The sequence below is a fragment of the Alteromonas sp. MMG017 genome, from assembly GCF_018100795.1.
In the GTDB taxonomy this organism is placed as follows: Bacteria; Pseudomonadota; Gammaproteobacteria; order Enterobacterales; family Alteromonadaceae; genus Alteromonas.
On the sequence record NZ_JAGJDY010000005.1, the window covers coordinates 288356 to 345028 of the forward strand.

A 56673-nucleotide genomic window follows, 5' to 3' on the forward strand; every position below is an offset into this window, starting at 1 on the left:
TCTTTGTTTAACACCTTGGCATCACTTGAAGATGAATTGCGCTTTGTATTGATTACATCGGCAGTGAACCTGACAAAAGTAGAAAGCGCACCAGACAATGCTGCGGCTACCGATGTTGAAGGCCTATGGTTAAGCGTAAACAAAGCAAGCGGCGACAAATGTGTTCGCTGTTGGCACCATCGTGAAGATGTTGGCACCCACGAAGGGCACGAAGAACTATGTGGTCGTTGTGTAACTAACATTGATGGCGAAGGGGAAACGCGTCAGTATGCTTAATACTACGGCGGATACCAAGCCTAAGTTATTCAGTGAAACCGGTTTACGGTTTCTTTGGATAACCCTAATTGCATTCGTGTTAGATCAGGTTACCAAGTACGCGGTATTAGGCGGTATGTCACTTTATCAATCGATAGAGGTATTACCGTTTTTCAATTTAACGTACGTACATAATTATGGCGCGGCATTTAGCTTTCTTGATAGTGCCGGTGGCTGGCAGCGATGGTTTTTTACTGCCATCGCTACTGTTGTCAGTGTGGTTATTTTATGGTGGTTGAAACAATCGCCTAAAAACCAAACCCTGTTGCCTGTTGCCTTTTCTTTTATATTAGGTGGCGCGCTAGGTAACGTTTACGATCGTTTAGTGCATGGGTATGTTATCGATTTCCTCGATTTTCATGTAAACAACATGCACTGGCCTGCCTTCAATATTGCCGATAGCGCTATATTTATTGGTGCAGCCCTTTTAATTATTGATATGTTCAAGAACGGTGAAAAGCATAAAAGCGCCGATTCAGCCAACACGTCAAAGCAGTAACCGGAGCCACAATGACCGACAACCTTATTATTGGTTCTGACAGCGAAGTTATTCTTCACTTTGATTTAAAACTTGAAGATGGCTCAGCCGCTGACAGCACCCGAGTAAACAATAAGCCTGCGAAAATGGTAATGGGTGACGGTAGTCTTACCCCTAACTTTGAAGCTTGCTTGTTAGGGCTTCAAAAAGGTGAAAAGAAATCATTTACGTTAGCCGCGAACGATGCCTTTGGTGAGCCTAACCCAAACAATATCCATTACATGGATAGAAGTCGCTTTGGTGCTGATTTAGAAATTCAAGAAGGTGCTATTCTTGCGTTTTCTCAGCCAGATGGCTCAGAAATACCCGGTATTATCAGAAGTGTAGCGGGCGACTCTATCACGGTTGATTTTAACCACCCATTAGCTGGGCAAACGGTTATTTTCGATGTTGAAATAGTTGATGTGAAAGGCGCACCTACACCAGAAGGTGACCAGTAATTATGCAAATTCATCTCGCTAACCCTCGTGGCTTTTGTGCCGGAGTAGACAGAGCCATCACTATTGTAGAAAGAGCGCTCGAAATATTTGAGCCGCCTATCTATGTTCGCCATGAAGTCGTTCACAATAAATTTGTGGTAGATGGGCTACGTGAGCGTGGCGCTATTTTTGTAGATGAATTGCATGAAGTACCCGATAACTGCATTGTTATTTTTTCTGCCCATGGGGTTTCTCAAGCAGTAAGAAAAGAAGCTGAAAATCGTGGTTTAAAGGTATTTGATGCTACTTGTCCGTTAGTGACTAAAGTACATATGGAAGTGACGCGAGCAAGTAAAACAGGCACTGAGTGTATTTTGATTGGCCATGCAGGGCACCCAGAAGTAGAAGGTACGATGGGGCAATACAGTAACGATGAGGGTGGAATTTACCTTGTTGAGTCTGAGGCTGATGTGGCGACCCTTGAAGTGAAGGACGCCAAAAACCTCTATTACTGTAGCCAAACGACGTTGTCAGTTGATGACACCGCAGATGTAATTGATGCATTACGTGAACGTTTCCCTGATATTCAAGGGCCTCGTAAAGACGATATTTGCTATGCCACACAGAATCGTCAAGACGCCGTGCGGGATTTGTCTCAAGACTGCCAAGTATTATTGGTAGTGGGTGCGCAAAATAGCTCAAATTCAAATCGTTTACGTGAACTAGCTGAAAAGATTGGTGCAAAAGCGCACTTAATTGCCGATGCGAATTGCATTCAGGAAAGCTGGCTTGAAGGCGTTGAGCACATAGGTGTGACTGCAGGCGCTTCAGCACCTGAGGTGCTAGTGCAAGGCGTGGTTGATAAGCTTAAAGCATGGGGGGCGGTTTCTGCCTCTGAACGTGCAGGCCGAGAAGAAAATGTGGAATTCGCGGTTCCCAAAGAGCTTAGAGTTAAACAAGTAAGCTAACGCCGTTTAGGTATATAAATTGGGTTGGATTTTAAAGCACTGCATTGATATGCAGTGCTTTTTTTTACGCTATCGTTTAATGGTAATACAATCTTATACGTTTTATGATTGCTTATACCTTGAGCAAGAAATTTTTAGCATAGAATGCTAAACATAAGGTTGTGTCTAAATTTTAGCGTGAATGCCACCGTGCAATGCAGGGAATATGAATCAAACGATAAACACTAGTGGGTTAGGTAACCAACAAGGCGTTGGCCTTATAGAGGTGCTTGTCACTATGTTCATTCTTGCCATTGGTTTACTCGGTGTGGCCGCACTTCAATTCACCGGTTCGTTTGCCAACAAAGATGCCATTAGCCGAACGCAAAGCGAATTTGTTGCCGCGCAGGTTGCTGAACGTTTACGTGCTGCTGCACGCGTGGCAACAGTAGGGGATGGCATTGTGGTCAACAACCAATATTTTAGTGCAAGCAATTACAATTTCAACGGGCTTAGTTGTTCAGGTTCTACTCACCCATACAAATGTTTTTGTTTGAGTCGCCCTACTGGGGTGCCTAATTGCGAAACGGCCACCTGTAACGAACAGGATATGGCGAAGTACGATGGCTGGGCACTTTCATGCGCAGCAGTGCAAACTAACCCTCAGACCACCTTATCGTTAACCTGTGCAGATAATAACGTCGCGGATGTTTACAGTTGCAGTGCGGGCTCACGATTGCAAGTTATTCTAGCGTGGCCGGTAGCATCAGCAGGTAATCAATCATATACCTTAAATACGCGTTGTAATCCGAATGAATCAGACAGTAATGCCTGCGTGATAAAGGATTTAACCTTGTGAAGCGTGCGCAGGGGTTTTCTCTTGTAGAGTTAATGATTTCCTTAGCGTTAGGGTTGGTAATATCTGGTGCTATCATTCAGGTATTGGTGAGCAGTAGTGTAACGAATAAGCTTAATCAAGCGGTGGCACAGGTTCAGGAGTCTGGACGTTTTATAACAAGTCGGCTCAGTAATGAATTTTACGAAATTGGTCGCTACGACACTATTGTTGCTTCTATCGATGATTCAGTTGATACAGTGGCTGAGGCTGGATTTATTGAAAATAGGCCGATTGGATTGGCCGGAGACTTTTCCTCAAATACCACGCTCGGGAGCACGCAAGCATCGAGTGGCGCAAGTGATGAGTTAGTGGTGAGTTTACTTGCGCTTGCAGATTGTACGGGCAGTAAACATGGTTATGCCGCCGATGATGAGTTTCATGTGGTAAACCGATACTACGTTAGCGGCAATGAATTTAGATGCACAGGCTACGACGGTCGAGTATTACGGGGCCTTAAAACACAATCGGTTTCACCGAATACTGTGACCTTGCTAGACAATGTCAGTAACTTCCAACTTCAATATGGCGTCAGCGATGTTGCTGAGAATTCCAATGGGCAAGCGATAACCTATGTGACGGCAGATAGGTTGGCAGTGCTACGAGCACAGAATCAACAGGTGGTTGCGCTGCGTTGGGCTATCTTACTTAAAAGCTATCAAAACCAAGTGCAGCAAACCTCAGCCCCTACATTTGCCTTACTAAACGAGAATCAAGTCACGCTAGACTCGAGCCATTATTATCAGGTTTTTACTAAAACCGTGTCACTTCGAAATATGAAAAACTTTGTTAGGAGCATTCAATGAAACAGCGTGGATTGGTAATGGTGTTTGCATTGTTAGTGCTGCTCTCACTCACTATTTTAGGCGTAAGCGCGGTAACCAGCAGTTTGTCCCAGTCTAAAATGGCCATGTCGATGCAGCAGAGTGGGTTAGCATTCGACGCGGCAGAAGCGGCTATTGCGGGGGTGTTTTTTGAGTCAGAGGATGAGTCACTATTGCAAGATGACACTAAAGTAGATCCTCTTTCTGCGGCACGACAGCTTGATCCCTACGATCCAGAAACAGAAGCAATGAGCTGCTTCGATCAAAATGAATGGACTGATAGGTACATGACCGAAAGTGGTCTTTCATGGGGCAGTGAACACACAACAAATGGTACTTATCAAACCATGGCCAGTACCAAGAGCTGGTCTCGTACTGCGTTTGTAAGAGAGCAAGCGTGTCGTGGCTCAAGCAACGTGATTGGCGGTAGTAACGTAAATTGCCACGTGTTTATTATTAGAGGCTGCGGCAAAGTAGGTAGTAAATCTACGGTGGTTGCGAACTCCCTAGCGGCATCAGTGTTTGGCCCTGCATCACAATAAAAAGAGTAATAATTATGAAACGCGTAAGTAGTTTTTTCGTCTCGGTAGTGATGTTTTCTTGCATTGGCTTTTCCGCTGTCGGTGATGATTTGGATATCTACTTAGGCACGGCCTCAGAGTCGGCAACTTATAATCCAAATGTACTTTTTATCATGGACACCTCCGGCAGTATGACGGGCAAAGATGGTACCGGCCAATCCCGTATTCTAAGAGTACAAAATGCCCTTAAAGAGGCGTTAACCTCAGCCACTAATATAGATGCAGGCCTTATGCGTTTCTCAGACTATGGTGGCCCTATACTTTTCCCAGTAAGCGGAATTGATGACGCCATTCAACCGGAACTCATCACATCAATAGGCGCAAGTAGCCACGACGCATCAGAAATCAACGGGACGGTAAATACTACGGCTAATGACCTAGTATTGAGTTCAGGCACAAATGTTGTCACATCAGGAATGCGTTTTACTGAGATGAATATTCCTCAGGGGGCCACGATAGTGAGTGCGCACCTTCGTTTTACGTCAGAAAAATTTAATATAGCAGGCACCACACTCACCATAAGCGGCGAGGCGTCAGCCACTAGCACGGAATTTTCCACGGCATATAATAACCTTTCTTCAAGAACGAAAACCGCGTCAGAAGTTGAATGGATAAGTAATAATGACTTTCCATCTGCTGATGAGATCATTGCCACGCCCGATATCTCATCGGTTATTCAAGAAATTGTAGATTTGCCACAGTGGTGTGGGGGGGACGACCTCAATATTCTCATAGAAGGCACAAGTTCAGATGCTGCTAGCAGCCGTGAAGCCCGAGCATTTGACGCTGGGCAAACCGGATCACCTCAATTGGTGGTGTCTTATGATGATGCAACCGCTACAGGTTGTATCAGTGGTGAAAGTGTTTACCAGGTTAGCCGTTCTAACGACAACATAGAAGAAAACAACAACGGGTATGAGAATACAGGATCAGAGCTTACTTTCTCAGGCAGCTACAACAGTTATATCGGGGTTCGATTTCAAAATGTAAACATCCCTCAAGGCGCTGAAATTTCCGAAGCTTATATAGAACTTACCGCTTATAGCAGCTACAACACTAATAACTCGAGCATGTTAATCCGCGGTGTTGCAGATAATGATGCTGACGACTTCTCCTCAGGCAATCGTTATTTGCTTAGAAATATTGGCAAAACGTCGGGTGTAACCTGGAACATGGGCTCGTTCTCATCGGGTAACGATTACGCTTCACCGGATATATCTGGTGTAGTTAAAGAGATTGTAGATAGATCGGGCTGGCAATCCGGTAATGCGATGGCGTTCGTGTTCAGTGACTTTACCGGTTATCGAGGTGCGTATACCTACAGTGGCTCCCAGTCTTCCGCGGCAAAATTAGTGGTTAAGTTCAATGGTTCAGCCTCGCCTGGGCAGACATCGACAGTAAGAGAACACCTAGTTAGTAAAGTGGATGAGCTTACCGCCAGTGGTTATACACCCATCGTAGATACCCTTTACGAAGCTGTAAACTATTACGGCGGCAGAGATGTTGATTACGGTCTAACCCGTGGTAATTATAATGTTTCAAACACGGTGAGGAAGAATACGCGAGTCAGTCATAGAAGTTCTTATTTGGGCGCAGATGCGGTTCAACCCAATGGGTGTTCCGATGACAACCTATCTGATAGCGACTGTATTAATGAATATATCCCTAGCGGGGCAACCTATATATCACCGGTTAGCGATCTGCAGTGCCAGACCAACAACCACATTGTTTTACTTTCAGATGGTGAAGCAAACAATAACCACAGTGTATCCCTCATCGAATCATTACTAGGTGAAAGCTGTACCGGTAGTGGCGGCGAAAAGTGTGGTTTAAATCTGGTTAAAAATGTCAGTGACTCCGATACGTCGGTTATTGGACGCCGCGTGATCACCCATACGATAGGATTTGCGGCGAATAGTACTGCCAACAACTTCTTAAACCAGCTGGCAGTGCAAAGTGGTGGTGGGTTCTATCAAGCCGATGACAGCACTGAACTGCTTGAGGCATTCAACACTATTCTACGCTCTGTAAAAGATGTTAATTCAACCTTTGTATCACCCGGTGTAGCGGTGAATCAACTTAATCGCTTGACTCATAACGACGAACTCTACTTTGCGTTGTTTAAGCCCAGTGAAGGTGCCATATGGCCAGGCAACCTTAAACGTTACCGATTAGATGGTGAGAATATTTTAGATCAAAACGCATTGGTTGCTGTCGATGGTGATACGGGGTTCTTTAAGGATACCTCTCATAGCTACTGGTCGACCCTTGCAGATGGTAGTGATGTTCGAGAGGGCGGTACCGCGAGTAAAATGACCTCTAACCGTAATTTATATGTTTTCGATGGTGCTGGAAATATTGTTCAATCTAGTAACGAACTGCATGAAGACAACAGTGATATTACGACAGCATTATTAGGTGTAGATGATGAGCTTGATGCAGAAGAGCTTCGCGAAGTGTTGCTTAAATGGGCACGGGGCGTAGATGTCAAAGATAATGATGGCGATGGTGATACTACTGACTATAGGCTTCAAATGGGCGACCCCATTCATTCACAGCCTGTAGTAGTCAATTACGGTAGTACAGATTCAGCCATACTGGTTGCCACAAACCAAGGTATGCTGCATTCGTTTGATGCAGAAACCGGCGAAGAAAACTTCGGCATTATGCCTAAAGCGTTGCTGCCTAACTTGCACCACTTTTATGAAGATATCTCTACGTTTAATCACGTTTATGGCTTAGACGGCGAGATGGTGTTACGCACAGTGGGCACATCAACTTACTTGTATTTAGGGATGCGCCGAGGTGGCCGGAACTATTATGTGTTTGATATAACTCAGAAGACCTCGCCAACCGTTAAGTTTGTGATTGAAGGCGGCACCACGGGTCTTGAGAAATTAGGCCAAACATGGTCGCGCCCCACTATTACAAAAGTGCGCTACGGCACCCAAGAGAAAAATGTCATGATCATCGGCGGCGGTTACGATGACTCGCAAGATGATAAATCAGTAAGAAGTGCTGATGCTGTTGGAAATGCGGTATATATGTTCGATGCCGACACTGGAAGCTTACTTTGGCACGCCAGTAATGCTGATGCAGATTTGAATCTAGTTGATATGAACTACAGTATACCAGGTCGTATATCTGTTATTGACAGAGACAACGATGGCTTTGCTGATCATATGTATGTAGGTGACATGGGTGGGCAGCTGTTCCGTATGGACATTTATAATGGCGAGTCGGGCAGCAACTTTGTAAAAGGGGCTAGGTTGGCAGATTTTGCTGGAGACACCGCTGAAACTAACCGCCGTTTTTACTATGGTCCTGATGTATCGGAAGTCGCGCTGGGTGACGAGTTATATTATGCCGTGGCAATGGGCAGTGGATGGCGAGCATCACCGCTTGATGTCACAGTTGAAGACAATTTTTATATGCTAAAAGACGAGGGGGTATTTAATCGCGATGCGAGTGGTCAATTTACCTTCATGAGTACGGTATCTGAGTCAGATTTATATAATGCTACCGAACATTTGCTCACCAGTAGTGATGAAGGCGAGCAAGGTGTAGCAGCATCAAGCTTTGCGAATAAAGCGGGGTGGTATATAGAGCTGACTACCGATGGCGAAAAAGTATTAGCGTCACCTTTAATAGTAGATTATAAAATATTCTTTACTACTTATGTGCCTGCGGTAAGTAGCACCAGTTTGTGTGCGCCGCCGTCTGGTAATAGCCGCGCTTATCTCGTTAATTTATTCAATGCTAATGCCGTATCAGACCTCAATAATAATGGCGAACTCGATAGTTCTGACAGATCAGTAGAGTTACAGCAAACAGGAATAGCACCAGAGACTAAAATTCTTATTGAAGATATAACCAGCCCTGTGGTGTGCCTTGGTACCGAGTGTGCATCTACTGTTATCAGTGTCGACGATGATGGCAACGAAGAGGATTGCGGTTCAGCGTTTGAGTGCTTAGCGCAAAATATTTACGGCAAGTTTGAGCGAATACAACGAGGCAGTTGGCATTCCGAAACTGAGCGAGAGGATACATCTCAGTGATTAGTAGTAACGAAAAAAACAAAGGCTTTTCCCTTATTGAATTAATGATAGTGGTGGCCATTGTTGGCATTCTTGCCAGTATTGCTTACCCGTCATATCAGTCTTTTATGACAGATGGATATAGAGGCTCCGCGCAAGCAGACATGCTGGCATTTGCTGCTGCAATGGAACGTCATCATAGTGGCTCTTTTAGTTACCAAGGTGCGGGCGCAGGTGGCGGAAATACGGGGGCACCAACCATATTTGCTACTTACTCTCCCTCAACCGAAGCGGCGGTGAATAAACGCTACAACCTCACCATAGTGTCTGCCGATGCGACCAGTTACCAGTTAAAAGCAACGCCAGTAAGTGGTACAGCGCAGGCTGCTGATGGCGCGCTGTTTTATTTTAGTGATGGCCGCAAAGGCTGGGACGTAAACAATAATGGTTCGCTGGCGACAGGCGAGTATTGCTGGTCTTGTTAGCAAGCTAAGGCGTTGCGGGTGAAAGGGGCATTGACGGCACTAGCGGCCCCATGCTCATCACATCTTGCCAATGAGATTGATACGGCGGTGCCACTACAACCGTCAATGTTAAGTTAATAGCTTGGCTTTCAGTTTTTACTTTTTCGATAAGTTCTTGCGCGTCATCAGGCGCCTCTTCTGCATTTATTTCTTCAGTTGTCGTTTCATTCCCTTCACTAAGCGTTTTATCGGTATGGGTTTTATCGGTAAGTACAGCTTCATCTGTATAGTTAAACTTGGGCAAAGGTTCTACAACTTCGACTAAGGTCACGGCTTTTAACCCGCTTGTGGTAGACGAGGGGGTAATGGTGGTATATGCATCCTGATTCGTATTCACATTTATTAGTAAATTAGTTTGGTCGGTCTCAAGCTGATGTTGTGCTTGCTGCACCTTGTTTAGTTGCTGCCATTGTCCATATATTTGCTGATAAAGCTTAAGGCCTGCGGTAAAGGTGAGTGCAAAGAGTCCTGATGCAATTATTACCTCTATGAGCGAAAAACCTTGGGTCTTTTTAATTAAAGTCATGCCAACTCCCGGGGATAGGTTGCATCTTTTGCAAACCGCTAGATTGTTGAAGGGCGCGTAATACGCTTAGATTGAAATCGATGTGCCCATGGAAAACCCTAGTGACGTCTTCATTACTTACCATGGCGCCTACAAGCTTGGCCGAAGAGGCGATAGTGGCGACAGGGGAGGCAGTGGTGATAGGGATGGCTGAAGAGGTAGCAAAGGTGGCAGAGGCCGAAGAACCCGCGGGCGCACTGGTTTCGCTTAATATCACCACTAACCCGTAAATTTGGGCATGGACATCAAGGGTGAAATCTCCCTTTTCTACTACAAGTAAAACAGGGTGACTCGCTGACCCTATGGTTTCACTGCCCGAAATATGGCAGGAACCACGCACCCAAAGCACAAGGTGGTGGGTAAGGCCGTCGCAGTTATCTGTTATGCGAGGTTCTGGAAAATACATTGGCGTAAAATCACTGTGGTGACGTTCAAATAGATGAGGAAGTATATTGTTAGTCGCACCTGTGGCTACGCCGGTGGCAGGAAGACGAACTATAGCGGGGTGGCGTAAAAAATCTTGTCTAATGAACAGTGACGTTACACGGTGAGTAATGGCCACTGAAAACAAGGTTAAATGTTGTGAATCACTTCCTACATAGTGGGTTGCTGACACAGATGCGCGGGTGAATAAACTCGCGGTTTGCTGCCAATCTTCGCTAGTACGCAGCTGTTCGGTTAACTGGGTTACGTCGTTGTGCAATACATTCATCACTTCGTTATAAGCAATGCTGCGCTTACTGGCTTGAAACTCGCTTGTAAGGAGTGAGCTGGTTGCCCAAAGTGCCAGTGTTATTAAGCTCAGCAGTATACCCACTATGCTCAATAATACGGCGCCTTTTATGCGAATCGACCCTTTACCACCCATAGTAGCTAGTGAGGGTGTAGCGGGTGAACATAATGAAAAATAATCAGTGCTACATCGCATTGGCAACTCGTATATGCAGATGTTGCGCTGCGGTAAGCTGTGCAGACGCTTTGCTTTGCACAGCCAGCTTAATCTTGTAAACAGGGGCATGGTTTACCTCACCGTGCAAAGAAATAGTGAATTGGGTGACGTGTAATTCTGATGTGTCGGTTAGATCATGCCATCCACCTTGTTCGCAACTTTTACTGGCTACACGGTACTCAAGGGCTTTGTTGCGCAATCGAAAGCCTAACAATTCGGCGGGGTTTTCTTGGCTAATATCGCCATCAGTATTTTTATCATAAGAAAATAAGACACAGGAATTTTCAACTTCTAGCGGATGATGGCTGATGTTAATAGCGGGCGGTAGTAATGCGCTGTTGGCAAAAACTTCTTCAAAAGGGCGAGCTATGTATCCTGCCCGCTGTAGTTGTAAAGAAAGCGAGTGACTAATAAGTCGTAACTCACTTTGCAGTGCTAATTGTTGTTGAAAATAACCGAGTTCTTTTGAAATAGTAGCCGCCCCCATGGCAGAAAAAAGCACTAATGTTGTACTAATTGCCATGGTTATAGTGAGCTCTACTAGGCTAATGCCAGATAACCTTAACATAGAGGAATCCCCTCTAATGCGGTGGACGTGCAATACCGTACCCGGCCAAGATTATTAATGATAACTTTACCGGTATATCGAGCGTTAGTTATGCTTACTGTCATTGCGCTGCCGAAGCTCATTCCATGCGTTCCATCGAATGTCAGTAACGATTTTTTATTGGCTGGACTCGTAATGACGGCATGATAGTTTTGCATAACAAGCCGTTTCCGCTGGCTAAAAACGTGGCAACTACTAGCTGCACTACAATCGCAGTCACTTGCTGACGTTATACTGATGCAATGATTCGCTGAAGCGTCGACAACCAAAGTAACTGGCTTTCGCTCAGCGATAGAAAGCGTACGGGCGTACTTTGCGATGTCTGCGGTATGCTTTAATGCACTTTTTATGGCGCTTGCTTGCCGCCATTCAACAAAAGAGGGCACGGCTAAAGCACTGATAATGGCCACAATGCAAAGCACTACAAGTATCTCTAACAATGAAAATCCATCTACTTTGTGTAAAACCATGCCTTAGTCCGGTTATTTGTCGTTTGTTTGCTGTTAGGTTTACAGCATAACGAATCAACAAATAGAGGGCTGCTGTACCATGGAAGGGAAAATCAATTTAATCAAAATGTGGGGTATTACATTAATCGAGCTTTTGGTCGCTGTTGCGATTGTGGGTATTGTTTCTATGTTTGCCATTCCTAGCTACTCATCAACCATCGCGCTTGCGAATAAGCATGAAACCATTAGCTATTTACTTTCTTTGCAAATAAAGCAAGAAAGGTACTGGTTGAGTGAAGGTAAATACTCGGGACTTAGTGGGTTGCCAGCACCCAATATAGACGGCGTTACACTGACTTACAGCGAATCTAAGGATGGAAATTATAGCATTGTTGCGTCTTTAGGCTTTTTGGATAAATCTAATCCTTGTCGGTTGCTGACCATTACCCCTCACGAGAATTTACCTCATGGGTGTTGGGGAAGGTAGCCTGTCTTTGATATGAGGTATCATTATTTTTCCGCTATAGAACACCGCAGCAAGGCATTAGGGGCAAGTAAGGGCAGTGCCAGATAAATCTTCATTAACGCCATCATCGTCACTGTCGATGGCTACAGATATTCTACCGAAGAGTGATAATAAGAGGGCAGAAGCATACGAGGCATCTTTGCTGCTAGGGCAAATGGTAATGGTTGCACTGGTGCTAATACTGCCTTGTTCAGAAAAAGAAATAGCTCCCGAAATGCCACTGATTGTATTACCTGAATTTAGCGGATCGCTGCTGGCAATAAGGGCTTCACTACTGTCTCTGCTTCCATTTGTATTCTCATCAATAAAGACCATCTTGGCGTTGGCCCAGTCGCTTACACACGTATCGTAATTCGTAGTAGGGCAAAGTATTACGTCAAACTGTTCATTAACGGCACTAAACCTAGCTTGCTGTGCTATCGCGCTTAACGTATTGATGTCGCCGGTTACTCTATTTTTGACTAAAATACTATTAATAGATGGGGCAACAACCCCTACTAAGATTGCCAAAATGGCTACCGTAATTAGCATCTCTAAAAGAGTCAGGCCGAACTGAAGACGCATAGCGCTAGAAGACTTTGTTTTCACTGATATTTATTTACTAAGTTAGTTTAATACTGATAATAACGTTAGCCTCTAAATTTACAACAATAGATACAAACGCGCGGGAACATCCAAGGTAAACCAATTTGCCTTGAAATGGGTATAAAAAAAGGCGTGTAGGCATGCCCTAAGATACAAAAAGCAACGAATTTTAGTGATTAATGAAGTTTGAATTCTTTTACCACTAACATCTAAGGCAAGTTTATCGTAAACTCAGGTATCAGGACGCCCACTCACTAATTGGACATTATAATGCAAAAACAAGCAGTTATTGAAGAAATGAAAGTGCTGCCTGAAATTGATGTGGCATTTGAAGTTACTCGTCGAGTGGCTTTCATTAAAAAGCAGCTTCTTACGTCAGGTTTAAATTCACTGGTGCTAGGCATTAGTGGTGGTATCGATTCTTGTACGTTGGGCAAATTAGCCCAGTTAGCAGTAAATGAGTTAAACCAAGAAAAGCACGAAAATTTTCAGTTTGTCGCCGTCCGTTTACCTTATCAAACACAGGCCGACGAAGCTGATGCTCAATTGTCGATAGACTTTATTGACCCTTCCCATTCCGTAACGGTGAATGTGCAGCCCGGGGCAGATGCTATTCATGCTGCTACCACTGAATCATTATCAAGCGCTGGTTTATTACCTGAAAATGAAGCAAAGCGTGACTTTGTTAAAGGTAATGTAAAAGCACGAACCCGTATGGTGATTCAGTATGAAATTGCCGGAATGGTCGATGGACTCGTGTTAGGCACAGACCATTCAGCTGAAAATATTACCGGTTTTTATACAAAGTATGGCGATGGAGCGTGCGATTTAGCGCCTTTGTTTGGGTTGAGTAAACGCCAAGTTCGACAACTGGCCTCGCATTTAGGTGCACCTCAAACCGTTATCACTAAAGCGCCCACCGCCGATCTCGAAACTCTCGCGCCGCAAAAAGCTGATGAACAGGCCCTTGGCATGACGTACGATCAAATTGATGACTTCTTAGAAGGTAAATCAGTTTCTGCCGAGGTAGATGAAAAGTTGCTGTACATTTATCAGCGTACTCAGCACAAGCGCGTACCTATTCCAACCATTTATGATGAGTAGTTACCATGAAAAAGATTGAAGCGATAGTCAAACCGTTCAAGATGGACGATGTAAGGGAAGCATTAGCCGAAGTTGGTATTGCTGGAATGACAGTGTCTGAAGTTAAAGGCTTCGGGCGACAAAAAGGACATACGGAGCTTTATCGCGGTGCCGAATATCAAGTGGATTTTCTGCCTAAAATTAAGATTGAGCTAGTGCTTGATGATGAACGAGTAGAGCAGGCGATTGAAGCCATCGAAAACTCAGCAAAGACAGGCAAAATTGGTGACGGCAAAATATTCGTATTCAACGTTGAATCAGCGGTTCGAATTCGTACTGGTGAGCAAAACGAAGATGCACTATAAATAGTCGCAACTGACTAAAGATAAAGCCTAGCGTTGCATCCTTGCTTAACGTTAGCGTATGTAGCGTTAGCGCTAATATCAAAAAAGGGAGCCTTAGGCTCCCTTTTTAGTCAGTATTACACTTACCGTAGTAAGGCAACTTAGTGATCGTGTCCACAGCCGCCTGGCGTATGGGCATGGCCATGCTCTAACTCTTCAGCAGTAGCGTCGCGTACATCTACCACTTCTACATCAAACGTAAGCGGAATACCTGCAAGTGGGTGGTTACCGTCTACCACCACTTCATCATCAGATGTTTCGATTATAATGACCGATTGCTCACCTTCAGGTGTGGTTGCACGAAAAGACATGCCAACTTCAACGTCCATGCCTTCAAACATTGAGCTAGGTACGCGCTGAACGAGTTCATCAATACGTTCACCGTAGGCTTTCTCTGGCTCAACAGACAAGTTGAACTTTTCGCCTTTTTCTTTCCCTATCAATGCGTCCTCTAGTCCCTCAATAAGAAAGCGGCGCCCTTGAAGCACTACAAGCGGCTCCTTACCGGCTGAAGAATCAAGCTCGGTACCGTCTTCGGTTGAAACGGTGTAGTGAAGGGTGACAACGCTGTCAGAGGTTATAGTCATAATTTGTCCTGTAGTTTTGCCCTGCTGGGCGATGGTTATAAATTTGTTTAATGCTTATTTACGTTTTTTCACCAGTGAGCTTTTTGCCTGCTCAATGCTGTACGGTAAGGGGCTAGGGTAGCAGGTAATTTCAACTTGATCAGCTAGGCGATGAATATCTTGCTCAGTGGTATCGTTTGAAAGCACGGCCATAAACCAGGTTTCTTCACTAAGTTCAGCTTTTCGAATGACCATGCCAGCGCGACGCCAGTTCTCGCCTAATTGCTTTTCTAGCGTATCGCCAGCGTTGATGTGAAACGCTTTTGGCACTGAGAAACTATAAGCTGCACGCTTGTTCTTACCTAAAAATCGAGTGCGAGCAACTACTTCCTGGCCCATATAGCAGCCTTTGTCAAAATCGATACCGTTGAGTGCCTGTACGTTCATCATTTGGGGAACGTACTCACTGATGCCGGTTTCCTGAATAGAAGGTATCGCACTTTCTATCATAATAGCATCGTATACATTTTGTTCAAAAATGGCGCCGTTAGTATCTTTAATTTTTTGCTCAAACTCAGCGACTAAGGAGGAATTCAGTACCACAAAATAAGCAGCGCGTTGAGTATCACTTTTAAATACCCACCCTGCGTCACTATGTACACTGGTTAATGGCTCACTAGGAAGGGTGTCAAAATAGCTGGCAAGCAACATTTGCCCTAGGTTTTCACCTAAGAAGAATTGCGTGTACTGATTTGATTCATCGGTTATATCTACCTTTGAAAACACACCGTACTTATTCAGTTGAGCAAGGGAGTGAGCACCAGAGTCTTTGTTGGTTAGCATGAAAATAGCATTTTCATGACGACCATTTTCATGGCGACCATTATCATGGCGACCCACAAACGAAATAGACCACGTTTTTCCTTTGTTGTCGCAATGGGCACAATGCCTTACCGTATTCTCATCTAAGGCGTTGACGTTAACCGTCACTTGTCCATGCAGGTAGCTATCAGCTTGCTCGCCTTCCAGCTTTATTAGCATGTTGTCTTTTAACTTAATTGCATAGTGCGAAGGTAAATCAGAAAGAGTCGTTAACGCTGTCATCAAAGATTCCGAATGAAGAATTTATAATGTAGTAGGTGAGGGGTTTGCGCGCTTTATCAAGGGTAAGCCGTGAGATTATCGCATTTTGAGGGGAATTCGTGTATCACCAGACACTATCGAAGCAGGTTTCTGTCTAAAAGGGCAGTGATCCTTCGCCCTTCACCGTGGTAATATGATGATAGTGTTAAAACAATAATTAAGAATGTGAATATATGTTTGAGCCAAAAAGACGCGCTAGATTAAAGTGGGCATGCCGCAGAGGGATGTTAGAACTTGATGTGTTACTCATGCCTTTTGTTGATGAAGCCTTCGACTCGCTAGATTACGAACAACAAGAAATATTCGAACGCTTACTTACCAGCGACGACCCGGACTTGTTTGCATGGTTTATGGGCCATCAACAATGCCAAGATCCAGAACTTGCTGGTATGGTGTCTACTATCGTTAATCGTGTCAAAGTACAGGGTTAAACTCACTTACTCGCCATGGAGACATGCAGTAGGAATGCTAATTCTTATTGCTGCTTTAGGTTTCAGTATTGTAAATTTACCCGAAGCCGTATGGACTTGGATAAGTCCAAGTTGGCTTTGGTTGTGCGCGCTGATGTGCATAGCGTTTTGCCGGAATGCATGGCGTAAATTAAGCAAACCGACAGCGGCGCCATCTAACGATGTTTACACGCTTACAGACGATGGTTCATTGCGGGCGTTGATGGTATCGGGTGAAGAGGTTTATTCGCCAGCGGTGAATCTTCATAAATCGTCATTATTGTTTCCATGGGGTCTAACCCTAAATGTGGAACGAACTGCGCGAAAATGGTACCAGCCGTATTACGAGCATGTACGCTGGGTATTAAAAGGTGAATGCTCTGAGGCAGATTATCGGCGGCTTTGCCGAGCAATAATCTTCGCTCAAGGAGCAGGCCAAACAAGGAATAACATTGATGTTTCGTGAGTATGCAAAAGCTTTGTTTAAACGTGTCGATACCCGACAGTTAATGCAATTCAAACCACCCACATTACCGCCTCGCATTTACACTAAGCAGATTAATATTGATAACAAACACTACGGTGCGTTCTGTCAAGAAGTGGCGTGGCCAGATGCAGCAACCATGCATCCTTTGTATCTGCAAATGCTGTCTTTGCCCCTTCAAATGCAGTGTTTGCTTGATAAGAAAAGCCCGTTTCCTTTGCTAGGATTAATACATGCTGCCAATCGGGTAGAAGTGCTAGAGGAATGCGATTTAAGCGAGACGTTTGAATGCCGCGTGCGATTCAGCGATGTTAGACCGCACTCGCGTGGCTGGGAAGTTGATGTTTCCTTAGACGCTTTTCAACAAGGGCGCTGTGTTTACAAAGCAATCAGTAGCTACTTGGTGAAGGTGAAAGCGGTACACGTGGCACCTAGAGCTCCGCTGCAAGATACCACTGAAAGCTGTGTCGATAGCCCTAAAAACTTGCTTGCAGAGCTCGATGTTACGTCGGACACCGGCCGACGCTACGCGAAAATTTCCGGCGACTATAACCCCATTCATTTATTTGGACTAAGTGCCAAAGCGTTTGGTTTTAAACGCCCAATTGCCCATGGAATGTGGACACTTGCCCGCGCGTTATCATTTGTACCCGTATCGGATGGTCAGCATATTTCAGATGTGGTTTGTCGTTTTAGACGACCCGTTATGTTGCCTTGCAGCATTAATATCTATCAAATGTGCCGTGATGAAGACCGCTCCATTCTGGAGATTACCAGCAGTGATGATCAGCAAGTACATTTAGATGCAGAGGTATCGACACTTTAATTTGCAGTTGAAGTTGTTATTTCGATACGATATCAAAGCGGTGATGATTAACCGGTAAGTCGACCTGTTTAGTTCGGTGTATTCAAAAAATAACAAATCGAATTCAACGTTTAGCGCAAGGTAAAACGTGAAGCGCAAGGTAAATAGAAAAGCCCACTTCTCAATATAGCGAAGTAAACATGCTGTATTAGGAAGCGGGCTTTTTGTATTTCTATTGTAATGCCAAGTCACCTTGGGGCTTTAAGGGGCGGTGTTAACTCACCCCCCAAAGTTAAGAAATAAGTGTCCCTGGCACCGAAGGTAGCGCATCTTTCTCGGGACACAAAAAGGTAGGCGTCGGATTTTCAATTTGCCCAGGATGATCTAGGTTGAAGTGCAGCCCCCGACTTTCTTTTCGTTGCATAGCGCAGCGCACAATCAATTCAGCTACGGTAACCAAGTTCCTTAATTCAAGAAGGTTATTACTTACCCTAAAGTGTGCGTAGTATTCGGCAATTTCTTGTTCCAGCAAGTTTATCCGCCGCATAGCGCGTTCTAACCGTTTATCGGTGCGAACAATGCCAACATAGTCCCACATAAATAGGCGTAGTTCGTGCCAGTTATGCTGAATAATAACTTCTTCATCAGAGTCTGATACCTGACTTTCATCCCAAGGCAAAATGGCTTCTTCACAGGAAGCTGAAGGTAACGTAGAGATAATATGCTCGGCGGCAGCACTGGCAAATACAACGCATTCAAGTAGCGAGTTAGAAGCCATGCGGTTTGCGCCGTGTAAGCCGGTATAGGCAACTTCTCCTATCGCGTACACGTTGGCTAAATCTGTTTTTCCATTAAAGTCGGTTACCACACCGCCACAGCTGTAATGGGCTGCGGGCACCACTGGAATAGGCTCTCGGGTGATATCTATGCCTAATGAGCGGCATTTACGATAGATATTTGGAAAGTGTTTAACAATAAAGTCAGCAGGCTTATGACTGATATCTAAATACATGCAGTCAGCCCCAAGGCGCTTCATTTCATAATCGATGGCACGGGCAACCACATCCCTAGGTGCTAAATCGCCACGCTCGTCAAACTTGTGCATGAAACGGGTGCCATCGGCGTGACATAAGTTCGCGCCTTCACCACGAAGTGCTTCGGTAATAAGAAAGTTTCGGGCTTGCGGGTGGAATAAACACGTAGGGTGGAATTGATTAAATTCCATATTGGCAACACGACAACCCGCTCGCCACGCCATTGCAATACCGTCACCGCTTGATACATCTGGGTTAGAGGTATATTGGTATACCTTGCTTCCACCGCCCGTCGCTAGTGAAATAAAGGGCGCGCGAATAACTTCAACATGCTCTTGTTGGCGGTTCCATACATACGCACCAATAACCCGCTTTTTATCATCCTTCGATGGAATAAGGTCGATAGCGTTGTAACGTTCAAAAACGTGAATGTTAGGGTGAGCAGAGACAGCATCATTTAATGTTATTTGCAGCGCTTCACCGGTGGCATCGGCGGCGTGAAGAATGCGTCTGTGACTATGCCCACCTTCGCGGGTAAGGTGGAAACGTTCTTCACCAGACTCCGTTGTTTCGGTATCAAAGGGCACACCGTAACCAATAAGCCAGCTTAGCGCTTCTTTTGCTCGTTCGGTAGTAAAGCGTACGGCAGGCTCATCACATAAGTCGCCGCCCGCTTTTAACGTATCTTGCACATGAGCATCGATAGAGTCTTGCTCATCGAACACCGCAGCAATGCCGCCTTGGGCATACCGGGTAGACCCTTCATTACGATCGCTCTTGCTGAGCACAATAACCTGACAGTGGTCGGCAAGCCTAAGTGCAAGGCTAAGCCCCGCGGCGCCGCTACCTATAATCAGTACATCACATCGATGTTCAATGGAATTTGATGTGGAAGTTAGTGAAGATGACACTGATTTCATGTATTTTTGTATATATTAAACGAGCAAAGGTTCGGCAAGTCTAAAGGATGAGTGGCAAAACACAATGATCCAGATGGCTTTGTCTCAGCATTTTTAACTATTTTTAATGCTTACACCGAACTTTTTGCAACAGTGTGCGTCTATATCAATGCTTGTGAGAGCTATTGGGTAGTTGAAGTAGGAGTAATGGCTCGAATGAGCGAGCAGATAACCGACCAACAATTGGTCGAAAAAGTACAGCGTGGCGATAAAAATGCATTTAACTTACTGGTAACTCGCTATCAGCATAAAGTCATGCATTTGGTATCGCGCTATGTAAAAAACAGCGGTGATGTGGCTGATGTTACCCAAGAAGCGTTTATAAAAGCTTATCGGGCATTACCAAACTTTCGTGGTGACAGTGCGTTTTACACTTGGTTGTACCGTATCGCGGTAAACAGTGCTAAAAACTATCTTGTTGCGCAAGGAAGAAAGCCACCCGCTAGTGATGTCGACGCAGACGAAGCAGACTTTTACGAAGGCAGTGATGCGCTTAAAGAGCAATCCACGCCAGAACGTAGTTTGTTAACGGATGAAATTGAAGAAACCTTATTTAAAGTGGTGGAAAAGTTACCTGATGACCTTCGCATGGCGATAACCCTTCGTGAAATAGAAGGGCTAAGTTATGAGGAAATTGCAAATGTGATGGCGTGCCCAGTAGGTACCGTTCGTTCACGAATTTTCCGAGCGCGAGAGGCTATCGATAAAGTGATTCAGCCATTGTTAGAAAATTAAATATAATGAAAATGAACTTTCATTATATTGAGCAGACTAACAGCTGTGTTAGGGTATTAATTGATCACAGTTGATCAGGAAATGAATTTATGACGCAACAGCAAGAAAATTTGTCCGCTTTCATGGATGGCGAAATAGATGGCGATGCAATCATTGATGCGATTAAGCAAGATGAAGAATTGCAGGCCAAATGGCAACGTTACCATGTTATTAGGGGCGCAATGCGCAAAGAAGCCAGTGTTGCACCGCAGTTAGATATTACTGGCAGTGTCGCGGCCGCGCTTGAAAATGAGCCTGCTATTGTCGCGCCAAAAGCTTCACGTTGGCGTTCAATTCCAGTACTCGGCAGCGTAGTTCTTGGCGGTGTAGCTCCTTTTGCAAAACAGTCTGGCCAGTTTGCCGTTGCTGCATCGGTTGCGGTAGCCGTGATTTTAGGTGTTCAACACTTCAATCAACCTGCGCCTACAGAGCCTTTCATGACAGCACCTACGGCAGGACCGCAGGGTGGTTTAGCGCCAGTTAGCTTAGAGCAAACGCGTGCATTGCCTCGCAATGACATGAACGAAGTATTAGAGAAAAAGCGTAAAATCAATGCACTTATTGCCGATCACGAGCAGCAAGTTAAATTGAAACAAGCGCAAGAATCTGAAACTGACGATGCCGAGGCGAGTGCAGATAACCGCCCGTAAGCAGTTCATACGACGCTTAATAAGAATATCGTTTAATGAAAATAGATTATCGTAATAACGTACCAGCACTTTTAGTGCTGGTACGCGTGTTTTTAGCCCAAGAAAAAGTAAGTATTCGTCTTCGCGCCTTCATCAAAGCCATGACCTATGCCCTTATAGTGTCTTTAGGTTTATCGTTTAGCGCCGCAGCGCAAGAAAGCGAATCTGTGCAAAATACATCTCCAGAACGCGCTGAAACGTCGCCGTCGACGTTGCCCTCAACTGCAGATGCTTCACTAACTTCGGCCCAGGCAGCACCTCAATCAGTACCTCATGCCACTGATGTAGTTGTCGTGAACCCCCATCCTCAAACAACGTCAGATTGGCTTATGCAATTAAGTGAAGTGGTGAAAACCCAAAACTTTGAAGTTGCTTTTGTTCAAAGTCGAGCGGGCCGCGAAACCATTCCCTTTTTATGGCGTCATGGTGTGCTAGAGGATGGCACCAGTATGGAGCAACTCAATTTACAAAATGGGCCAGGCCGCGAGCAAATTCGTGTTAATGGTATTGTAAGTGTGTTTGAGCCTGATGTATCGCCTTATAGTCTTCGTTCTGAGTTTATCAATGGGCCTATCCCCAGCGAACTGCTTCATCATCCTGATAGATTAAAAAGCGGTTATGAATTTGTCTCTGTGGGCAGAGCACGCGTTGCAGGTAGACCCGCTCAACAAATACGTATCGTTAGCCGCGACAATAGTCGCTTCAGCTACCAGCTATGGTTAGATGAAGATTCAGGCATGGTACTGAAACTTAATATGCTTGATTTGCAGGGCGGATTGTTAGAGCAGATTCAAGTAACCTCACTTAAAATAACCGATGCCCCTGACGACTATTTCGCACGTATTAATCAAGCGTCTTTACCTAAGCCAATGGCATTAACGCAAAAGCAATCGCGCCAACCAAATTGGGAAGTTAAGTACTTGCCTAATGGTATGGAAGAAGTACGTGGTGATACTCGTCGCCTGGCCTTAACCGGGCAAGTGGTAGAATATAAAATGTACAGTGATGGCTTGGTCGATGTGTCTGTTTATGTGCAGCCAGCAAAAGATGCCCTTGGTGGTGATTTAGTGCTTAGGAATGATTTGAGTACATTTTTAACGCTTACCGATGGAAATACGCAGGTGACCGTGGTGGGTGAAATACCACTGCAAACCGCAAATGCTATTGCTACCTCGCTTTCTCCTACGGCAGATAAATAATGATTACTGAAACCGCGCGTGTTGTCGCAATAGAAGGCGATCTTATTACTGTCGAGGCTGCCATTAAATCGACTTGTAGTAGTTGCCAAGCCCAAAGTGACTGTGGCACGGGTGCTATATCCAGAGCATTAGCACCTAAAACTCAGCAGCTAACGTTACGTTCACCTATGCCGGTAACGATAGGGCAAGACGTAACCGTGGGTGTACCTGAAGAAGGGGTGTTAAGTGCCTCCGCGTGGCTGTATTTGTTGCCTCTAACGGTTTTTATCGCGGTCTTTGCCCTTGCAAATGCCACGCTATCTTCTATTGGGCTTAGCCATGAATTGTGGGGGGGGCTACCCGCCGCCGCATTTACCTTTGCAACTTATAAAGCCATCGCATTTAAACTTAAACGGCTTGATAAAGGTAAGTTTCAACCCGTACTATTGAATACTATTTAGCGTAATACTCGCGCGAATTCGGCAATATTATTACCAAAATGGCTACTTTGGCTTACACTATTCCAATCTTTGGCAATATAACCCACAAGCTTATTCGCTTTTGTGTACAGAAATGGGTAAAATCCGCACGCGCTAGCTACAACACAAACAATAGCTACCATTCTTTTTTATATTAATGAATTTTTCTGCAGGTAATTTCCAGCATTATGCAACAATCGCACATTCGTAACTTCAGTATTATTGCTCACATCGATCACGGTAAATCGACTCTGTCTGACCGTCTTATTCAACATTGTGGCGGGCTAGCCGATCGTGAAATGGCCGAACAGGTTCTTGATTCAATGGACTTGGAGCGGGAGCGTGGAATTACTATTAAAGCACAAAGCGTAACGCTTAATTACACTGCTAAAGATGGTGAAATTTACCAGCTGAATTTCATCGACACTCCAGGACACGTAGACTTTACGTACGAAGTGTCTCGTTCACTTGCAGCATGTGAAGGTGCATTGTTAGTGGTTGATGCCGGACAGGGCGTGGAAGCACAAACCCTAGCTAACTGCTATACCGCCATGGACATGGACATGGAAGTGGTACCTATTTTAAATAAAATAGATTTACCACAGGCTGAACCAGAGCGTGTAGCCGAAGAAATTGAAGACATTGTTGGTATCGATGCCATTGACGCCGTGCGCTGCTCGGCAAAAACAGGTATTGGTATTGAAGATGTACTAGAAGTTATTGTAAATAAAATTCCTCCTCCGGGCGGCAACCGTGAAGAGCCGCTAAAAGCGCTTATCATTGATTCATGGTTCGACAACTACCAAGGGGTAGTGTCATTAGTTCGTATCGTAGAAGGTGAGCTTTCTAAGAAAGATAAAATTCAAATCATGTCGAATGGCCAAACTCACCAAGTTGATAAAATTGGTGTGTTTACCCCCAAAGCCCTAGATACAGGCGTGCTTCGCGCCGGTGAAGTAGGCTTTATTATTGCGGGTATTAAAGACATTCAAGGCGCTCCGGTAGGCGATACTATTACCTTAGCGAGACAACCCGCCGTAGGCGCTTTACCTGGCTTTAAGAAAGTTAAACCGCAGGTTTACGCAGGTATTTTCCCAATTAGCTCAGACGATTACGAAGATTTTCGTGATGCGTTAGCTAAACTAAGCTTGAACGATGCTTCATTGTTTTATGAGCCAGAAAGCTCGCAAGCGCTAGGCTTTGGATTTCGTATTGGCTTCCTTGGCATGCTTCACATGGAAATCATTCAAGAGCGTTTAGAACGCGAATACGATCTTGGTCTTATTACTACGGCACCTACGGTAATCTACGAAGTAGAAACCACCAAGGGCGAAATTTTAAGTTGTGATAACCCGTCTAAGTTACCCGCAGTTAACGATATTGCCGAAATTCGCGAACCATTAGTTGAAGCGAATATTCTTGTGCCGCAGGAATACCTAGGTAACGTCATTACCTTGTGTGTTGAAAAGCGGGGTATGCAAACCGCTATGACGTATCACGGTAAGCAAGTGGCAGTCACCTATGAGTTGCCTATGGCTGAAGTGGTTCTGGATTTCTTCGACCGTTTGAAATCAACCAGTCGTGGGTTTGCCTCTCTTGATTATAACTTTAAGCGCTTCCAAGTCTCTGACATGGTACGTGTCGATATTATGATTAATGGCGAGCGCGTAGATGCGCTAGCCATGATCACTCACCGTGATAATTCACAAGGCCGTGGGCGTGAATTGGTAGAGAAACTCCGTGAGCTTATTCCTCGCCAGATGTTTGATATCGCTATTCAAGCTGCTATTGGCAACCACATTATTGCGCGTAGTACGGTGAAACAATTACGTAAAAACGTTATCGCCAAGTGTTACGGCGGTGACGTAAGTCGTAAGAAAAAGCTGCTTCAAAAGCAAAAAGATGGAAAGAAAAGAATGAAACAGGTAGGTAATGTTGAATTACCGCAGGATGCATTCCTGGCAATTTTGAAGGTAGGTAAGTAATGGCCAATTACTTTTCGCTTATTTTAGTACTTCTAACGCTAACCACAGGGCTTGTTTGGCTGGTGGATAGCATGGTGTTTGCGCCAAAGCGAAAGGCGCGGTTACAGGAATCGGCAAAAGCGGAAGGGGCCAACTTTGCAGGCGAGCCACAGCTTCCTTACTTGGTTGATACCTCGCAGCAAATATTTCCAGTTATCGCTTTTGTGTTGGTATTGCGTTCGTTTATTTACGAACCATTTCAAATTCCATCAGGCTCGATGATGCCAACCTTGTTGGTGGGCGACTTTATTCTGGTTGAGAAGTTTTCTTATGGAATAAAAGACCCTGTATTTCGCAGTAAACTGGTGGAAACCGGCGTACCAGAGCGTGGCGATGTGGTGGTATTTAAATACCCGGAAGACACCTCTGTAGATTACATCAAACGTGTTATCGGGTTACCTGGCGACACCGTGGTATATCAAGATAAACAAGTTTATATCAAGTCTAAGTGCGAAGGTGCTGCGAAAAACTGCGGTAAGCTTACGGCTATGCCATTAGATTTTGTGGGTCGTGACGAATTTGTGCAGGATATGGCTAAGCTTATGCGTTACACAGAAACGCTAGGTGACAATGAGCACGATATATTACGCCACCCAGTTAGAGAAATTTCTTCAAGTAACTTCTATACTCAGCCAGGTACACGCAGCAATGAATGGATTGTACCTGATGGTCATTATTTCGTATTAGGCGATAATCGTGACAACAGCCGAGACAGCCGTTTTTGGGGCTTTGTACCGGATGAAAACTTAGTAGGTAAAGCCGTTGCCATTTGGATTTCATTTGAATTCGAACGCAGCCGCGACAGTGTTTTGCCAACATGGATCCCAACGGGCGTTAGATTTGAACGCGTAGGTGGCATTAATTAATGCAGGGTATTGATAAATATATTCGCTTGAGTAAAGCGTTAGGGTACACATTTAATAATGAAGCCTTGCTAGAGCAAGCGCTAACCCACAGAAGTGCAGCAAAGCAGCACAATGAAAGATTAGAGTTTTTAGGTGATGCTATTTTAGGTATGGTCATAGGTGAAACCTTGTTTAAGCGTTTCCCCGATGTGCCTGAAGGTAAGCTTACCCGTATGCGGTCAACCTTAGTAAAAGGCGATACGTTGGCCGAACTGGCCCGTGAAGCGAGCATGGGTGAACTACTTCACCTTGGTCCTGGTGAACTTAAAAGTGGCGGTCATCGTCGCAGTTCAATATTGGCAGACGCAGTAGAAGCGGTGTTAGGCGCAATCTACTTGGACTCAGGGATGGATGAGGTCTGTAACGTTATTTACCATTTATGGGAAAGCCGTATTGAAGCGTTAAACCCCAACGCGCACCCTAAAGATAGCAAAACCCGTCTTCAAGAGTATCTGCAAGGTCGTAAGCTACCATTACCATCTTATGAAGTTATCTCTATCTCGGGGAAAGATCACGCTCAAATTTTTGAAGTGAGCTGCACGGTGACAACGTTAGATAAGCCCGTTTCGGCCTCTGGAAATAGCCGAAGAAAAGCCGAGCAGGAAGCAGCAAGACTTACCTTGGAGACACTCGATGACACAGCCAAATGATACAACCCGATGTGGCTTAGTCGCTATTGTAGGGCGCCCCAACGTAGGTAAATCAACACTACTTAATAGATTGCTCGGGCAAAAAGTAAGTATTACGTCGCGTAAACCACAAACGACCCGTCACCGTATTTTAGGTATCGACACGGAAGGCGATTACCAAGCCATTTACGTTGATACCCCAGGACTTCATAGCGAAGAAAAAAGCGCCATGAACCGGTACATGAACCGAGCCGCTTCAAGTTCTCTTGCAGAAGTGGGTTTGGTGTTGTTCGTGATAGAGGGTACACGCTGGAACGACGACGATGAAATGGTGTTGTCTAAAGTGAAAGCCTCAGGCCTACCTTGCTACCTTATCGTCAACAAGATGGATAAAGTAGAAGATAAAGAAGCCTTTATGGTTCACCTTCAAGGTCTATCTGAAAAATATAAGTTTGAGCATATTATCCCCATTAGCGCTAAACAGGGCAAAATGGTGGATGACATCCGAGAGCTTGTGGCAAAGAGCCTGCCTGAAAGCGAGTTTTTCTTCCCAGAAGATTACATTACCGATCGCTCAAGTCGCTTTATGGCCGCTGAAATCATTCGCGAAAAGCTGATGCGCTTCACGGGGGATGAACTTCCTTACGCCACGACGGTAGAAATTGAACAGTTTAAGCTAGCTGAAAATGGTGTATATCGTATCAGTGGTCTTATCCTTGTAGAGCGTGAAACGCAAAAGCGCATGATTATTGGCAAGGGTGGAAAGCATCTGAAAACCATTGGTGAACATGCCCGTAAAGATATGGAAAACTTGTTTGATAACAAAGTTTTCTTAGAAATGTGGGTTAAAGTGAAACAAGGTTGGGCTGACGATGAACGTGCTCTACGTTCGTTAGGTTATTCAGACGATAGTTAGCACTCAGCAATTATCTGTTTTGGGCTTAACGCAATAGTCGTTAGCCCAAAATATAATGTAAGAACGTGTAGCCCAAATCAAAATCCCAAACGTATCAGCTAGAAAATCAGCTAGCATCCATTAGTCACAAAGCAATAAAAAGGGGTAGGTATGGCAATTTCCGATATGCGCAGACAATATGCAAAGGGGAGTCTGCAAGATAAAGACTTAACTGCAAACCCTTTTTCATTGTTTGACCGTTGGCTAAAAGATGCCATCACCGCTGAAATTCCCGATCCTACCGCCATGACTGTGGCGACCGTTGATGCTACAGGTCAGCCTTCTCAGCGTATTGTGCTTTTAAAAGATGTAAGCGAAGCTGGGTTTGTCTTTTTCACTAATTTAGGCAGCCGCAAAGCACAAGAGCTTAGTCAAAACCCTAAGGTTTCATGTCATTTTCCTTGGTTTTTCATGGAACGACAAGTAAGAGTGTGTGGTGTAATAGAAAAGCTTTCCTTTAAGGAAAACGCGACCTATTTCCTTTCTCGCCCTAAAGATAGCCAGTTAGCGGCTTATGCTTCTGAGCAAAGCAAACCTATTAGCAGCCGCGAGCTTTTGCATACTCAGTTTGCGCAAATGAAGCAAAAGTTTGCGAATAAAACCCTACCGGCACCCGACTTCTGGGGGGGCTTTCGTATTGTTCCTCACCAAATTGAATTCTGGCAAGGCGGCGAAGACAGGTTACATGACCGGTTTGAATACAACCGTGATGAAAGTGGCAACTGGAATACCCAGCGTTTAATGCCTTAAGGGGGATTAATCCTGGCATTCTTTAATGATTGATAGCCACTGCCATTTAGACTTGCCAGCATTTCAAGATGACTGGCAGGTAGTGGTAAACCGCGCAATCAGTGCTGGTGTAACACGTATTCTTATTCCTGGCACGCAAGTGTCGCAGTGGTCTACGCAACAAGCGATACAATCCTATTCAAACCAAAGTACGCACACTATCTCGATAGATGTTGCGTTTGGTTTGCATCCTTACTTCTTATCTACCAACGAAACTGATAATGCCACTGCCTTAACCGCCCTGCAGCGACTGTTATCTCAATCGAGTGTTCACATGGTAGCATTAGGTGAAATCGGCTTAGACGGCCATATAGCGACACCTATGCCGCTTCAACAAGAGATGTTTGAAGCACAGTTGCGATTAGCGAGTGAATACGCCCTTCCTGTTGTTTTGCATCATCGAAAAAGTCACCATCTTATATTTGAAAGTCTAAAAAAAGCAGAATTTGCAGAGGGCGGCGTTATTCATGCATTTTCTGGCAGTGTAGAGGTAGCCAAAGCGTATATCGATAAAGGCTTTTATATTGGCGTGGGGGGCACCATTACCTATGACAGAGCGAAGAAAACGAAAGAAACCGTTGCTTACTTGCTTGAGCACCACGCAGACCGATTGCTACTAGAAACTGATTCGCCTGATATGCCAATGCAGGGGCGGCAGGGGAAACGAAACAGTCCTGAATACCTTTGTGATGTGTTAGCAGCGCTGGGTAAACTTGGGGAGTATGATGTACAAGCCTTAGACGCACTTACCACCCAAAATTATTTCACGCTTTTTCGTAACTCACTTTTTCGTAAAACGGTGAAGAATAATTAAAAATAGGTGCGGCTTGCTGAATTGAGTTAATTGAAATTAGCGAATGCTTCACTCAAGACTGAAAAACTCGAATTATCCACGGGCGAAACTTATAAAACCCTCGTGTTATATAAACACCCACAATCAGCGCCAACACAACAACAGCGCTAATAATAAGCCACAGTTGCTGGCGAAGCGTCAGCGGGCTGGAAAGTACCACTTCAGTGTCGATGTTAACGTTCAAATAACCAATTACTTTGCCATCATCATCGAGAATTTTTTCAACATGCGTATTGGGCGCGACTTCACGTTCTCGGGCCAGTGCGACTACACTATCAACTCTTGGTAAAGGCGCTATATAAATGCCTTGAGCATTAAATACGCTTAAAGAGATAACGGCGGGTTCTTCTAATGCAATGGCGATTAAACGCTCTAGCTGAATCGTGTCTTGTGCTACTAAGGCAGGCTGTAAGATTTTTGAATATTGACTACTTATACTAGTACCTGGTTGGGCCGTTTGTACGTCAACCCAATGGGTTTGGTACTGTTGATACATTAGAAACAGGCCCACTGCTAATGCCACAGCGGTAGCCATAATAATAGTATGGATTAGCCGCTTAAAGGCCGTGTAAGCAGAGTGTGAAACGCTGTGTTTGTGAGCCATGCGTTCGGTTTCTAAGTGGTTCAGCATTTCGCCTTAATTTCCTTTATCTTTATGCGCTAACAGTAGGGTAATTTTGACTAATTTGAAAGTGTGTATTTCCACATGTGCAATGTTTGGGTAGCATATGGGCAAGACTAACAAAGGTTTAAATTAATAGTGATCACGTTTTTAAATGAAACACCGCCTCATGCAATGCATGATACCTCTTTCTTATCTACGCAGCTTACCACAAAGTCATCAAGTGAAGATGATGCTGGACTTTCAATTTTAACCGTTATTGGTCAAGCATTAACACCATACATTGTTAGTCAGGTTGTTGAAGGCTTGGGCGAGATATTTGAGGCTAGGTCAATTCACTTACATCCGTTACACAACAAATTGGGTGATGGTGTGGTGGTAGTGAAAGGGCGTTTGAGTGAAAACGCCGGCGTTCAAAAAACGGCTTCAGTGCCAGCATTGCTGCCGTCACTAATCACTACGTTGTCGGCCCGTTATCATGTGGACTTAGGCATTCAAGACACTCAGCCATCGCTTAACGAACCAGGTCTTCTTGTGATGGATATGGACAGTACGTTAATTGATATTGAGTGCATCGATGAAATTGCCAAACTGGCAGGTGTTGGTGAGCAAGTGGCTGCTGTAACCGAACAGGCCATGCGGGGCGAAATAGCATTTAATGATAGCTTAAACCATCGAGTGGCTTGCCTAGATGGTGTGCCAGAGCACCAGCTTCAACAAATACGTGATAGCTTGCCTATAATGCCAGGCGTACAGCTACTGATTGCCATATTAAAACAACATAACTGGAAGCTAGCCATAGCTTCAGGTGGTTTTACTTATTTTGCCAACCATCTAAAAGCCCGCTTAAATCTTGATGAAGCGGTTTCAAATACGTTGGTGATAGAGCAAGGTATATTGACTGGCGAAGTGTCTGGCGAAATTGTGAATGCCGAGGTAAAAGCGCGAACCGTGAAAGCGTTGGCTGAACGCTGGGAAATACCGAGCAATCAAACCGTTGCCATGGGCGACGGCGCAAACGATTTAGTGATGATGGCCGAATCAGCGTTAGGCGTGGCGTGCCACGGTAAGCCAGTTGTCAACGAAAAAGCGGATGTTGCTATCCGATTGGGCAGCTTACATTGCCTACTGTACTTTTTATCCTAGTAGGTTAGTGTTGACTACGGCGTAATTGACGAAGGCGTTGACTAAGACGCTGCTGGGCGTCAACTAAAACACGCAGAATACATAGCGAGTACAAGCTCTGAAGGTGATATAAGAGCCTTCAGAGCTTGTCTTTATTTGGCAAACGCTTGGTCTTGTAATAAGGCTTGAATACCGGACTGAGAGCGCTCTTCTACTTTCGCTTTAGTGTCTCGGTTAGCGGAAATCGTGTCGTCATCGAATTCATATCTAATCAATACTTCATCAGTGACATCAATTAAGTGTGAACAGGCAGCTAAGCTCCAAAGCTTATTTTCAAGTTCCTTTGCCCGGTGAATAGCATACACGCTAACGTAATTTATCTCTGTTTGTAACATAGATAAATCTGGTTTGCCTGTAGTGGTAAGCATCACGTGAATAGCAATAAATTGCCCTCTGTTTAACGCTTCAGTAATAAAGGTCTTGCGCTGCTCGTTGTTTTCAAACCGGTGGGAATACCGCGGAATAATGGCCATGCGAGGGTCTTTTTGCTTGGCATCAAAAGAGATCAAAAGCTCTTGGCGCAAGGGCATATTTTCCAGCTTCACCTGCTTGATACCGCTTTGCATGAAAGGTGTATCTAACTTTCTGTCTCTAAATAGGAATTCTAAGTTCACCTGACGCTTTTCTGTTAGATAGGTAACTAGCGTTGAAACTCGTTCATCTTGTTTTCCAATAATACCCGCTTGCGGTGTATACCTAACCCCTTCCTTGCTCATCAAGAAGGATAGAGATGTGGCATTACGAGCATTAATACAGCGAAGAGCCTGACCCATACCCGGCAACTCTTCTTCACCAGAGTCTTCTTCTAAGCTGTGTTTGTTCTTTTTAATCAATTCTTCAAAGAACGCCCTTGCACTTTTACCTGCTTCACCGTTCATGGCTTTTAAATGGAGAATGTTTTTCTCAGCGTTGTGGTAAATTACCGAATACTGCAAATGCATTACGTCAAAATTTTGCGTAATCTGCTGAAGGCGAGGGAAGGATACTTCAACTTGCCCCTCTAGCTCACCGTCGTACTCTTTATTTAACTCAACACGCAGTCCCAATCCATGCACCGAGATATCTTCACTTACGCCAACGTGTACGCTGTCGTCATAAGATAACCTAAGCTCTATTTGAGAGCGCAAACGGTAGCGAGATTCTAAACGTTGATCTTCATATTTAAATCGGAACAACTCTATGTTTGGGGTCTTCTGATTTCTTGGATGACCAAAAACGCGAAGATGAGAAAGGTTATCGCGGTTGAACTGTAATTCGTTATACGCCTGCTGCCCATATATAGAGGTTACGTCAGTAACATGAAGCAAGTATTTTAGGTTTTTCAACTTCGACATCACTCGAGGCGAAGGCGGTGTATTTTGACGCTTTATTTTCGACCCCACAGAGTCTGGAATAGACAAGGGGGTATGAGCTTGCTCGGGCAGCATGTCGGTTAACGTGAGCTTAAATACTCGCCAACTGACCTTTTTTGAGCCAAAGCCTAAGAAAACCTGTTTTAACATGTCTTTCTCAATAAGCTGCTCGTAAGAGGCGGAGTAAAAAAAGACTTTGTCATTTTGCAAATGGGTAAAGCTGAACACGAATATCTCGCGACGATGCGCAGGCTTAGCGTGCAGGGTGTTCAATCTATTTTGCGAAAGCAGAAAACCTAATCGACATTCATCTTCTTCATCTTGCCAGTAGCTCACCGTTTCGCGATTGACTTCGTTAACCATTGCGAAGCGTGGAATAAGACGATCTTCAATTAAATCGACATAAATAGGTAGCGTTGGGCTTCGTGGCGAAAAGTATTGTTCACAGGTTTTACTGGTGATCGCTTCAATAGTGTTGTTCATATTCACTTTATAGCGGCGTTTATTGCCGTGTATAAAGCTTTCCAAAAACTTATCAAAGCTAGGCGCTGGGCGCTCTGTTGCACGCTGTAAGGCTAAATAAATAACGTCTTTTTTGCGAATTGTTTTCACAAGACGATAAGCAATGCCATTTTTCTTATCCATGGCAAACTCGCCTTCAAGCCCACGGAAGTAGACTTGTAATAGCTCATTTTGTTTAAACAGTGTTTCTTTGGTGAGTTTGACTTGCAGGCCTTCTAGGGACACATCAACGCTTAAGCCTTTAATCGAATGATTACTTTCGTTAAATAGCTCAACCGCAACAGCAAAGTTCATGCGTTCTGTACTGCGTTGACGATAATCTAGTAAGTTTACCGTTGGCACTTTGAACTGCTCTAAAATAGCCGAGCCTTTTTTGCGAGGTGCGTTCGAAGTTGTGCCTGTATCGCGTGCCTCTTCGGCTTTCTCGCGAATAATACGGTAATTGTTTTCAGTATTTTGAACGGCCTCATAAACACCGAATGTATACCCACCAAAAATTCTAATTTGCTCTTCGAATTTATCGACAGCAATTTCATCCATGTAATGGGTTCTACCATCATGCAAATAGCTTTTGCATTTACCGTCTACTTGGCCACGTAAATCTATTGATCGCATACAGGGCTTCGCAAGGCGTTTCACTTCCATTTTTAATAGAAAGCGTTTTTCCTTGGGAATATCACCGCCAATTTGTAACAGAACCTTATTAAATTCAGGCTCGTTTACCAGGGGTTTCAATTGCTCAATTATGTCAGCGTATTGCTGTAAATCTTGGCTCATGTATGCACAACTTAGTTACTTTCTATTATTATAGACATTATTATTATCGGCACTAATACTAAACCCATTAATAAACAGCATTTTGCAATTTAATACCCGTATACCCTCTAGGTGGAAAATCTTACGAAACGGGTAGTCGGTCTAGTGTGCCTTGATGTCCTTTATAAGATAGAATACTCCTTTTCACGCTGGGATAAAACTGGAATATGGCAAAACGAAAAACGGCTTATGTATGCTCAGATTGTGGGGCTGAATTTCCACGCTGGCAGGGGCAATGTTCTGAATGCAAAGCATGGAACACCATTAGCGAGTTTGTAGTCAGTAGCGCCAAAACCACTTCAAAACCAACCTTGTCAGGCTATGCTGGACAAACTGCCGCTAAAATAGAAATGCTCAATGCGATTGATTTGGAATCTCTACCCCGATTTAGCGCAGGGTTTAAAGAGCTCGATAGAGTATTGGGCGGTGGAATAGTGCCAGGTGCTGCTATGTTAATTGGCGGCTCGCCAGGGGCAGGTAAAAGTACATTGTTACTTCAGGTTATGTGTCAAATGGCACAAACCGAAACCGCTTTATACGTAACAGGGGAAGAATCACTCCAGCAAGTAGCTATGCGTGCAAAGCGCTTAAATCTACCTGATGATAAGCTAATGATGTTGGCAGAAACCAGTGTAGAAACTATTTGCGATCTGGCGCTAACGAAAAAGCCGAAGATCATGGTTATCGACTCTATTCAAGTAATGCATGTAGCTGATGTGCAATCTGCACCTGGCAGTGTATCGCAGGTGAGAGAAAGTGCGGCCTACCTAACCCGTTTTGCAAAACAACACCACATCTCAATGTTTCTTGTCGGTCATGTAACCAAAGACGGCAACTTAGCCGGTCCGAAAGTGTTAGAGCACTGTATCGACAGTTCAATGATGCTAGAAGGGGAGAGCGACGGCCGTTACCGTACCTTGCGCAGCCATAAAAACCGTTTCGGTGCCGTTAACGAATTAGGTGTTTTTGCGATGACTGAAAAAGGCCTAAAAGAGGTGAACAACCCTTCGGCTATATTCTTAAGTCGTGGTGAAAATGAAACGCCTGGGTCGAGCGTAATGGTGATCTGGGAAGGCACGCGGCCGCTGTTGGTAGAAATACAGGCCTTGGTGGACTACTCACAAATGTCTAACCCTCGGCGAATTGCGGTGGGGCTAGATCAAAACCGATTGTCGATGTTGTTAGCGGTATTGCATCGTCACGGTAATGTACAAATGAACGACCAAGATGTCTTTGTGAATGTGGTGGGGGGCGTGAAGGTAAGTGAAACCAGTGCTGACTTAGCGTTACTGCTAGCAATGGTGTCGAGCTTTCGAAATCGCTCTTTGCCCAAAGATTTAATTGTATTTGGAGAAGTTGGGCTAGCCGGAGAAATCAGGCCTGTTCCCAATGGCACCGAGCGTATTATTGAAGCCGCTAAACATGGTTTCAAACGTGCGATTGTGCCAAAGGCAAATGCGCCGAAGCAAGCAGTAAATGGTATGAAAGTTATTCCAGTGTCTCAGCTCAGCGATGCGTTAGACGCATTAGAATAAACCGCTTCTATTAGCGCATTTAATTCCTTCTCATTTAAATCAGCCTCTTGGCTGTTAAGCAGTATTAAGCGCCTCAGTGCGCTTATGCTGTCTACATCCATTTGAGATACTTTGCAGCCTAAAGATACTGAATCTTGGCGGCTATCATTCTGCCGATACAGTTGCTCAATATGCAAGGTGATAACGGGGCTGTCTTCATTTGCTCTGAAAGTGGCAGTATAAGGATCGTGGCTGTCGAAGGGTAATTCGTTAAGTGCATCTTCGTTTGCGCTTAATTTTACGCCTTGAAGCGAGACATCAATAATAATGACATCAATGCGCTTATCATGATGAGCAAGTGTTCCTTTTACGGCCAATGGAATACGTGTAAATAAGCGTTTGTCCGACATAAATCCCTCAAGCTAGAAAATCTTTGATTCACTCAGTATTAGTGATGTTAGTACACAAGGCAACTAGCAATAAGTGTAGTGGTGTAAAGCTATCTTTCACCGAGCCTAAAAAAACGGGCTAATAAGAGCCCGTTCTACAAAAAAGAGACGCAGCATTATCTACACCGCGCTGTCTAGGTTAATGCTACTTGGCTATGCGCTTGTATTTTAGTCTGTGAGGTTCCACCGCATCTTGCCCGAATTCGGCCTTAAGCCACGTCTCGTAGTCAGAGTAGTTACCTTCAAAGAAGTTAATGTTACCTTCGTCGCGGTAATCCATGATGTGTGTGGCAACTCTATCTAGAAACCATCTATCATGGGAAATAACCATGGCGCAGCCTGGGAATTCCAATAAGGCATTCTCAAGCGCTCGTAAGGTTTCAACATCCAAGTCGTTAGTTGGTTCATCGAGTAGCAACACGTTGCCGCCAGCTTTTAACAGCTTGGCTAAATGCACACGGTTTCGTTCACCACCAGACAAGTCTTTAATAAACTTCTGCTGATCGTTGCCTTTAAAGTTAAAGCGGCTGCAATATGCGCGGCTATTAATTTCGAAGTTACCAATACGAATAATATCTTGTTCTTCCGAAATTTCTTTAAAAACTGTGGTGTTTTCGTTCATGTGGTCGCGGAACTGCTCAACGCTGGCAATCTTCACAGAATCACCTAGGCTGATATCGCCTGAATCCGGTTGCTCTGCACCGGTAAGCATTCTAAATAGGGTAGATTTACCCGCACCGTTTGGCCCGACAATCCCTACAATTGCCCCTTTAGGAACTTTAAACGACAAGTCATCAATAAGTACACGTTCACCATAAGACTTATTAAGGTGTTCAACTTCAATAACCTTGTCACCTAAACGCTCACCAGGTGGAATGAAAAGCTCGTTAGTTTCGTTACGTTTTTGGTAATCGCCAGTGGACATTTCCTCAAAGCGAGCCATACGCGCTTTGCTTTTTGCATGGCGGCCTTTGGGATTAGAGCGAACCCATTCGAGTTCTTGTCTAATACTCTTTTGACGAGCATTTTCGCTGCGTTCTTCTTGCTGTAAACGTTGGTCCTTTTGTTCCAACCAAGAAGAATAGTTACCTTCCCATGGAATACCTTCACCACGGTCTAGTTCTAATATCCAGCCTGCAACATTATCAAGAAAGTATCTATCATGGGTAATTGCCACTACCGTGCCTTCATAATCGTGAAGGAAACGTTCTAACCAAGCAACAGATTCAGCATCCAAGTGGTTCGTCGGTTCATCAAGCAGTAGCATTTCCGGCTTTTCAAGTAACAAACGGCATAAAGCAACACGGCGGCGCTCACCACCTGATAACTTGCTAACGTCTGCATCCCATGCTGGAAGACGAAGAGCTTCAGCAGCACGGTTTAAGGTATTCTCTAAGTTATGCCCGTCTTTCGACTGAATAATCGCCTCTAACTCACCTTGTTCTTTTGCAAGGGCGTCGAAGTCGGCATCAGCTTCTGCGTAAGCGGCATAAACTTCATCCAAGCGAGTTAGCGCGTGTTTAACGTCGGCTAATGCTTCTTCCACGTTTCCGCGAACATCTTTCGATTCGTCTAGTTGCGGCTCCTGAGGCAGGTAGCCTATTTTAAGGCCTGGTTGAGGGCGTGCTTCACCTTCAATCTCGGTGTCTAACCCAGCCATGATGCGTAGTAAGGTAGATTTACCAGAACCGTTTAAACCCAATACGCCAATTTTTGCGCCGGGGAAAAAACTAAGAGAGATATTTTTAAGAATTTGACGGTTCGGTGGAACAATTTTCCCCACGCGATGCATACTATAAACGTATTGAGCCATGCTGTGTCCTTGCCAGAAAATAAAGCATCATTGTACTCGTAACAGGATAGTCTGTGCCAGTGTGAACCGCCATACAACCTCATGCTTGATGGTATTTTGTTCAATTGAAGTAAAAAGAAGGCGAAAAGTGCGAATAATACGGCGGTCACCTTTAACAAATTAAGGTAAACTTCGCTAGCATACGCTTTAATGAAAAAATAGGTATTCACTGTATGACTACAATGAACAAACGTCCTTACAGCCTATCGGAACTTGCCAGCCATGTAGGCGGTGTTGTAGAGGGAGACGGCAGTGTCGTTATCTCTGCGGTAGGAACGCTGGCAGGCGCTGCCAGCCATCAAATCTCATTTCTTACTAATCCGAAATATAAATCACAGTTAAGCGATACCTCTGCCGGTGCGGTTATTCTTCACAGCAGCTTGAAAGACACGGCACCGTGTCCCGCGCTTGTGGTAGACAACCCCCACGCAGCGTTCGCACGCATCGCACAGCTTTTCGACACCACGCCAGTCGTTGCAAGTGGTATTGCCGACACCGCTGTGATTGCATCGTCGGCCAATATCGGTAGTGATGTGTCGTTAGGTCACAATGTGATTATCGAAGATAACGTAATACTTGGTGACCGCGTAACTATTGGTGCCAATACAGTTATTCGCAAAGGTACGCGCATTGGTGAAGGCAGTGTTATTCACCCCAACGTAACCATTTATCATGACGTGATAATAGGTAAGCGAGTTACAGTGCATAGCCAAACGGTTATTGGTGCAGCAGGCTTTGGCTACGCAAACGATAAAGGCGTGTGGCTTCCTATTCCACAAACCGGCTCTGTTCGCATTGGTGATGACAGTCAAATTGGTGCAAGCAGCACTATCGACCGTGGAGCCATGGAAGATACCGTACTAGGTACCAACGTCATTATCGATAACCAAGTGCAGGTGGGACATAACTGCATTATTGGCGATCATTCATGTATTTGCGGTGCTACGGGCATTGCGGGCAGTTGTCATATCGGCAAATACGTTGTTATCGGTGGAGGTGTGGGCGTGAATGGTCACATTTCTATTTGCGATAAAGTACAAGTTACCGGCTATTCCATGATTGTCCAAGATATCACCGAACCAGGGGTTTATTCTTCAGGTCAGCCGGCAACGTCTAACCGAGAATGGAAGCGAAATACCATAAGGCTGCAGAAAATAGGCAGTTTATTTGACCGTGTTAAAGCGCTAGAAAAACAGGTCTGATGTCACTGTAGCGCAGGTGTTACGTTAAACCTGCGCCATTTAAATTAAATTGGTCATAAAGCGGTATACAAGCCCTTGAAAATGACTAGAATATGCCACGAACAAGCCATCAATCAATGCCGTTAAGGAGCCCTCATGTTACCTCGCGAAATGAATATCGCTGACTTTGACCCAGAATTAGCCGATGCAATGGCAAAAGAAGTTGTCCGTCAGGAACAGCATATCGAACTTATCGCCTCTGAAAACTACTGTAGCCCACGTGTTATGGAAGCGCAGGGTTCTCAGCTTACTAACAAGTATGCTGAAGGTTACCCAGGCAAGCGTTATTACGGCGGTTGTGAGCACGTTGACGTGGTAGAGCAACTTGCTATCGACCGTGCTAAAGAGCTTTTCGGTGCCGATTACGCTAACGTACAGCCTCACTCAGGTTCACAAGCTAACTCTGCCGTATTTATGGCTTTGCTTGATGCGGGCGATACTGTACTTGGTATGAGCCTTTCTGAAGGTGGTCATTTAACGCATGGTTCTCACGTTAACTTTTCGGGCAAAACTTACAATGCCGTTCAGTATGGCTTGAACCACGACACTGGCGAAATCGATTACGAACAAGTTGCTGCGTTAGCAGAAGAACATAAACCGAAAATGATTATTGGTGGTTTCTCAGCTTATTCAGGTATTGTTGATTGGGCAAAATTCCGTGAAATCGCCGACAGCGTTGGTGCTTTCCTATTAGTTGATATGGCGCACGTTGCGGGTTTGATTGCGGCGGGTGTTTATCCTAACCCACTGCCACACGCACACGTAGTGACAACCACCACGCATAAAACCCTAGCGGGCCCACGTAGCGGACTAATTTTGTCAGCGTGTGGTGACGAAGCCATTTATAAAAAGCTTCAAAGCTCAGTATTCCCTGGCAACCAAGGTGGTCCTTTGTGCCATGTTATTGCAGCAAAAGCAGTAGCGTTTAAAGAAGCACTTCAGCCAGACTTTAAAGAATATCAAACACAGGTTGTTGCGAACGCAAAAGCCATGGTGGCGGTAATGCAAGAACGCGGATACAAAATTGTATCGAATGGCACTGAAAACCATTTGTTCTTGCTAGACCTTATCGATAAAGATATTACAGGTAAAGAAGCTGATGCTGCCCTTGGTTCTGCTAACATTACTGTTAACAAGAACTCGGTTCCTAACGATCCTCGCTCACCGTTTGTTACCAGCGGATTGCGTATCGGTAGTCCAGCGATTACTCGTCGTGGATTTAAAGAAGAACAAGCCAAACAGGTCGCTACATGGATTTGTGATGTGCTAGATAACATGGGTGATGACAGCGTTATCGACCGTGTTAAAAGTGAAGTGGTTGCCCTTTGTGAACAGTTCCCTGTTTACGCGTAAGCAACCTAGATAAGAAAGTTACCGCGCGTTAGTCTTTTTAATCGAAGGCTATCGCGTAGTAAAAAAGTAAGTTAAGGAACGCTCATGTTTTGCCCCTTTTGTTCAGCACAAGAAACAAAAGTGATTGACTCTCGCCTAGTGGCAGAGGGGCATCAGGTGCGCAGACGTCGTGAATGCGCAATGTGTCACGAACGTTTTACTACCTTCGAAAGTGCAGAACTTGTGATGCCACGTGTTATCAAACGTGATGGCTCACGAGAGCCTTTCAACGAAGATAAGCTTCGTGCAGGCTTACAGCGCGCGCTAGAAAAACGCCCAGTGAGTACAGAAAAAGTTGAACAGTGTATCTTGTCGCTTAAGTCAGAGCTTAGGGCAACCGGCGAACGAGAAGTGGGGAGCGAACTGTTAGGTAACCTTATTATGAAAGCGCTCAAAGAGCTGGATAAGGTCGCTTACGTGCGGTTTGCCTCTGTTTATCGTTCCTTTGAAGATATCCGAGAGTTTGGTGAGGAAATAGCCAGACTAGGGGATTAACCACGGGATATGCAGTGTCAATTAATACTACCCATGCGCATGTAAACAGCGGCTCAAACACCGACGAAGGCAAAAGCCACAGTAGTCGTTCAACCAGTGACTTGCCTAACAGGGCGGTTGAAATTGACTATTATTGGATGGCCAAAGCCATTCGACTGGCGCAAAAAGGCCAATATACTACTTCTCCTAATCCCCGTGTTGGTTGTGTCATTGTTAATAGCAACAATGAATCTATTGGCCAAGGTGTACATATTCAAGCCGGTACGCCGCATGCCGAAATTCATGCCCTTAGTGAAGCAGGGAAAAGCGCAAAAGGCGCCACAGCCTATGTGACACTAGAGCCATGTAGTCATTATGGAAGAACGCCCCCCTGCGCAGAAGCACTGATAAAAGCACAAGTCTCGCGGGTGGTTATTGCCATGACTGATCCGAACCCCAATGTCAGCGGTAATGGTATTCGCATGTTACAAGATGCGGGCATTGAGGTGTCATCTGATATTATGTCGGCAGAATCTGCCGCGTTAAACCCAGGTTTTATCAAGCGCATGCTAACAGGCAAACCTTATGTTCGAGTGAAATTGGGCATCAGTGTTGATGGAAAAATCGCGCTTCAAAATGGCAACAGCCAATGGATAACCGGGCCAGAAGCCAGAAGAGATGTACAGCACTACCGTGCACAAAGCTGCGCAGTGTTAACAGGTTCGGGTACGGTAAAAGCCGATAACCCAAGTCTATTAGTGAGACCTGACGAAGCCAAGTTTGCGCATTACCCGTTGGAGGCAATTCGCCAACCAGTGCGAGTAATCGTGAATAGTGCCGATGACCTTTCAAGGGATTATTCGTGCATGAACGATGGTCATCCCACCTTTGTGGCATCTACCCAACATAACGCCGATACGGATAATCGCCAACACCTAACTGTTGATGCGATGAACGGTAAAGTGGATATCAGTAAACTTATGCTGCAGTTAGGCGCTATGCAGTTTAATGAAGTGTGGGTAGAAGCAGGACCAGGTTTAGCTGGCGCATTGATGATGGCCGGTGAAGTAGACGAACTCATTTGTTATCAAGCACCTAAGCTATTGGGAGACAAAGGGGTGAGTATGGTATCTTTACCCACCTTTACCGAATTGAATCAAGCTATTGAATTGTCGCTGATTGAAAGTCGACAAATAGGTAACGATATGAAGCTTCGTTACAGTCTCAACGCGCCTCAACAGCCCTCAATAGCCTTATAGGAACATTATGTTTACTGGAATTATTCAAGCTTTAGGCAAGATTACTAAACTCGATAACCGTGGTAGTGACATACGGTTAACGGTTTCATCAACTACACTGGATATGGCTGATGTTGCGCTTGGCGACAGTATCGCTACCAACGGGGTATGCCTTACCGTGACTGATATGGGTAGCGATTATTATTGCGCAGATGTGTCGGCTGAAACCATAAAACTCACCGGCTTTGCCCATTACGGCACGGGTTCTACGGTGAACCTTGAAAAGGCAATGCGACCCACTGACAGACTGGGCGGACACATTGTTTCGGGGCACGTCGATGGCGTTGGCGAGATCAGTAAAATTATAAAACACACCGACTATGTTGAATTTTGGGTAAAAGCACCTACATCTTTAGCCAAGTATATCGCTCATAAGGGCAGCATTACTGTTGATGGCGTGAGCCTTACGGTAAATGAAGTCAACGGTGCTGAGTTTATGCTATGGATAATTCCTCACACGTTGAAAGAAACGGTGATGGGAAATTACGAAGTAGGCACCGCGGTAAATTTAGAAGTAGATGTAATAGCACGTTACCTTGAACGCTTAATGATGGGTGATAAAGCAGCATCACCCATATCAAAAGACATTGATATGGCGTTTTTGGCTGAGAACGGATTTTTGAGAAAGTAACCCTACAAGAAGTATAAAAACTATGGCATTTAACACCTCGAAAGAAATTATTGAAGACATTCGCCTGGGTAAAATGGTTATCTTGATGGATGATGAAGATCGCGAAAACGAAGGCGATCTTATTATGGCAGCAGAACATGTAACGCCAGAAGCGATTAACTTTATGGTTACGCATGCCAGAGGTTTAGTTTGCCTACCTATGACCGAAGCACGCTGTAGACGCCTTAATCTGCCGTTAATGGTGGATAAAAACGAAGCACAGTTTTCTACTAACTTTACCGTATCGATTGAAGCGGCAACAGGTGTTACTACCGGTATTTCAGCAGCAGATCGCGCGGTTACCATTAAAGCCGCCGTTGCTAAAGAAGCGAAGGCTACCGATATAGTCCAGCCAGGGCATATTTTTCCGCTAATTGCGAAAGAAGGCGGTGTATTAAACCGTGCAGGGCATACCGAAGCGGGTGTCGATTTACCCCGTTTAGCAGGATTAGAGCCAGCTGGCGTTATCGTTGAAATCTTAAATGAAGACGGCTCAATGGCGCGTCGTCCGGAGCTTGAGAAATTCGCCGAAAAACACGACCTTAAAATTGGCACCATCGCCGATTTAATCGAGTACAGAAACCTAAACGAAACTACCATTGAAAAGGTCGCTCAGTGCAACCTACCGACAGAATATGGTGATTTTGAGCTGCACACGTTCAAAGACAGCATAGATAACCAGCTACACTTTGCGCTGAAAAAAGGAGAAGTGACCGCTGAAAACCCAACATTGGTTCGCGTGCATCTGCATAACACCTTCAGTGATTTGTTGGGCTCTACCCGCGGCATTCATCGTTCGCTTACCTTATCGGAAGGGATGCAAAAAATTGCTGATGAAGGCGGTGTGCTCGTATTGCTAGGTAAAGATGAACAAATTGAACAACAGGTTCGCCGTTTTGCCGCTGAAGATAGAGGCGAGCGCCCAACGGGTGCTGATTGGCAGGGCTCTTCACGCACCATTGGTGTGGGCAGCCAAATTTTAGCTTCTATTGGCGTTCAAAAAATGCGCCTGCTAAGCAAGCCTATTAAGTACCATGCCTTATCAGGCTATGGCCTAGAAGTGGTTGAGTACGTACACGATTAAGTAGTGGTAAATCATAAGCTCTTGGTAAGGCTCTGTTAACGAAAAGTCATTACCACAAGCCAATGCAATTTACGTAAGTAATTTATAGGAAAGGTGGGGAAAGGGCGCAGTAAACCCTCCACCGCATGGATGCGGTGGCGGAGCGTACAGGGAAGTATTTACCGCGTGTTTACGGAGCCCTATCCCCACCTTGCCGTTTGTTATTCGGGCTAACGGACTTGTCAGCCAGTAACAAAAACAATCGATTTAGTTTGGGCGTAGTTGTGGTATACTTCGCGCCGTTTTTCTCGAGGAATGAAATCATGCAAGTAGTTGAAGGTAATATCAGAGCGACCGGTAAGAAGATTGCTATTGTTGTTGCACGCTTTAATAGCTTTGTTGTTGAGAGCTTATTGGAAGGCGCATTAGACACACTAGACCGTCACGGTGAAGTGAACGAAGACGATATCACAGTGGTACGTGTTCCAGGTGCTTATGAGTTGCCTATTGTTGCTAAGAAACTTGCTGAGAAAAAATCTTTTGACGCCATTATTGCACTTGGTGCGGTAATTCGTGGCGGCACACCTCATTTTGACTTTGTTGCAGGTGAATGCAACAAAGGCCTAGCGCAAGTATCGCTAGAATATGGTGTGCCGGTATCTTTTGGTGTTATCACTACAGATTCTATTGAACAGGCTATCGAACGTTCTGGAACCAAAGCAGGCAACAAAGGCGCAGAAGCAGCCTTAGGTGCGCTTGAAATGGTTAACGTTATCGATGCTGTTGAAAAGCTTTAAGGTAAAAAATTAAGTGAAAGTTTCAGCTCGTCGTAAAGCCCGTGAACTTGCCCTTCAAGGCATCTATTCATGGCAAATGAGTCACAACGATATTCAACAAATTGAACTGGCGCTAGCGACCAGTAACGATATGAAGAAAGTTGATATGGCTTATTTTCAGGCACTGCTTCGCGGTGTGGCGCACAGCGCTAGCCACTTAGATACGACTATCAAGCCGTATTTGGGCCGTTTGCCTGAAGAACTAGATGCAATCGAAAAGGCTATCTTACGTATTGCGACACTGGAACTTACAGAGCGTAAGGATGTGCCTTATCGCGTAATTATTAATGAAGCGATTGAACTTGCGAAGTCTTTCGGGGCCGAAGAAAGTCATAAATTCATCAATGGTGCGCTTGATAAAGCGGTTCGCTCGTTGCGTAAAGACGAACGCGATTAACCTTGTCCAGTGGCATTGGATGTCACAAAGGGTTTAATAGACTATCGTGAAAGAATTTGATCTTATCGGCCGCTACTTCTCTGATAGCGGCCATACTCGTAAAGACGTTGTTATTGGTATTGGTGATGATTGTGCCGTAACTAACGTTCCTAGTAACCAACAACTTGCCGTTACTACAGACACCTTAGTAGCCGGTGTGCACTTCTTAGAAGATGCACCTGCAAAATCAGTTGCGTATAAAACCGTAGCCGTGAATTTAAGCGATTTAGCCGCCATGGGCGCTGAACCTGCTTGGATAAGCTTATCGTTGTCGTTACCAACAGTGAATGATGAATGGCTTAGCGAATTCGTAGATGGTTTGTACGAACTCACGCAGTATTATTCAGTACAGTTAATTGGTGGCGATACCGTTAAAGGCCCGATGGCCATGACCATTACGGCGCAAGGGTTCATTCCACCCGGTTCTGAATTGACTCGCAGTAATGCAAAACCTGGTGATTGGGTTTATGTGACAGGCACATTAGGTGATGCTGGTGCAGGCTTAGATATTCTTCAAAATAAGCTATCGGTGGCTGGTGAAGCACGTGATGTGCTTATTAATCGGCATTATTACCCAACGCCTCGCGTTGCAATGGGAACGGCACTTCGTCGTATTGCTTCCTCATGTATTGACGTGTCTGATGGTTTAATATCGGATTTAGGCCACATACTAAAAGCATCAGGCTGTGGTGCAAATGTACATGTTGATAAGCTGCCTTTATCGAGAGCGTTAACGAGCGCCGTTGACAATGCTCAAGCTATTGAATATGCGCTGTCAGCAGGCGACGATTACGAGCTTATCTTTACCGTAGGCGAAGAACAGCGAGGCAACTTTGAAACCTCGATGGGCAGTAGTAGCGTAAAAGCAACCTGTATTGGTCAGTTAAGCGGTCATGTTGGTCAGCTTAATTTATTGAAAGATAATCAGCCGTTCACGCCAACTAATGAAAATGGTTACGAGCATAGTTTCTAGAAGCTAACAGAGCATTATATGCAAAAAGAATATCGCGCTAGAATTAGCATGAAGAATCCAGTGCACTTTTTAGCGCTGGGTTTTGGTAGTGGGCTTATTCCGTTTATGCCCGGTACGTTTGGCTCAGCGGCTGCACTTCCATTATTAGTATTGTCAGCGAATATGCCAGTGGTGGTATTTATCGCTTTCACTGTTTTTGCTTCAATTTTTGGCATTTATCTGTGCGGAAAAACCGCTGATGATATGCAGGTGCACGATCACGGCTCTATTGTGTGGGATGAAGTGGCAGGTATGTTTATTACCTTCTTATTTGTACCTATTACAGCGTCTTCGTTGCTAGCAGGTTTTTTGCTGTTTCGCGTATTCGATATTTTAAAGCCATGGCCAATAGGGCCTATCGATAAGCGCTTGCACGGCGGTACCGGCATTATGCTCGATGACATAGTGGCAGGTGCTATGGCTTGCGCGTGTTTACATATCATGATGAGCGTGTGGCCTGCATTTACAACCTTGTTTTAAAATCGGGCTAACCTAATCTAACCAAACCTAAGCTCGTTCGATAATACGCAAAATTTGTACATACTAAAAAGCCCGCTGCTGCGGGCTTTTTGTTTTTAAAGACTAGTGAGTGAATAAGTTACGAAACCAATTGTTAGTTCAGTAAGCCTTTAAGTGTAGCGGTAATGCCTTCGGCATCCAGCCCATGCTCTTTGTACATTTCTTGCTGCGTACCTTGTAAAATAAAGCTGTCTGGAAGCCCTAACGTACGAACGGGTTTCATAATGCCTTGTTGTTGTAAGTACTCAAGCACACCAGAGCCTGCACCGCCGGCTATACACCCATCTTCTAAGGTAATAAGCATATCGTGTTCTGCCGCTGCTTTCTCAATAGCTTGGCCATCCAGCGGCTTCACAAAGCGCATATCAATAACCGTTGCATCAATAGCTTCTGCAGCCGCTAACGCATTAGGTAAGAGTGTGCCAAAATTCAATATTGCTGCTTTTTTCGCTGGCATGCCGGTAATAGCACGGCTAACCTTTGATTTGCCAATCGGTAACTCGGTCATCGCAGCGTCTGGGGTAATACCCATTCCAGACCCTCGAGGGTAGCGTACCGCAGCAGGTTTTTGCGCTTTATGGCCAGTATAAAGCATTTGTCTGCATTCATTTTCATCAGACGGCGCCATAACAATCATATTTGGAATACAGCGCAAAAAGGCAATATCAAACGCACCTTGGTGAGTAGGGCCATCAGCACCCACTATACCGGCACGGTCAACAGCAAATAAAACCGGCAAGTCTTGCAACGCCACATCGTGAATAAGCTGATCGTACGCACGCTGTAAAAAGGTTGAGTAGATGGCAACTACTGGGTTACATCCATCACGGGCTAGGCCCGCAGCAAAGGTAACCGCATGCTGTTCTGCAATGGCAACATCAAAATACTGTTCAGGGTATTGCTGCGAGAATGCGACCATGCCAGAACCTTCACGCATAGCGGGGGTAACCGCCATCAATTTAGGATCTTGCGCTGCCATATCGCACAACCAATCGCCAAAAATGGCAGAAAAAGTCGGTGCAGATGGCTTGGCTTTAGGTAATGCGTTATCGGCAGGATTAAATTTAGGCACTGCGTGGAATTTAATCGGATCTTTTTCGGCAAGGGCGTAGCCTTTACCTTTTTTAGTTACCACGTGAAGCAATTGTGGTCCTTTGAATTTGCGCATATTACGCAAGGTATCTACCACCGCATCCACATCGTGACCATCAATAGGGCCAATGTAATTAAAGCCTAGCTCTTCAAAGATAGTGCCTGGTACTACCATGCCTTTAAGATGCTCTTCTGCACGACTAGCAAACTCTTTGATAGGTGGCACATTACTTAATAGCTTTTTAGAACCATCGCGAATAGAGTTGAAGACATTACCCGTTAATAAACGGGCTAGGTGACTATTAAGCGCACCTACGTTTTCAGAGATAGACATTTCGTTGTCGTTTAACACCACAACCATATCTTTATTAATATCACCAGCATGGTTCATTGCTTCAAATGCCATACCTGCGGTAATCGCACCATCACCAATCACGGCAACCACTTTACGATTTTTACCTTCTTGCTCAGCGGCAACTGCCATACCAAGCGCAGCACTTATCGATGTAGACGAGTGGCCTACGGCAAAAGTGTCGTAGTCACTTTCAGGTGGCCAAGGGAAGGGGTGCAAGCCGTCTTTTTGTCGAATAGTCGACATTTGCTTAGCGCGACCCGTCAGAATTTTATGGGGGTAAGCCTGATGACCCACATCCCAAATTAATCTGTCGATTGGCGTATTATAAATATAATGCAAAGCCACAGTAAGCTCTACCGTGCCTAAGCCCGACGCAAAGTGTCCACTGGTTTGGCTAACACTATTTAGTAAATATTCTCGTAATTCATCTGACAACTCACGCAACTTCTCTTGCGGTAACTGTCTTAACTTATCCGGCGTTTGCGCAATAGCAAGCGTGGGGTAATGTTGGAGGTCTAAACTCATTATTTATTATCTTTTTCAACATGGTTGCAGAACTAATGGTCTCGTTTTACCAATAGTTCGCTAAACGCAATTAAACTGTCTGTATTGTAGGGTAAACGAGCCAAGGCTTGAAGGGCATTCTGATGCAGCTTATCAAGTTCTCGTTTTGCGCCTTCAATGCCAAGTTTGGCAGGAAAGGTATTCTTACCCAAAGCAATGTCAGAGCCTGCAGGCTTTCCTAATTGCTCACTATTACCTTCTACGTCAAGAATGTCATCTTGGACTTGAAATGCAAGACCAATATCATCGGCGTAGGCCAATAGGTCTGCTTTACTGTCACTATCAAGTTCTGGAGAAACAATAGATACCATTTCAATACATGCACGAAGCAGGGCGCCGGTTTTCAAATTGTGCAGCCGCTTGAGCTGCTCTAGGCTTATTTCTTCACCCGTGCTGGCTAAATCGATAGCTTGTCCGCCACACATGCCGCGATAGCCTGCGGCGCGGGCTAACACAGAAAGTAATTCACCACGTTTATTGGTTGCGAAATCACTTAATGGCGCATCGGCTAATGTGCTAAAAGCAAGGGCTTGCAATGCATCACCGGCTAATATTGCGGTGGCTTCATCAAATGCAATATGACAAGTTGGCTGGCCGCGACGCAAATCGTCGTCGTCCATGGCTGGCAAGTCATCATGTACCAGCGAATAAGCATGCACGCACTCAATTGCCATACTAATCGCCATTTGATCGCCTTTAGGCACATCAAGGGTATTGCCGATAACTTGAACCAGTAATGGTCGCATGCGTTTACCCCCTACCAACAACGCATGGCGCATTGCTTCTTTAAGCCGCGGTGCGTCGTGGGGAAGGTCATCAATAAGCGTATTTAACGACGCATCGGTCTGCTGCTTAACTTGCTGATGCAATGCAGTGAAATTCATAACGTACCCGTTTGTTGCGACACGAGGCTTAAGGCTGCTCGTCTTCAGGAAGAGGGTGTAATGCGCTTTCGCCTTGCTCATTAAGCAAAATTTTAACTTTTTGCTCGGCTTGCTCTAACGACTTCTGGCCTTCACGAGAAAGGGCAATGCCTCGCTCGAATTTCTCAAGTGCAACGTTTAATGGTAACTCACCATTTTCCATCTCATTAACAATGGCATCTAATTCGGTAAGGGTTTCCTCAAACGAGGGGGAATCTGTCTTTTTCGTCACTTTCGCCACCATAGCACTCAATTTTAGGCGTTTCTTGGGATTACGCGCACATTAACTGAGGGTAGCCAATGGGTCAAATGGTTTGTCAATATATGCCCTATTGCAGCTATCTATGACAACGCGTTGTGAATCAAGCCTCAGTATCAAAACTGGCGCCTAAAGTTCGACTAACATCATTATGTATACAATAATTAAGGCAATTTGCGATAATCTTGTTATAGAAATTCTATACAATGCCGATAGAATACGAGTAATAGTTATGCAGCGTCTGCAAAAAATGAGGAAGAGTGAGTGGATTTAGCAACCGTCATAGGTATGTTGGGCGCCATCGGCTTTGTAGTAATGGCCATGGTTATGGGTGGCAGTATTGCCATGTTCATCAACGTACCGTCTATCTTGATCGTATTTGGTGGCACCCTTTTCGTTATTTTATCCCAATACACTTTAGGGCAGTTCTTTGGTGCAGGTAAAATTGCAGGCAAAGCATTCATGTTCAAAATTGATACGCCTGAAGACTTAATTGAAAAAATTGTTGAGATGGCCGATGCAGCACGTAAAGGCGGTTTTCTTGCATTAGAAGAAGCTGAAATTGACAATCCGTTTATGCAAAAAGGTGTAGACATGCTGGTTGATGGTCACGACATAGAAGTGGTCAGAGAAACCTTAGCGAAAGATATTTCTATGACCACCGAGCGACACGAATTTGGTGCCACCATATTTAAAGGTATGGGTGATATCGCACCAGCAATGGGAATGATTGGAACCCTGATTGGTCTGGTGGCCATGCTTTCTAACATGGATGATCCTAAATCGATTGGACCAGCGATGGCGGTAGCACTATTAACTACCCTGTATGGTGCATTCCTTGCCAACATTATCTGCCTACCCATGGCGGTAAAACTCGGTAACCGCGCACAAGAAGAAAAGCTTAACCAAATGCTAGTACTCGATGGCATTGTGGGTATTGCTGATGGACAAAATCCGCGTGTTATCGAAGGTATATTGAAAAACTATCTAGCGGCAAGTAAACGCGGTACGGGCGCTGAGGACGAATAATGGCTGAAGAAGAGTGCCCAAAATGTCCTCCCGAGGGGCTTCCTGCATGGATGGGGACCTTCGCGGATTTAATGTCGTTGCTTATGTGCTTCTTTGTACTGTTGCTCTCATTTTCAGAAATGGATGTACTGAAGTTTAAGCAAATAGCGGGCTCTATGAAGTTTGCCTTCGGGGTACAAAACAAAATTGAAGTGAAAGACATCCCTAAAGGCACCAGTGTTATTGCGATGGAATTCAGACCCGGTCGTCCAGACCCGTCGCCTATCGACACTATTCAGCAACAAACCATTGAAATGACTCAACAGATGCTAGAGTTTCAAGCGGGTGATGAAGACTCTTCAGGCGGTAGGCAGAAGCAAAGAGGTGAGCAGCGCGGTGGTCAGTCGCAACAAACGGCTACCGATCAGTCTTCCTCTGAGTCGCAAAGTTCAGATCAAACTCAAACTGCTGAGTTAATGAAAAAAGTGGCGCAGCAGTTACAAAAGCAAATTCTTGATGGTGCAGTAGAATTAGAGTCTTTAGGTCAGCAACTGACTATTCGCATTAGAGAGAACGGTTCGTTTTCGGCCGGTTCTGCATTCCTACAACCTCAGTTCCAGCCTATCTTACGCAAAATTGGGGTGCTGTTAGCTGATGTGCCAGGGGAAATAGAAATATCAGGGCATAGTGACGGACAACACATTGCAAACGAGCTCTATCGTTCCAATTGGGATTTATCGTCTCAGCGTGCCGTAGCCGTTGCCGAAGCCATGCGGACAGCCCCAGGGTTCGATGAAAGCAGAATGTCGGTAGTAGGGAAGGCCGATACCGACCCTATGGTAGAAGATGCTACAACGCCGGCTGACAGAGCGCGAAATAGACGGGTAGAGATTAATATTAATCAAGGTAAACCCATGACCTCTCAACCTATATCCGTGGTTGATGAATAAAGGTTATAAGCAGAACGCAAAACAAAAAAGGGCGAATCAGATGATTCGCCCTTTTATTTTGTAGTCGTCTTACACTTCCAACTAATCTTGCCATAAAGAGCCAACTAATGGGGCCTTCAACATCCGACTAACATTGTTTGCACATGCAACTAGCGTTGCAGGGCTTCTCTGTGATGTGGTTTAGATATTACCAATTGCACAGTGCTAATGGTTCTTTCTAAAAAACCACCTTCGCAATATTTTAAATAGTAAATCCACATCCGCATAAAACGTTCATCGTAACCGTCGTTTAGTAACGCTTCTTTAGCGCTAATAAATGCCTCGTACCAATGATTTAGCGTTTGGGCGTAATCTAAGCCGATATCATGCAAATCTCGAATCATCATGTCGCTGTAGCGCTTTAAATGAGCGTTTAACTGATATTGTGAGGGCAGGAATCCACCAGGGAAGATGTATTTTTGAATGAAATCCACACTGCTTGCGTAACTTTCATAACGCCTATCATCGATGGTGATGGATTGTAGCAACATTAGCCCATCGTCTTTCAACAACGATGAACACTTCTCAAAAAAGTTACCTAAGTAGTCTTTTCCTACAGCTTCAATCATTTCTATTGAAACCAGCTTATCGTATTTACCATCTAGCAGGCGATAGTCTTTTTTCAGCAAAGTGACTTTGTCAGACACCTGCGCGCGCTCAATCCACTGCTCTGCCCAGGCATATTGCTCTTCAGAGATAGTTGTGGTGGTCACATTACAACCATAATGCTTAGCCGCATACACTGCCAAACCACCCCAACCGGTACCAATTTCTAAAAGATGGTCACCTTCGGTTAACTGAAGCTTGTCACAAATTGTTTTAAGTTTGTGATTTTGTGCCTCTTCTAAACTGGCATTAATATCAGGATAAATTGCCGATGAATACATCATGGTGTTATCAAGAAAGCGTGTGTAAAGCTTATTTCCTAAATCGTAATGGGCTTCAATATTTTTCTTGGCTTGGTCTTGTGTGTTGCGGCGGGCAAAGTGCTGAATTTTTAAAATAGGCATGGAAATCCATTTAAACTTGTTCTCCCACGCATCAAGAGTCGATAAATTACGCGCAAAAATTTGCACTACAGCCGTAACATTGTCGCTTTCCCACAGGCCGTCCATATAGGCTTCACCTGCACCCACGCTGCCGCCCAATAATAGTTGGCGATAGGCTTTTACGTCTTTAAAATTAATAGTTGCGTGCAAATCGTCGTTGGGGTTACCCAAAGAGGCAATCGTACTGCCATTTTCCATGATGGTAAGTGAACCATGTGGAAGTTTCTCTAAACACTTTAAAAATGCGCGCCTACAAACCTTGTCAAAAAGAGACGCTTCTGAAGGGGTACTAAATACAGATTCACCGGAAGACATGTAGTTATTATTCCTGACTTTTCTTAGGGTGGTTATAAAGTGGCGTTCGTTTTATAAGTAACTTTAACGCCTGCCAATATATGCCAATCATTGTTCTAATGGTCATACTGGGTATACGTTTCATAACCCGACTTAGATTCGCATTATCTAATGAAAGCCGTGTTAAATTTATTCCAGCACTGAATTCTCTATCGTCTCGAACACAGTCCATTACCAATGCGAGGCGTTGGCTAGGTTGCGTTATTCGCCATTTGTACGTCATGTCCATTGGGTTAAACGGCGATACATGGAATGCTTTTGGTGTATCTGCTTGCAGTGCTAAATCGACCAAATAATAGTGTCGCTCATTCCAAGGGGTATTACTGACTTCTGCCAATACATGGGTAAAGGAATTGTCTTTGCCCTTTAAATAATAAAAATTAACAGGGCTGAAATACATTCCCCACATACGAAGCTGCCCAAGCATGTATACATCACCGCTTAAGGTATCCTCACTTAAACTGTTCATTTTTTCTAGTACGCTTTGGTCTAATGGCGTGTTGCTATCACCTAAGTAGTCTTCACGGTTAAAGCGTACTCTTGCTTTGGTATCAACCGAAAAGTGTTTCAAAGCCGCTGACAAGGCATCAACTTCGCTTAACTTTATCCAGAATAAATAGATATGATAGTCGAACTTATGTTGGGTAGGTGAAAAGCGTTCGTGATACACCTTTCCTTCATAAATAGCGCTATCCATCAGAGGTTAACTCCAAATCGCTCGCATACATCTAATGCGCTATGTACGCCGTCTTCATGAAAGCCGTTATACCAGTAGGCGCCACAAAAATGAAGATTATCAACACCGCATATTTGGCTTCGGCGCTGTTGTGCATTCACCATAATTTCACTAAATTGAGGGTGCGCATATTGATAACTACCCAACACCGCGCTTTTATCAATTTCATTTGTGTTATTAAGGGTGACGCAGTAGGTATTCGCAGCGTCTAATCGCTGAAGAATATTCATGTCGTAAGTCACCGAAGCCGGTCTGTCTTCTTCGCCAGCATCGTCTTTTAATCGGTAATTCCAACTCGCCCATGCAAGCTTTCGCTTTGGAAGTTGCTTTGTATCTTTATGCATAACAACGTCGTTTTGAGCAAAGCCAATGGCACCTAACACAGCTTGCTGGGCTTCGGTAGGGGTATCTAGCATGGCAAGGGCTTGGTCGCTATGGCAGGCGAAAACAACGTGGTCAAATGTGGCTTGAGCGCCAGATGTGTCAGTGACCTGCCACATATCGCCTACTTTCTTAACATTGGTAACACCACAAGATAGCTTTATTTTGTCTTTAAAGCTGGCTGTTAACGGGGGGATATAAGTGCTAGAGCCTCCTTTAATGGTGTACCACTGTGGCCTGTCACTTATGTTCAATAAGCCATGGTTGTTAAAAAATTGGAGAAAGAAAGTCAGTGGGAACTGCCTAGTTTGGGCAAGACTTGCAGACCAAATAGCGGCGCACATGGGTAAGATATAATAGCGAGCAAAGTCATCGCTTAGCTTTAGCTCGTTAATAACATCTTGAAGTGTCATTGAAGACGTATCGCGCTTTTCGGCAACAAAAGCCTTGCAGGCTTTGTTGAACTTCAGAATATCGCGCACAATACGCCAAAACCTCGGGCGCAATATATTCCGACGCTGTGCAAACAGACTATTTATCGTATTGCCATTGTACTCAATATTGGCCTTTTTACTGGTAACAGAAAAGCTCATTTCGGTAGGTTGATATGCTACATCAAGCTGTTTCATCAGCTTTATGAATCTAGGGTAGGTCCAATCATTAAATACAATGAAGCCGGTATCGATATGTCGTTCAATGCCATCATCGTTAATCTTTTTTGTGGCAGTGTGCCCGCCAATGTAATCGTTGGCCTCATAAACCGTTATATCAGCCGTTTTATTTAACAAATACCCACAAGTCAGGCCTGAAATACCTGTCCCGATAATCGCTACATTTTTTGTCATTGTTATTGTGCTCTACTGCTTTTCTCGCATCGATAGCGATAATTTCTTTTGTAATCCAACAGGTAAAATATGCATAAACCGCAGGATAAAGCCAAACATGCGGGGGAAAAAAACGGTTTGCTTGTCGGTTTCAATGCCTTTTAGCATAGACTCCGCCGCTTCGGTGGCCGTAATTTTCATTGGCATATCAAAATCATTTTTGTCGGTAAGCGGGGTTTCAACAAACCCTGGCGATACCGCTTGAACTTTTATACCGCGGTCGTGTAAATCTACCTCTAAACTTTTCGTAAAATAGTGAAGGGCTGCTTTACTTGCCCCGTAAGCCTGAGATCGGGTAAATGGAAGAAGGCGAGCCATGCTGTCTACGATGACCAGTTTATCGCCTTTATCTAATGACGGAATAAGCGCTTCTACACAATGAACGACACCGAAAAAGTTCGGTTCAAAAACCCGTCTGAACATATCTGATTCAAATTCATCAATATCGACATATTCACAGGTGCCGGCATTTAAAATGGCAATGTCGCACTTGACGTTTTGTAGCGCTCGTTTCGCATCTTCAAGAGAAGTCACATCAAATTGAAGCGGCTTGATATTTGGCTTTGACGCCAGTTCATCTAAAACATCTTGATTTCGGCCGCATGCAATGACTTGATAGCCTTTTTCTGATGCATGAACCGCTAGCGCTTTGCCAATTCCCGAGGTTGCACCGGTAATGAGTAATGTCTTCATTTCGCTAACCTCTTTTTAATCTTCTTAACAAAGAACCCGAGCAAAGGAATGTGTTCGTAAACCATTTCCCCTAAATCATAGTAATCTTTGTGATAAACAATAATGTCATCCTTTACCGTTAGTTGGGTATTCCCATCTACAGTAATTAATTTATCGCTTTGCTTGAGTTTGAGGTTCATCGTCCAGTTAACAATATGAGTGACGCTGTTGCTACTCACTGGCGCTATCATTGATATATCAAACTGACAACGTTCGGCTTGTTCGAGTAAGTTTGCAAAATACTTCTGAACATCGTCAAGGCCGTGGTGAGTCGTGATAGGATCAACAAATGTTACGTTGGAAGCATAAATGTCTGCTAAATCATCTAGAATGATTTGGCATATATCGGCGTACATGGTCGAAAATCTATCTAATACAGTCATCACTTCTTCACTTTTTTAAAATACCTAAAGGAACATAAAATAGCTATATAACTTGTTGTTACTATTGCTAATACTGCGTGGAAGCTTGTTTAAGGGTACTACTTGAAAGTACTATACACGCTATTTTGATTATCGTTCTATTATTCGAAGCGCAACCCAGTTGGTTAACGTTTTCTTAATATAGTCATTCTACAAATAAAGCGGCGCGTCGGATCATTGCCCTTAGACTAAAGTGTGAAATTTTTTCCCTAGCGATCCAATTTGTTCACAGTGGCGTAATTGCTTATGACTAGAAGAGTTAAGAGTTTATGAGTAAGACACCCATTCCACTATTTCCGTTATCTGCCCATTTGCTTCCAGAAGGACGTATGGCGTTACGCATTTTCGAGCCCAGATACACGCGCATGGTTAAGCAGGCATGCGCTGAAAACAAAGGGTTTGTGATGTGTATGCTAAACGCATCTGGCGACAAATCGCGTAACGAGCATATTTATCCGATTGGTACCTACGCCAAGGTTGTTGACTTCGATTTACTCGATGATGGCTTGCTTGGCATAAAGGTTGCTGGATTAGAGTTAGTTGAGGTATCTGATGTAGCAGTTGAATCAGATGGGTTACGTACAGGACATTGTCGTTCTGTCGCGCCTTGGAACTGCGAAATATCACCTCAGCAGTTAGCGCCTATAAATGAGCGTTTGAAAGAGATTTTTGCGAAGTATACGGAGATAGCATCACTTTATGAAGAAAC

The 56673-nt window shown here is 44.6% G+C and carries 60 protein-coding genes (2 of these 60 only partly in view); 40 read left to right on the forward strand and 20 right to left on the reverse strand.

Translation table 11 applies throughout. The features are described 5' to 3' along the window. The 9 genes from ileS to J8L84_RS10185 all read left to right on the forward strand — a co-directional run. Positions 1–276, forward strand: the final stretch of a protein-coding gene (ileS, locus tag J8L84_RS10145) for an isoleucine--tRNA ligase (protein WP_211070587.1). 2544 nt of this gene lie to the left of the window's left edge; the window shows 276 of its 2820 coding nt (coding positions 2545–2820); its start codon lies beyond the left edge, outside the window; it ends in the stop codon at positions 274–276. Then, the gene (gene lspA, locus J8L84_RS10150; RefSeq protein ID WP_211070588.1) at positions 269–814 is read left to right on the forward strand and encodes a signal peptidase II; all 546 of its coding nucleotides are present in this window, start codon (positions 269–271) and stop codon (positions 812–814) included. Before ileS ends, lspA begins: the two co-directional genes overlap by 8 nt. A gap of 11 nt (positions 815–825) precedes the next feature. Beyond that, positions 826–1293, forward strand: a complete 468-nt coding sequence (gene fkpB / locus J8L84_RS10155) for an FKBP-type peptidyl-prolyl cis-trans isomerase (protein ID WP_211070589.1) — start codon at positions 826–828, stop codon at positions 1291–1293. A gap of 2 nt (positions 1294–1295) precedes the next feature. Then, complete coding sequence (gene ispH, locus J8L84_RS10160) at positions 1296–2240, forward strand: 4-hydroxy-3-methylbut-2-enyl diphosphate reductase (RefSeq protein ID WP_211070590.1); 945 nt, start codon at positions 1296–1298, stop codon at positions 2238–2240. Between the two features lie 205 nt (positions 2241–2445). Continuing rightward, positions 2446–3078 (forward strand): prepilin-type N-terminal cleavage/methylation domain-containing protein, encoded by a 633-nt coding sequence (locus tag J8L84_RS10165; protein WP_211070591.1) that lies wholly within the window; start codon positions 2446–2448, stop codon positions 3076–3078. After that, positions 3075–3920: a PilW family protein gene (locus J8L84_RS10170; RefSeq protein ID WP_211070592.1), complete on the forward strand. Its 846-nt coding sequence runs from the start codon at positions 3075–3077 to the stop codon at positions 3918–3920. The genes J8L84_RS10165 and J8L84_RS10170 overlap by 4 nt, the downstream gene beginning before the upstream one ends. Next, positions 3917–4480, forward strand: coding sequence for a PilX N-terminal domain-containing pilus assembly protein (locus tag J8L84_RS10175; RefSeq protein WP_211070593.1), 564 nt, complete (start codon positions 3917–3919; stop codon positions 4478–4480). The genes J8L84_RS10170 and J8L84_RS10175 overlap by 4 nt, the downstream gene beginning before the upstream one ends. Positions 4481–4494: 14 nt before the next feature. Next, complete coding sequence (locus tag J8L84_RS10180) at positions 4495–8577, forward strand: PilC/PilY family type IV pilus protein (protein WP_211070594.1); 4083 nt, start codon at positions 4495–4497, stop codon at positions 8575–8577. Beyond that, the gene (locus J8L84_RS10185) at positions 8574–9041 is read left to right on the forward strand and encodes a type IV pilin protein (protein ID WP_211070595.1); all 468 of its coding nucleotides are present in this window, start codon (positions 8574–8576) and stop codon (positions 9039–9041) included. The genes J8L84_RS10180 and J8L84_RS10185 overlap by 4 nt, the downstream gene beginning before the upstream one ends. A 4-nt stretch (positions 9042–9045) precedes the next feature. Here J8L84_RS10185 and J8L84_RS10190 read toward each other — a convergent pair whose 3' ends face one another. From J8L84_RS10190 to J8L84_RS10205, 4 genes are read right to left on the reverse strand one after another with little or no spacing between them, the layout of a single operon-like run. After that, on the reverse strand, positions 9046–9606 hold the full coding sequence (locus tag J8L84_RS10190) for a prepilin-type N-terminal cleavage/methylation domain-containing protein (RefSeq protein ID WP_211070596.1): 561 nt from the start codon (positions 9604–9606) through the stop codon (positions 9046–9048). Next, positions 9593–10573 (reverse strand): hypothetical protein, encoded by a 981-nt coding sequence (locus J8L84_RS10195; RefSeq protein ID WP_211070597.1) that lies wholly within the window; start codon positions 10571–10573, stop codon positions 9593–9595. Before J8L84_RS10195 ends, J8L84_RS10190 begins: the two co-directional genes overlap by 14 nt. Then, on the reverse strand, positions 10563–11162 hold the full coding sequence (locus J8L84_RS10200; protein ID WP_211070598.1) for a hypothetical protein: 600 nt from the start codon (positions 11160–11162) through the stop codon (positions 10563–10565). The genes J8L84_RS10195 and J8L84_RS10200 overlap by 11 nt, the downstream gene beginning before the upstream one ends. After that, a complete protein-coding gene (locus tag J8L84_RS10205; RefSeq protein ID WP_211070599.1) occupies positions 11156–11671 on the reverse strand; it encodes a prepilin-type N-terminal cleavage/methylation domain-containing protein in 516 nt (171 codons plus the stop codon). The genes J8L84_RS10200 and J8L84_RS10205 overlap by 7 nt, the downstream gene beginning before the upstream one ends. A 79-nt stretch (positions 11672–11750) precedes the next feature. Here J8L84_RS10205 and J8L84_RS10210 point away from each other — a divergent pair, with 79 nt between their 5' ends. Continuing rightward, complete coding sequence (locus J8L84_RS10210; RefSeq protein ID WP_211070600.1) at positions 11751–12137, forward strand: prepilin-type N-terminal cleavage/methylation domain-containing protein; 387 nt, start codon at positions 11751–11753, stop codon at positions 12135–12137. Positions 12138–12194: 57 nt separating this feature from the next. On the opposite strand, the gene J8L84_RS10215 is transcribed toward J8L84_RS10210, so the two are convergent. Beyond that, positions 12195–12764 (reverse strand): GspH/FimT family pseudopilin, encoded by a 570-nt coding sequence (locus tag J8L84_RS10215; RefSeq protein WP_211070601.1) that lies wholly within the window; start codon positions 12762–12764, stop codon positions 12195–12197. A 267-nt stretch (positions 12765–13031) separates the two neighbouring features. On the opposite strand from J8L84_RS10215, the gene nadE reads away from it, so the two are divergent. Both nadE and J8L84_RS10225 read left to right on the forward strand, forming a co-directional pair. Then, positions 13032–13865: an ammonia-dependent NAD(+) synthetase gene (gene nadE / locus J8L84_RS10220; RefSeq protein ID WP_211070602.1), complete on the forward strand. Its 834-nt coding sequence runs from the start codon at positions 13032–13034 to the stop codon at positions 13863–13865. A gap of 5 nt (positions 13866–13870) precedes the next feature. Further along, positions 13871–14209 carry a P-II family nitrogen regulator gene (locus J8L84_RS10225; protein WP_211070603.1) on the forward strand — a complete coding sequence of 113 codons (339 nt, stop codon included), beginning with the start codon at positions 13871–13873 and terminating at the stop codon, positions 14207–14209. Positions 14210–14349: 140 nt separating this feature from the next. On the opposite strand, the gene J8L84_RS10230 is transcribed toward J8L84_RS10225, so the two are convergent. Together J8L84_RS10230 and J8L84_RS10235 are read right to left on the reverse strand one after the other, a co-directional pair. Continuing rightward, positions 14350–14835 (reverse strand): peptidylprolyl isomerase, encoded by a 486-nt coding sequence (locus J8L84_RS10230; protein ID WP_211070604.1) that lies wholly within the window; start codon positions 14833–14835, stop codon positions 14350–14352. A 54-nt stretch (positions 14836–14889) separates the two neighbouring features. Next, positions 14890–15918 carry a glycine cleavage system protein T gene (locus J8L84_RS10235; RefSeq protein WP_211070605.1) on the reverse strand — a complete coding sequence of 343 codons (1029 nt, stop codon included), beginning with the start codon at positions 15916–15918 and terminating at the stop codon, positions 14890–14892. 212 nt (positions 15919–16130) lie between these two features. On the opposite strand from J8L84_RS10235, the gene J8L84_RS10240 reads away from it, so the two are divergent. The 3 genes from J8L84_RS10240 to J8L84_RS10250 are packed head-to-tail and all read left to right on the forward strand — an operon-like array spanning position 16131 to position 17716. Continuing rightward, the gene (locus J8L84_RS10240) at positions 16131–16388 is read left to right on the forward strand and encodes a succinate dehydrogenase assembly factor 2 (RefSeq protein ID WP_013783338.1); all 258 of its coding nucleotides are present in this window, start codon (positions 16131–16133) and stop codon (positions 16386–16388) included. Between the two features lie 34 nt (positions 16389–16422). After that, entirely contained in the window at positions 16423–16872 is a 450-nt protein-coding gene (locus J8L84_RS10245; RefSeq protein ID WP_211070606.1) for a protein YgfX, read from the forward strand. Then, positions 16862–17716, forward strand: a complete 855-nt coding sequence (locus J8L84_RS10250; protein ID WP_211070607.1) for a MaoC/PaaZ C-terminal domain-containing protein — start codon at positions 16862–16864, stop codon at positions 17714–17716. The genes J8L84_RS10245 and J8L84_RS10250 overlap by 11 nt, the downstream gene beginning before the upstream one ends. Before the next feature lie 271 nt (positions 17717–17987). Here the strand turns inward: J8L84_RS10250 and nadB are convergent, their stop codons facing one another. Beyond that, on the reverse strand, positions 17988–19649 hold the full coding sequence (gene nadB, locus J8L84_RS10255) for an L-aspartate oxidase (protein ID WP_211070608.1): 1662 nt from the start codon (positions 19647–19649) through the stop codon (positions 17988–17990). 195 nt (positions 19650–19844) lie between these two features. Between nadB and rpoE the strand changes: the two genes are divergently transcribed. The 10 genes from rpoE to J8L84_RS10305 all read left to right on the forward strand — a co-directional run bounded on the left by rpoE (position 19845) and on the right by J8L84_RS10305 (position 28924). Then, the gene (gene rpoE / locus J8L84_RS10260; RefSeq protein WP_013783342.1) at positions 19845–20423 is read left to right on the forward strand and encodes an RNA polymerase sigma factor RpoE; all 579 of its coding nucleotides are present in this window, start codon (positions 19845–19847) and stop codon (positions 20421–20423) included. Positions 20424–20512: 89 nt separating this feature from the next. After that, positions 20513–21112 carry an RseA family anti-sigma factor gene (locus J8L84_RS10265; RefSeq protein ID WP_211070609.1) on the forward strand — a complete coding sequence of 200 codons (600 nt, stop codon included), beginning with the start codon at positions 20513–20515 and terminating at the stop codon, positions 21110–21112. Positions 21113–21147: 35 nt separating this feature from the next. Beyond that, positions 21148–22350 (forward strand): MucB/RseB C-terminal domain-containing protein, encoded by a 1203-nt coding sequence (locus tag J8L84_RS10270; protein ID WP_211070610.1) that lies wholly within the window; start codon positions 21148–21150, stop codon positions 22348–22350. Continuing rightward, complete coding sequence (locus J8L84_RS10275) at positions 22350–22790, forward strand: SoxR reducing system RseC family protein (RefSeq protein ID WP_211070611.1); 441 nt, start codon at positions 22350–22352, stop codon at positions 22788–22790. The genes J8L84_RS10270 and J8L84_RS10275 overlap by 1 nt, the downstream gene beginning before the upstream one ends. Positions 22791–22996: 206 nt before the next feature. Continuing rightward, on the forward strand, positions 22997–24793 hold the full coding sequence (gene lepA / locus J8L84_RS10280; protein ID WP_211070612.1) for a translation elongation factor 4: 1797 nt from the start codon (positions 22997–22999) through the stop codon (positions 24791–24793). After that, the gene (gene lepB / locus J8L84_RS10285) at positions 24793–25698 is read left to right on the forward strand and encodes a signal peptidase I (RefSeq protein ID WP_063457524.1); all 906 of its coding nucleotides are present in this window, start codon (positions 24793–24795) and stop codon (positions 25696–25698) included. Before lepA ends, lepB begins: the two co-directional genes overlap by 1 nt. Then, entirely contained in the window at positions 25698–26387 is a 690-nt protein-coding gene (gene rnc, locus J8L84_RS10290; protein ID WP_057790686.1) for a ribonuclease III, read from the forward strand. The genes lepB and rnc overlap by 1 nt, the downstream gene beginning before the upstream one ends. Next, positions 26371–27282 (forward strand): GTPase Era, encoded by a 912-nt coding sequence (gene era, locus J8L84_RS10295; protein ID WP_211070613.1) that lies wholly within the window; start codon positions 26371–26373, stop codon positions 27280–27282. The genes rnc and era overlap by 17 nt, the downstream gene beginning before the upstream one ends. A 150-nt stretch (positions 27283–27432) precedes the next feature. Next, positions 27433–28071: a pyridoxamine 5'-phosphate oxidase gene (pdxH, locus tag J8L84_RS10300; RefSeq protein ID WP_211070614.1), complete on the forward strand. Its 639-nt coding sequence runs from the start codon at positions 27433–27435 to the stop codon at positions 28069–28071. Between the two features lie 25 nt (positions 28072–28096). Next, the gene (locus tag J8L84_RS10305) at positions 28097–28924 is read left to right on the forward strand and encodes a TatD family hydrolase (protein ID WP_211070615.1); all 828 of its coding nucleotides are present in this window, start codon (positions 28097–28099) and stop codon (positions 28922–28924) included. 52 nt (positions 28925–28976) lie between these two features. On the opposite strand, the gene J8L84_RS10310 is transcribed toward J8L84_RS10305, so the two are convergent. After that, the gene (locus J8L84_RS10310; RefSeq protein ID WP_211070616.1) at positions 28977–29594 is read right to left on the reverse strand and encodes a hypothetical protein; all 618 of its coding nucleotides are present in this window, start codon (positions 29592–29594) and stop codon (positions 28977–28979) included. A 129-nt stretch (positions 29595–29723) separates the two neighbouring features. Between J8L84_RS10310 and serB the strand changes: the two genes are divergently transcribed. Continuing rightward, positions 29724–30731, forward strand: coding sequence for a phosphoserine phosphatase SerB (serB, locus tag J8L84_RS10315; RefSeq protein ID WP_211070617.1), 1008 nt, complete (start codon positions 29724–29726; stop codon positions 30729–30731). 131 nt (positions 30732–30862) lie between these two features. Here serB and J8L84_RS10320 read toward each other — a convergent pair whose 3' ends face one another. Continuing rightward, on the reverse strand, positions 30863–33421 hold the full coding sequence (locus J8L84_RS10320) for a PilZ domain-containing protein (RefSeq protein ID WP_211070618.1): 2559 nt from the start codon (positions 33419–33421) through the stop codon (positions 30863–30865). A 206-nt stretch (positions 33422–33627) separates the two neighbouring features. On the opposite strand from J8L84_RS10320, the gene radA reads away from it, so the two are divergent. After that, the gene (gene radA, locus J8L84_RS10325; protein ID WP_211070619.1) at positions 33628–34995 is read left to right on the forward strand and encodes a DNA repair protein RadA; all 1368 of its coding nucleotides are present in this window, start codon (positions 33628–33630) and stop codon (positions 34993–34995) included. Here radA and J8L84_RS10330 read toward each other — a convergent pair. Further along, positions 34962–35384 (reverse strand): PilZ domain-containing protein, encoded by a 423-nt coding sequence (locus tag J8L84_RS10330; RefSeq protein WP_211070620.1) that lies wholly within the window; start codon positions 35382–35384, stop codon positions 34962–34964. The genes radA and J8L84_RS10330 overlap by 34 nt on opposite strands. Positions 35385–35568: 184 nt before the next feature. Further along, on the reverse strand, positions 35569–37236 hold the full coding sequence (gene ettA / locus J8L84_RS10335; protein ID WP_057790703.1) for an energy-dependent translational throttle protein EttA: 1668 nt from the start codon (positions 37234–37236) through the stop codon (positions 35569–35571). Positions 37237–37448: 212 nt separating this feature from the next. Between ettA and lpxD the strand changes: the two genes are divergently transcribed. From lpxD to J8L84_RS10385, 10 genes are all read left to right on the forward strand, one after another. Continuing rightward, the gene (gene lpxD / locus J8L84_RS10340; RefSeq protein ID WP_211070621.1) at positions 37449–38477 is read left to right on the forward strand and encodes a UDP-3-O-(3-hydroxymyristoyl)glucosamine N-acyltransferase; all 1029 of its coding nucleotides are present in this window, start codon (positions 37449–37451) and stop codon (positions 38475–38477) included. Positions 38478–38612: 135 nt separating this feature from the next. Beyond that, positions 38613–39869 (forward strand): serine hydroxymethyltransferase, encoded by a 1257-nt coding sequence (glyA, locus tag J8L84_RS10345; protein ID WP_211070622.1) that lies wholly within the window; start codon positions 38613–38615, stop codon positions 39867–39869. An 84-nt stretch (positions 39870–39953) separates the two neighbouring features. Then, positions 39954–40403 (forward strand): transcriptional regulator NrdR, encoded by a 450-nt coding sequence (gene nrdR, locus J8L84_RS10350; RefSeq protein ID WP_013783361.1) that lies wholly within the window; start codon positions 39954–39956, stop codon positions 40401–40403. A 101-nt stretch (positions 40404–40504) separates the two neighbouring features. Next, complete coding sequence (gene ribD / locus J8L84_RS10355; RefSeq protein ID WP_211070660.1) at positions 40505–41641, forward strand: bifunctional diaminohydroxyphosphoribosylaminopyrimidine deaminase/5-amino-6-(5-phosphoribosylamino)uracil reductase RibD; 1137 nt, start codon at positions 40505–40507, stop codon at positions 41639–41641. Between the two features lie 7 nt (positions 41642–41648). Then, a complete protein-coding gene (locus tag J8L84_RS10360) occupies positions 41649–42311 on the forward strand; it encodes a riboflavin synthase (protein ID WP_211070623.1) in 663 nt (220 codons plus the stop codon). Positions 42312–42333: 22 nt separating this feature from the next. Continuing rightward, positions 42334–43434: a bifunctional 3,4-dihydroxy-2-butanone-4-phosphate synthase/GTP cyclohydrolase II gene (gene ribBA, locus J8L84_RS10365; protein ID WP_211070624.1), complete on the forward strand. Its 1101-nt coding sequence runs from the start codon at positions 42334–42336 to the stop codon at positions 43432–43434. A 302-nt stretch (positions 43435–43736) separates the two neighbouring features. Beyond that, positions 43737–44210 carry a 6,7-dimethyl-8-ribityllumazine synthase gene (ribE, locus tag J8L84_RS10370; RefSeq protein ID WP_013783365.1) on the forward strand — a complete coding sequence of 158 codons (474 nt, stop codon included), beginning with the start codon at positions 43737–43739 and terminating at the stop codon, positions 44208–44210. 13 nt (positions 44211–44223) lie between these two features. Continuing rightward, on the forward strand, positions 44224–44646 hold the full coding sequence (gene nusB / locus J8L84_RS10375; protein WP_013783366.1) for a transcription antitermination factor NusB: 423 nt from the start codon (positions 44224–44226) through the stop codon (positions 44644–44646). A 46-nt stretch (positions 44647–44692) separates the two neighbouring features. Next, entirely contained in the window at positions 44693–45658 is a 966-nt protein-coding gene (thiL, locus tag J8L84_RS10380) for a thiamine-phosphate kinase (RefSeq protein ID WP_211070625.1), read from the forward strand. A gap of 18 nt (positions 45659–45676) precedes the next feature. Beyond that, entirely contained in the window at positions 45677–46177 is a 501-nt protein-coding gene (locus J8L84_RS10385; RefSeq protein ID WP_211070626.1) for a phosphatidylglycerophosphatase A, read from the forward strand. A 133-nt stretch (positions 46178–46310) separates the two neighbouring features. Here J8L84_RS10385 and dxs read toward each other — a convergent pair whose 3' ends face one another. Genes dxs through xseB form a run of 3 tightly spaced genes read right to left on the reverse strand, consistent with a single transcriptional unit; the run spans position 46311 to position 49382 of the window. Then, complete coding sequence (gene dxs / locus J8L84_RS10390; RefSeq protein ID WP_211070627.1) at positions 46311–48188, reverse strand: 1-deoxy-D-xylulose-5-phosphate synthase; 1878 nt, start codon at positions 48186–48188, stop codon at positions 46311–46313. 32 nt (positions 48189–48220) lie between these two features. Beyond that, positions 48221–49111: a farnesyl diphosphate synthase gene (locus J8L84_RS10395; protein ID WP_211070628.1), complete on the reverse strand. Its 891-nt coding sequence runs from the start codon at positions 49109–49111 to the stop codon at positions 48221–48223. Positions 49112–49139: 28 nt separating this feature from the next. Continuing rightward, complete coding sequence (gene xseB, locus J8L84_RS10400; protein ID WP_082605035.1) at positions 49140–49382, reverse strand: exodeoxyribonuclease VII small subunit; 243 nt, start codon at positions 49380–49382, stop codon at positions 49140–49142. 291 nt (positions 49383–49673) lie between these two features. Between xseB and pomA the strand changes: the two genes are divergently transcribed. After that, a complete protein-coding gene (gene pomA, locus J8L84_RS10405; protein WP_013783372.1) occupies positions 49674–50438 on the forward strand; it encodes a flagellar motor protein PomA in 765 nt (254 codons plus the stop codon). Further along, a complete protein-coding gene (locus J8L84_RS10410; RefSeq protein WP_013783373.1) occupies positions 50438–51367 on the forward strand; it encodes a flagellar motor protein MotB in 930 nt (309 codons plus the stop codon). The genes pomA and J8L84_RS10410 overlap by 1 nt, the downstream gene beginning before the upstream one ends. 149 nt (positions 51368–51516) lie before the next feature. Here the strand turns inward: J8L84_RS10410 and J8L84_RS10415 are convergent, their stop codons facing one another. The 5 genes from J8L84_RS10415 to J8L84_RS10435 are packed head-to-tail and all read right to left on the reverse strand — an operon-like array spanning position 51517 to position 55925. Then, the gene (locus J8L84_RS10415) at positions 51517–52770 is read right to left on the reverse strand and encodes a cyclopropane-fatty-acyl-phospholipid synthase family protein (RefSeq protein WP_211070629.1); all 1254 of its coding nucleotides are present in this window, start codon (positions 52768–52770) and stop codon (positions 51517–51519) included. Between the two features lie 7 nt (positions 52771–52777). After that, positions 52778–53506, reverse strand: coding sequence for a DUF1365 domain-containing protein (locus J8L84_RS10420; protein WP_211070630.1), 729 nt, complete (start codon positions 53504–53506; stop codon positions 52778–52780). Further along, positions 53506–54771, reverse strand: coding sequence for an FAD-dependent oxidoreductase (locus J8L84_RS10425; protein ID WP_211070631.1), 1266 nt, complete (start codon positions 54769–54771; stop codon positions 53506–53508). Before J8L84_RS10425 ends, J8L84_RS10420 begins: the two co-directional genes overlap by 1 nt. 12 nt (positions 54772–54783) lie before the next feature. Beyond that, positions 54784–55503 (reverse strand): SDR family NAD(P)-dependent oxidoreductase, encoded by a 720-nt coding sequence (locus J8L84_RS10430; RefSeq protein WP_211070632.1) that lies wholly within the window; start codon positions 55501–55503, stop codon positions 54784–54786. Further along, on the reverse strand, positions 55500–55925 hold the full coding sequence (locus J8L84_RS10435) for a nuclear transport factor 2 family protein (RefSeq protein ID WP_211070661.1): 426 nt from the start codon (positions 55923–55925) through the stop codon (positions 55500–55502). Before J8L84_RS10435 ends, J8L84_RS10430 begins: the two co-directional genes overlap by 4 nt. A 308-nt stretch (positions 55926–56233) precedes the next feature. On the opposite strand from J8L84_RS10435, the gene J8L84_RS10440 reads away from it, so the two are divergent. After that, a protein-coding gene (locus tag J8L84_RS10440; protein WP_211070633.1) for an LON peptidase substrate-binding domain-containing protein crosses the window boundary here: on the forward strand, positions 56234–56673 show its 5' portion. It continues 136 nt past the right edge of the window; only the first 440 of its 576 coding nucleotides appear in the window; the start codon lies at positions 56234–56236; its stop codon lies beyond the right edge, outside the window.

Excerpts from the sequence above, each read along its gene's own strand:
- nadB (WP_211070608.1), bottom strand. The coding sequence starts at position 19,649 with ATGAAATCAGTGTCATCTTCACTAACTTCCACATCAAATTCCATTGAA.
- era (WP_211070613.1), top strand. The coding sequence starts at position 26,371 with ATGACACAGCCAAATGATACAACCCGATGTGGCTTAGTCGCTATTGTA.
- rpoE (WP_013783342.1), top strand. The coding sequence starts at position 19,845 with ATGAGCGAGCAGATAACCGACCAACAATTGGTCGAAAAAGTACAGCGT.
- lepA (WP_211070612.1), top strand. The coding sequence starts at position 22,997 with ATGCAACAATCGCACATTCGTAACTTCAGTATTATTGCTCACATCGAT.
- J8L84_RS10385 (WP_211070626.1), top strand. The coding sequence starts at position 45,677 with ATGCAAAAAGAATATCGCGCTAGAATTAGCATGAAGAATCCAGTGCAC.
- ispH (WP_211070590.1), top strand. The coding sequence starts at position 1,296 with ATGCAAATTCATCTCGCTAACCCTCGTGGCTTTTGTGCCGGAGTAGAC.
- J8L84_RS10225 (WP_211070603.1), top strand. The coding sequence starts at position 13,871 with ATGAAAAAGATTGAAGCGATAGTCAAACCGTTCAAGATGGACGATGTA.
- J8L84_RS10250 (WP_211070607.1), top strand. The coding sequence starts at position 16,862 with ATGTTTCGTGAGTATGCAAAAGCTTTGTTTAAACGTGTCGATACCCGA.
- J8L84_RS10430 (WP_211070632.1), bottom strand. The coding sequence starts at position 55,503 with ATGAAGACATTACTCATTACCGGTGCAACCTCGGGAATTGGCAAAGCG.
- ettA (WP_057790703.1), bottom strand. The coding sequence starts at position 37,236 with ATGGCTCAATACGTTTATAGTATGCATCGCGTGGGGAAAATTGTTCCA.
- lepB (WP_063457524.1), top strand. The coding sequence starts at position 24,793 with ATGGCCAATTACTTTTCGCTTATTTTAGTACTTCTAACGCTAACCACA.
- J8L84_RS10200 (WP_211070598.1), bottom strand. The coding sequence starts at position 11,162 with ATGTTAAGGTTATCTGGCATTAGCCTAGTAGAGCTCACTATAACCATG.
- ribE (WP_013783365.1), top strand. The coding sequence starts at position 43,737 with ATGCAAGTAGTTGAAGGTAATATCAGAGCGACCGGTAAGAAGATTGCT.
- J8L84_RS10165 (WP_211070591.1), top strand. The coding sequence starts at position 2,446 with ATGAATCAAACGATAAACACTAGTGGGTTAGGTAACCAACAAGGCGTT.
- J8L84_RS10210 (WP_211070600.1), top strand. The coding sequence starts at position 11,751 with ATGGAAGGGAAAATCAATTTAATCAAAATGTGGGGTATTACATTAATC.
- J8L84_RS10275 (WP_211070611.1), top strand. The coding sequence starts at position 22,350 with ATGATTACTGAAACCGCGCGTGTTGTCGCAATAGAAGGCGATCTTATT.
- J8L84_RS10420 (WP_211070630.1), bottom strand. The coding sequence starts at position 53,506 with ATGGATAGCGCTATTTATGAAGGAAAGGTGTATCACGAACGCTTTTCA.
- J8L84_RS10415 (WP_211070629.1), bottom strand. The coding sequence starts at position 52,770 with ATGTCTTCCGGTGAATCTGTATTTAGTACCCCTTCAGAAGCGTCTCTT.
- J8L84_RS10395 (WP_211070628.1), bottom strand. The coding sequence starts at position 49,111 with ATGAATTTCACTGCATTGCATCAGCAAGTTAAGCAGCAGACCGATGCG.
- J8L84_RS10330 (WP_211070620.1), bottom strand. The coding sequence starts at position 35,384 with ATGTCGGACAAACGCTTATTTACACGTATTCCATTGGCCGTAAAAGGA.
- J8L84_RS10435 (WP_211070661.1), bottom strand. The coding sequence starts at position 55,925 with ATGACTGTATTAGATAGATTTTCGACCATGTACGCCGATATATGCCAA.
- glyA (WP_211070622.1), top strand. The coding sequence starts at position 38,613 with ATGTTACCTCGCGAAATGAATATCGCTGACTTTGACCCAGAATTAGCC.
- nrdR (WP_013783361.1), top strand. The coding sequence starts at position 39,954 with ATGTTTTGCCCCTTTTGTTCAGCACAAGAAACAAAAGTGATTGACTCT.
- lpxD (WP_211070621.1), top strand. The coding sequence starts at position 37,449 with ATGACTACAATGAACAAACGTCCTTACAGCCTATCGGAACTTGCCAGC.
- J8L84_RS10360 (WP_211070623.1), top strand. The coding sequence starts at position 41,649 with ATGTTTACTGGAATTATTCAAGCTTTAGGCAAGATTACTAAACTCGAT.
- dxs (WP_211070627.1), bottom strand. The coding sequence starts at position 48,188 with ATGAGTTTAGACCTCCAACATTACCCCACGCTTGCTATTGCGCAAACG.
- J8L84_RS10195 (WP_211070597.1), bottom strand. The coding sequence starts at position 10,573 with ATGCGATGTAGCACTGATTATTTTTCATTATGTTCACCCGCTACACCC.
- ribBA (WP_211070624.1), top strand. The coding sequence starts at position 42,334 with ATGGCATTTAACACCTCGAAAGAAATTATTGAAGACATTCGCCTGGGT.
- J8L84_RS10205 (WP_211070599.1), bottom strand. The coding sequence starts at position 11,671 with ATGGTTTTACACAAAGTAGATGGATTTTCATTGTTAGAGATACTTGTA.
- J8L84_RS10305 (WP_211070615.1), top strand. The coding sequence starts at position 28,097 with ATGATTGATAGCCACTGCCATTTAGACTTGCCAGCATTTCAAGATGAC.
- J8L84_RS10320 (WP_211070618.1), bottom strand. The coding sequence starts at position 33,421 with ATGAGCCAAGATTTACAGCAATACGCTGACATAATTGAGCAATTGAAA.
- J8L84_RS10240 (WP_013783338.1), top strand. The coding sequence starts at position 16,131 with ATGTTTGAGCCAAAAAGACGCGCTAGATTAAAGTGGGCATGCCGCAGA.
- nadE (WP_211070602.1), top strand. The coding sequence starts at position 13,032 with ATGCAAAAACAAGCAGTTATTGAAGAAATGAAAGTGCTGCCTGAAATT.
- J8L84_RS10230 (WP_211070604.1), bottom strand. The coding sequence starts at position 14,835 with ATGACTATAACCTCTGACAGCGTTGTCACCCTTCACTACACCGTTTCA.
- J8L84_RS10270 (WP_211070610.1), top strand. The coding sequence starts at position 21,148 with ATGAAAATAGATTATCGTAATAACGTACCAGCACTTTTAGTGCTGGTA.
- lspA (WP_211070588.1), top strand. The coding sequence starts at position 269 with ATGCTTAATACTACGGCGGATACCAAGCCTAAGTTATTCAGTGAAACC.
- J8L84_RS10425 (WP_211070631.1), bottom strand. The coding sequence starts at position 54,771 with ATGACAAAAAATGTAGCGATTATCGGGACAGGTATTTCAGGCCTGACT.
- J8L84_RS10310 (WP_211070616.1), bottom strand. The coding sequence starts at position 29,594 with ATGCTGAACCACTTAGAAACCGAACGCATGGCTCACAAACACAGCGTT.
- fkpB (WP_211070589.1), top strand. The coding sequence starts at position 826 with ATGACCGACAACCTTATTATTGGTTCTGACAGCGAAGTTATTCTTCAC.
- J8L84_RS10245 (WP_211070606.1), top strand. The coding sequence starts at position 16,423 with ATGCTAATTCTTATTGCTGCTTTAGGTTTCAGTATTGTAAATTTACCC.
- J8L84_RS10175 (WP_211070593.1), top strand. The coding sequence starts at position 3,917 with ATGAAACAGCGTGGATTGGTAATGGTGTTTGCATTGTTAGTGCTGCTC.
- pdxH (WP_211070614.1), top strand. The coding sequence starts at position 27,433 with ATGGCAATTTCCGATATGCGCAGACAATATGCAAAGGGGAGTCTGCAA.
- J8L84_RS10190 (WP_211070596.1), bottom strand. The coding sequence starts at position 9,606 with ATGACTTTAATTAAAAAGACCCAAGGTTTTTCGCTCATAGAGGTAATA.
- J8L84_RS10180 (WP_211070594.1), top strand. The coding sequence starts at position 4,495 with ATGAAACGCGTAAGTAGTTTTTTCGTCTCGGTAGTGATGTTTTCTTGC.
- J8L84_RS10265 (WP_211070609.1), top strand. The coding sequence starts at position 20,513 with ATGACGCAACAGCAAGAAAATTTGTCCGCTTTCATGGATGGCGAAATA.
- J8L84_RS10235 (WP_211070605.1), bottom strand. The coding sequence starts at position 15,918 with ATGACAGCGTTAACGACTCTTTCTGATTTACCTTCGCACTATGCAATT.
- J8L84_RS10410 (WP_013783373.1), top strand. The coding sequence starts at position 50,438 with ATGGCTGAAGAAGAGTGCCCAAAATGTCCTCCCGAGGGGCTTCCTGCA.
- radA (WP_211070619.1), top strand. The coding sequence starts at position 33,628 with ATGGCAAAACGAAAAACGGCTTATGTATGCTCAGATTGTGGGGCTGAA.
- rnc (WP_057790686.1), top strand. The coding sequence starts at position 25,698 with ATGCAGGGTATTGATAAATATATTCGCTTGAGTAAAGCGTTAGGGTAC.